At 46.8% G+C, this 57,671-nt stretch carries 46 protein-coding genes (1 of these 46 running past the window's edge); 32 read left to right on the top strand and 14 right to left on the bottom strand.

The window, feature by feature from the left end:
- Positions 1-74 precede the first annotated feature (74 nt).
- Positions 75-818 (top strand): tetratricopeptide repeat protein, encoded by a 744-nt coding sequence (locus tag QUA47_RS04030; protein ID WP_333429870.1) that lies wholly within the window; start codon positions 75-77, stop codon positions 816-818.
- Positions 819-1,109: 291 nt separating this feature from the next.
- Here the strand turns inward: QUA47_RS04030 and QUA47_RS04035 are convergent, their stop codons facing one another.
- Both QUA47_RS04035 and QUA47_RS04040 read right to left on the bottom strand, forming a co-directional pair.
- A complete protein-coding gene (locus QUA47_RS04035) occupies positions 1,110-2,150 on the bottom strand; it encodes a glucokinase (protein ID WP_333429809.1) in 1,041 nt (346 codons plus the stop codon).
- A gap of 208 nt (positions 2,151-2,358) precedes the next feature.
- Positions 2,359-4,419, bottom strand: a complete 2,061-nt coding sequence (locus tag QUA47_RS04040; protein ID WP_333429810.1) for an amylo-alpha-1,6-glucosidase — start codon at positions 4,417-4,419, stop codon at positions 2,359-2,361.
- Positions 4,420-4,735: 316 nt separating this feature from the next.
- Between QUA47_RS04040 and treZ the strand changes: the two genes are divergently transcribed.
- The 7 genes from treZ to QUA47_RS04075 all read left to right on the top strand — a co-directional run bounded on the left by treZ (position 4,736) and on the right by QUA47_RS04075 (position 19,586).
- Complete coding sequence (gene treZ / locus QUA47_RS04045) at positions 4,736-6,565, top strand: malto-oligosyltrehalose trehalohydrolase (protein WP_333429811.1); 1,830 nt, start codon at positions 4,736-4,738, stop codon at positions 6,563-6,565.
- Positions 6,566-6,792: 227 nt separating this feature from the next.
- Positions 6,793-9,588 carry a malto-oligosyltrehalose synthase gene (gene treY / locus QUA47_RS04050; protein ID WP_333429812.1) on the top strand — a complete coding sequence of 932 codons (2,796 nt, stop codon included), beginning with the start codon at positions 6,793-6,795 and terminating at the stop codon, positions 9,586-9,588.
- A gap of 544 nt (positions 9,589-10,132) precedes the next feature.
- The gene (gene dnaK / locus QUA47_RS04055) at positions 10,133-12,049 is read left to right on the top strand and encodes a molecular chaperone DnaK (RefSeq protein WP_333287465.1); all 1,917 of its coding nucleotides are present in this window, start codon (positions 10,133-10,135) and stop codon (positions 12,047-12,049) included.
- Between the two features lie 198 nt (positions 12,050-12,247).
- Complete coding sequence (locus QUA47_RS04060) at positions 12,248-12,760, top strand: DUF4112 domain-containing protein (RefSeq protein WP_190663856.1); 513 nt, start codon at positions 12,248-12,250, stop codon at positions 12,758-12,760.
- Between the two features lie 721 nt (positions 12,761-13,481).
- The gene (locus QUA47_RS04065) at positions 13,482-14,090 is read left to right on the top strand and encodes a PadR family transcriptional regulator (protein WP_333429813.1); all 609 of its coding nucleotides are present in this window, start codon (positions 13,482-13,484) and stop codon (positions 14,088-14,090) included.
- Positions 14,091-14,358: 268 nt separating this feature from the next.
- Positions 14,359-16,230 carry an efflux RND transporter periplasmic adaptor subunit gene (locus tag QUA47_RS04070; RefSeq protein WP_333429814.1) on the top strand — a complete coding sequence of 624 codons (1,872 nt, stop codon included), beginning with the start codon at positions 14,359-14,361 and terminating at the stop codon, positions 16,228-16,230.
- 149 nt (positions 16,231-16,379) lie between these two features.
- Positions 16,380-19,586, top strand: coding sequence for an efflux RND transporter permease subunit (locus QUA47_RS04075; protein ID WP_333429815.1), 3,207 nt, complete (start codon positions 16,380-16,382; stop codon positions 19,584-19,586).
- A 43-nt stretch (positions 19,587-19,629) separates the two neighbouring features.
- Here the strand turns inward: QUA47_RS04075 and QUA47_RS04080 are convergent, their stop codons facing one another.
- The gene (locus QUA47_RS04080) at positions 19,630-19,764 is read right to left on the bottom strand and encodes a hypothetical protein (protein WP_333429816.1); all 135 of its coding nucleotides are present in this window, start codon (positions 19,762-19,764) and stop codon (positions 19,630-19,632) included.
- 116 nt (positions 19,765-19,880) lie between these two features.
- On the opposite strand from QUA47_RS04080, the gene QUA47_RS04085 reads away from it, so the two are divergent.
- On the top strand, positions 19,881-20,909 hold the full coding sequence (locus QUA47_RS04085) for a hypothetical protein (protein ID WP_006633357.1): 1,029 nt from the start codon (positions 19,881-19,883) through the stop codon (positions 20,907-20,909).
- 60 nt (positions 20,910-20,969) lie between these two features.
- On the opposite strand, the gene QUA47_RS04090 is transcribed toward QUA47_RS04085, so the two are convergent.
- The 3 genes from QUA47_RS04090 to QUA47_RS04100 form a co-directional block, all read right to left on the bottom strand.
- A complete protein-coding gene (locus QUA47_RS04090; RefSeq protein WP_190658766.1) occupies positions 20,970-21,218 on the bottom strand; it encodes a transporter suffix domain-containing protein in 249 nt (82 codons plus the stop codon).
- A gap of 244 nt (positions 21,219-21,462) precedes the next feature.
- Positions 21,463-22,281, bottom strand: a complete 819-nt coding sequence (locus tag QUA47_RS04095; protein WP_333214856.1) for a carbohydrate ABC transporter permease — start codon at positions 22,279-22,281, stop codon at positions 21,463-21,465.
- A gap of 235 nt (positions 22,282-22,516) precedes the next feature.
- Entirely contained in the window at positions 22,517-22,708 is a 192-nt protein-coding gene (locus QUA47_RS04100) for a hypothetical protein (RefSeq protein ID WP_190738254.1), read from the bottom strand.
- A gap of 70 nt (positions 22,709-22,778) precedes the next feature.
- Between QUA47_RS04100 and QUA47_RS04105 the strand changes: the two genes are divergently transcribed.
- The 8 genes from QUA47_RS04105 to rdgB all read left to right on the top strand — a co-directional run bounded on the left by QUA47_RS04105 (position 22,779) and on the right by rdgB (position 30,861).
- Positions 22,779-23,471, top strand: coding sequence for an aldehyde oxygenase (deformylating) (locus QUA47_RS04105; RefSeq protein ID WP_190738253.1), 693 nt, complete (start codon positions 22,779-22,781; stop codon positions 23,469-23,471).
- Positions 23,472-23,620: 149 nt separating this feature from the next.
- Positions 23,621-24,646, top strand: a complete 1,026-nt coding sequence (locus tag QUA47_RS04110) for a long-chain acyl-[acyl-carrier-protein] reductase (RefSeq protein WP_006633353.1) — start codon at positions 23,621-23,623, stop codon at positions 24,644-24,646.
- Positions 24,647-24,900: 254 nt separating this feature from the next.
- On the top strand, positions 24,901-25,881 hold the full coding sequence (gene accA / locus QUA47_RS04115) for an acetyl-CoA carboxylase carboxyl transferase subunit alpha (protein ID WP_190738252.1): 981 nt from the start codon (positions 24,901-24,903) through the stop codon (positions 25,879-25,881).
- Between the two features lie 243 nt (positions 25,882-26,124).
- The gene (locus tag QUA47_RS04120; RefSeq protein WP_190738251.1) at positions 26,125-26,850 is read left to right on the top strand and encodes an SDR family oxidoreductase; all 726 of its coding nucleotides are present in this window, start codon (positions 26,125-26,127) and stop codon (positions 26,848-26,850) included.
- A 111-nt stretch (positions 26,851-26,961) separates the two neighbouring features.
- Positions 26,962-27,696 carry a GTP cyclohydrolase I FolE gene (gene folE / locus QUA47_RS04125; RefSeq protein WP_333289186.1) on the top strand — a complete coding sequence of 245 codons (735 nt, stop codon included), beginning with the start codon at positions 26,962-26,964 and terminating at the stop codon, positions 27,694-27,696.
- Between the two features lie 272 nt (positions 27,697-27,968).
- Complete coding sequence (locus tag QUA47_RS04130; protein WP_333429817.1) at positions 27,969-29,393, top strand: phosphoglucomutase/phosphomannomutase family protein; 1,425 nt, start codon at positions 27,969-27,971, stop codon at positions 29,391-29,393.
- Between the two features lie 244 nt (positions 29,394-29,637).
- Positions 29,638-30,258, top strand: a complete 621-nt coding sequence (locus tag QUA47_RS04135; protein ID WP_333429818.1) for a hypothetical protein — start codon at positions 29,638-29,640, stop codon at positions 30,256-30,258.
- A gap of 15 nt (positions 30,259-30,273) precedes the next feature.
- Complete coding sequence (gene rdgB, locus QUA47_RS04140; protein WP_190658756.1) at positions 30,274-30,861, top strand: RdgB/HAM1 family non-canonical purine NTP pyrophosphatase; 588 nt, start codon at positions 30,274-30,276, stop codon at positions 30,859-30,861.
- A 156-nt stretch (positions 30,862-31,017) separates the two neighbouring features.
- Here rdgB and QUA47_RS04145 read toward each other — a convergent pair whose 3' ends face one another.
- Positions 31,018-31,356, bottom strand: a complete 339-nt coding sequence (locus QUA47_RS04145) for a P-II family nitrogen regulator (protein ID WP_006633346.1) — start codon at positions 31,354-31,356, stop codon at positions 31,018-31,020.
- Between the two features lie 353 nt (positions 31,357-31,709).
- On the opposite strand from QUA47_RS04145, the gene QUA47_RS04150 reads away from it, so the two are divergent.
- The 4 genes from QUA47_RS04150 (at position 31,710) to QUA47_RS04165 (ending at position 38,654) form a co-directional block, all read left to right on the top strand.
- Positions 31,710-33,008, top strand: coding sequence for an MFS transporter (locus tag QUA47_RS04150; protein WP_190658754.1), 1,299 nt, complete (start codon positions 31,710-31,712; stop codon positions 33,006-33,008).
- A 386-nt stretch (positions 33,009-33,394) separates the two neighbouring features.
- A complete protein-coding gene (ilvB, locus tag QUA47_RS04155; protein ID WP_333429819.1) occupies positions 33,395-35,230 on the top strand; it encodes a biosynthetic-type acetolactate synthase large subunit in 1,836 nt (611 codons plus the stop codon).
- Between the two features lie 346 nt (positions 35,231-35,576).
- The gene (locus QUA47_RS04160) at positions 35,577-37,004 is read left to right on the top strand and encodes a serine/threonine-protein kinase (RefSeq protein ID WP_333429820.1); all 1,428 of its coding nucleotides are present in this window, start codon (positions 35,577-35,579) and stop codon (positions 37,002-37,004) included.
- Positions 37,005-37,331: 327 nt separating this feature from the next.
- On the top strand, positions 37,332-38,654 hold the full coding sequence (locus QUA47_RS04165; RefSeq protein WP_333429821.1) for an FGGY-family carbohydrate kinase: 1,323 nt from the start codon (positions 37,332-37,334) through the stop codon (positions 38,652-38,654).
- Between the two features lie 2 nt (positions 38,655-38,656).
- On the opposite strand, the gene QUA47_RS04170 is transcribed toward QUA47_RS04165, so the two are convergent.
- From QUA47_RS04170 to QUA47_RS04180, 3 genes are all read right to left on the bottom strand, one after another.
- A complete protein-coding gene (locus tag QUA47_RS04170) occupies positions 38,657-39,262 on the bottom strand; it encodes a hypothetical protein (protein WP_190738328.1) in 606 nt (201 codons plus the stop codon).
- 191 nt (positions 39,263-39,453) lie between these two features.
- Positions 39,454-41,820 carry a DNA helicase PcrA gene (gene pcrA, locus QUA47_RS04175; protein WP_333429822.1) on the bottom strand — a complete coding sequence of 789 codons (2,367 nt, stop codon included), beginning with the start codon at positions 41,818-41,820 and terminating at the stop codon, positions 39,454-39,456.
- A 206-nt stretch (positions 41,821-42,026) separates the two neighbouring features.
- Positions 42,027-42,410 (bottom strand): YkvA family protein, encoded by a 384-nt coding sequence (locus tag QUA47_RS04180; protein ID WP_333429823.1) that lies wholly within the window; start codon positions 42,408-42,410, stop codon positions 42,027-42,029.
- Positions 42,411-42,696: 286 nt separating this feature from the next.
- On the opposite strand from QUA47_RS04180, the gene QUA47_RS04185 reads away from it, so the two are divergent.
- The gene (locus tag QUA47_RS04185; RefSeq protein ID WP_333429824.1) at positions 42,697-43,437 is read left to right on the top strand and encodes an SIMPL domain-containing protein; all 741 of its coding nucleotides are present in this window, start codon (positions 42,697-42,699) and stop codon (positions 43,435-43,437) included.
- A gap of 526 nt (positions 43,438-43,963) precedes the next feature.
- Here the strand turns inward: QUA47_RS04185 and QUA47_RS04190 are convergent.
- The gene (locus tag QUA47_RS04190; protein ID WP_333429825.1) at positions 43,964-45,289 is read right to left on the bottom strand and encodes a DUF6861 domain-containing protein; all 1,326 of its coding nucleotides are present in this window, start codon (positions 45,287-45,289) and stop codon (positions 43,964-43,966) included.
- Between the two features lie 704 nt (positions 45,290-45,993).
- Here QUA47_RS04190 and QUA47_RS04195 point away from each other — a divergent pair.
- The 7 genes from QUA47_RS04195 to proB all read left to right on the top strand — a co-directional run bounded on the left by QUA47_RS04195 (position 45,994) and on the right by proB (position 53,493).
- Positions 45,994-47,175 (top strand): F420-0:Gamma-glutamyl ligase, encoded by a 1,182-nt coding sequence (locus QUA47_RS04195; RefSeq protein ID WP_333429826.1) that lies wholly within the window; start codon positions 45,994-45,996, stop codon positions 47,173-47,175.
- 191 nt (positions 47,176-47,366) lie between these two features.
- The gene (locus tag QUA47_RS04200; RefSeq protein WP_333429827.1) at positions 47,367-48,698 is read left to right on the top strand and encodes a GNAT family N-acetyltransferase; all 1,332 of its coding nucleotides are present in this window, start codon (positions 47,367-47,369) and stop codon (positions 48,696-48,698) included.
- Between the two features lie 289 nt (positions 48,699-48,987).
- Positions 48,988-49,428 carry a Holliday junction resolvase RuvX gene (gene ruvX / locus QUA47_RS04205; RefSeq protein WP_333429828.1) on the top strand — a complete coding sequence of 147 codons (441 nt, stop codon included), beginning with the start codon at positions 48,988-48,990 and terminating at the stop codon, positions 49,426-49,428.
- Between the two features lie 330 nt (positions 49,429-49,758).
- Entirely contained in the window at positions 49,759-50,337 is a 579-nt protein-coding gene (locus QUA47_RS04210; protein ID WP_006633333.1) for a DUF3727 domain-containing protein, read from the top strand.
- A gap of 247 nt (positions 50,338-50,584) precedes the next feature.
- Positions 50,585-51,709, top strand: a complete 1,125-nt coding sequence (mltG, locus tag QUA47_RS04215; protein WP_333403248.1) for an endolytic transglycosylase MltG — start codon at positions 50,585-50,587, stop codon at positions 51,707-51,709.
- A gap of 142 nt (positions 51,710-51,851) precedes the next feature.
- The gene (locus tag QUA47_RS04220) at positions 51,852-52,373 is read left to right on the top strand and encodes a YqeG family HAD IIIA-type phosphatase (protein ID WP_006633331.1); all 522 of its coding nucleotides are present in this window, start codon (positions 51,852-51,854) and stop codon (positions 52,371-52,373) included.
- 10 nt (positions 52,374-52,383) lie between these two features.
- The gene (gene proB, locus QUA47_RS04225) at positions 52,384-53,493 is read left to right on the top strand and encodes a glutamate 5-kinase (RefSeq protein WP_333429829.1); all 1,110 of its coding nucleotides are present in this window, start codon (positions 52,384-52,386) and stop codon (positions 53,491-53,493) included.
- A gap of 1 nt (position 53,494) precedes the next feature.
- Here the strand turns inward: proB and QUA47_RS04230 are convergent, their stop codons facing one another.
- Complete coding sequence (locus QUA47_RS04230; RefSeq protein ID WP_333429830.1) at positions 53,495-54,253, bottom strand: hypothetical protein; 759 nt, start codon at positions 54,251-54,253, stop codon at positions 53,495-53,497.
- A 637-nt stretch (positions 54,254-54,890) separates the two neighbouring features.
- Here QUA47_RS04230 and ndk point away from each other — a divergent pair.
- Entirely contained in the window at positions 54,891-55,340 is a 450-nt protein-coding gene (ndk, locus tag QUA47_RS04235) for a nucleoside-diphosphate kinase (RefSeq protein WP_333286302.1), read from the top strand.
- A 153-nt stretch (positions 55,341-55,493) separates the two neighbouring features.
- Here ndk and QUA47_RS04240 read toward each other — a convergent pair whose 3' ends face one another.
- Positions 55,494-56,240: a creatininase family protein gene (locus QUA47_RS04240; protein WP_333429831.1), complete on the bottom strand. Its 747-nt coding sequence runs from the start codon at positions 56,238-56,240 to the stop codon at positions 55,494-55,496.
- A 264-nt stretch (positions 56,241-56,504) separates the two neighbouring features.
- Between QUA47_RS04240 and QUA47_RS04245 the strand changes: the two genes are divergently transcribed.
- Both QUA47_RS04245 and QUA47_RS04250 read left to right on the top strand, forming a co-directional pair.
- Positions 56,505-56,663: a hypothetical protein gene (locus tag QUA47_RS04245; RefSeq protein WP_015174720.1), complete on the top strand. Its 159-nt coding sequence runs from the start codon at positions 56,505-56,507 to the stop codon at positions 56,661-56,663.
- Between the two features lie 111 nt (positions 56,664-56,774).
- Complete coding sequence (locus tag QUA47_RS04250; protein WP_190658712.1) at positions 56,775-57,515, top strand: response regulator transcription factor; 741 nt, start codon at positions 56,775-56,777, stop codon at positions 57,513-57,515.
- 111 nt (positions 57,516-57,626) lie between these two features.
- On the opposite strand, the gene QUA47_RS04255 is transcribed toward QUA47_RS04250, so the two are convergent.
- Positions 57,627-57,671 carry the 3' end of a hypothetical protein gene (locus QUA47_RS04255; RefSeq protein ID WP_333429832.1) on the bottom strand. 96 nt of this gene lie beyond the right edge of the window, so 45 of the gene's 141 nt are visible here — the last part of the coding sequence; the start codon falls outside the window, past its right edge; the stop codon is at positions 57,627-57,629.

Here is a 57,671-nt window from a genome sequence, read left to right on the forward strand (position 1 = left end):
CTTTTCTTGTTTTCTTGACCCTACATTAGATTCTTCTGAGTCCTTGTGTCAAGCCTAATTGAGATGCTCTTACCCTGCTTGCTTACAACGATAAAAAGGAATACGATCGCGCGATTGCCGATTTCAATCAAGCCCTTCTGCTCAATCCTAAAGATGCAGGAGCCTTCTACAATCGGGGGAGTGCTTACTACGATAAAAAGGAATACGAGCGCGCCATTGCCGATTTCAATCAAGCCCTTCTACTCAATCCTAAAGATGCAGGAGCCTTCACAAAGCGCGGCAATGCTTACTACTATAAAAAGGAATACGAGCGCGCCATTGCCGATTACAATCAAGCTCTTCTCCTTAATCCTAAATACGCATATGCCTTCTACAATCGCGGCCTTGCTTACTACTATAAAAAGGAATACGATCCCGCCATTGCCGATTACAATCAAGCCCTTCTACTCAATCCTAAAAATGCAGATGCCTTCAACAATCGGGGCATTGCTTACTACTATAAAAAGGAATACGATCGCGCCATTGCCGATTACAATCAAGCCCTTCTACTCAATCCTAAAGATGCAGAAGCCTTCTACAATCGCGCCATTGCTTACTACGATAAAAAGGAATACGATCGCGCCATGGCCGATTTCACTCAAGCCCTTCTACTCAATCCTAAAGATGCAGAATCCTTCAAATATCGCGGCATTGCTTATGAACTCAAAGGCGACAAAATAAAAGCAATTGAAAGCTATCGCCAAGCTTTAGCCGTGGCTCAAGATCCCCAGGTGAAGGAGTTTGCCCAGCGGAAGCTGAAAGAACTGGAAGGGAAGTAATTTAAAATTTTAGATGAGAACTAGAAAGGATATTTTATTTTACTTAGTCTACTTAACCCCAGCTATGATATAATTAGTCATCCGATTTTGTATATGAGTCTGAAGATGAGACGTTAGTTTTAGAGTCGGTTGAGTTTCAGATTAGTTTAAGGGATATTTACGATCGCAGAAAATTTGAGATTCTTGGATGAGGATAATCTAAGAAATCAGGATACCGCAATGCCGTTTCCCTACAATGAATCGGGGTAGGGACACAGCAATGCCGTGTCCTCTATCATTCCGGTGCCTTAGCTAAAGACCGGCCGCACAAACAGCCGCACCAATTAACCCTACATTGGGATTCAAAACAAGACGAACCGGCATCATTTCTAACAGCGAATCCATCCGGCCTTTGTGCGTAAAAGCTCGCATAAAACCCCCTTCTTGAATCAGCGGCAAAATTTTAGCAGCGATGCCGCCAGCTACGTACAAACCGCCGTAAGGTAACAGTGTCAGAGCCAGATTTCCGGCCACTGCACCGTAGGCTTCTACAAACATTTGCATTGTTTGTTCCGAAAGCCGATCGCACTTTTTGAGTGCCGCCTGTGCAATTGTCGCCCCCGGATCGACACTCTTCTCGCTTTTACCCATTTCTGACTCCCATTTTTTGATAACTTCCCCTATCTCTGGCGATTCAGGAGCAAACTTTTTGTCCCGCAAAAACTGGTAAATTGAAACAATCCCTTGTCCCGAAACCACACGCTCGATCGATATTCTGGAAATGTCGTGTTTTGCTAACAAATATTTCAGCAATTGAAACTCCAACTCCGAACGAGGAGCAAAGTCACCGTGCCCCCCTTCCGAAGAAAAAACCCTGATGCCATTTGCCTCGGGAATTCCAAAACAATTTCCCAAACCAGTACCCGCACCAATCACAGCAATTGGGTCGTATTGGCGGGGTTTTCCAACTTGCAAAGTGTGCAAATCTCGATCGTCCAAAGCCCACACGCCGTAGCCAACCGCGACAAAATCATTAATTAAACTAACGTGTGATATTCCTAATTCCTGTTCCAGACGCTTCGCATCCAGCATCCAAGGCAAATTAGTCAGTTTTGCAGTGTTGTTAACCACCGGGCCTGCGATAGCAAAACAAGCTTTTTCAGGCAATGGCGCAAAATCCAATTTCGTAGCAGCTTCCGTCAAAAACTGCTGCACCATCGGCACTAAATCGGGAAACTCCCCGCTCGGATAGCGAAACTCGTAAAGAGCGTTCATTTCACCGTTAACAGTCCTTTCCACTAACCGCAAAATTGTCTTTGTTCCGCCAATATCGCCCGCTAATAATAATGCCATAAATCTCCTATTAAATTAGTAGTTGTCTTGATTGAGTTGCCGAATAACCCACCTAGTTTATAGCAATGATAGACAGATTGGTGAACTCTTTTTTTAAACGAACCGCAGAGGTGCTCTTGACGCAGAGAAAGAGAACACACAGAGAAAGAGAGATTCTCTTGAGGGCTTGAATTTGCGATATTACCAAATGATTGATAACACTACTAATTTAAACACCCACAGTATTAATTGCCAACCAAGCCCGCAGCACCTCAGCCACAGTCCAAGCTTGAGCCGTGCAGCCCCGAGGCGAGTGAGGGGCGTCGCCCTCAAAAATTTCGCCCAGACTGCCAACTCCGCCGCCCCTTATATGATGTGCCATCGGTTCCAGGAATTCGCTCGCTTGTGCTGGGTCTTTGTATACGTGCAAGTGCGCCAACACAAACGGGCCAATCAGCCAGCCCCAAACTGTGCCCTGGTGGTAGGCGCTGTCGCGCTGCAATTGGTCGCCTCCGTATGCGCCGCGATATTGCGGGTGCTGCGGCGAGAGGCTGCGGAGGCCGACAGAAGTCAGAAGCTGTTGAGCGCAGGCGTCCACCACGCCGCGCTGCTGGATGGGCGTCAGTAACGGTGTATAGCGGGTTTCCTGGCGCATCCCCGCTGACAAGGAGTTGGCGGAGTGAGGAGGAATCGAGTCTAGGGGCAAGGATACGGCAAATATTTGGTTGGGCCGCAGCGAACTATCGTGTCCGTCGGGGCCGTCGAGAACGTCGTAACAGTAACCGGTTGAGGCGTTCCAGAAGCGAGGAAATCCGGCTGCTGTTCGATCGCCCAATTGCTGGTATTCATTGTGAGGCTTGCCCAGTTTTCGAGCAAAACTTGCCATAGCTTGTATAGCATTGTACCAAAGGGCGCTGAGTTCGATCGGCTTACCAATCCGGGGTGTCACCACCCAATCGCCGATTTTCGCATCCATCCAAGTCAGTTGCACGCCGGTTTCGCCCGCGTAGACTAAACCGTCATCGGGATCGACGCGGATGTTATACCGAGTACCCTGCAAGTGCCAGTCAACAATCTCACATAACACCGGCCAGAGTTCGGTCAAAAGTTCGTCGTCGCCCGTGGCATCGATATAAGCGCGAATTGCCTCAAAGTACCACAGCGTGGCGTCTGCGGTGTTGTATTCCGGTTCGCCGCCCGCATCCGGGAAGCGGTTCGGCAGCATTCCCCGATCGACATACCGCGCAAATGTCCGCAAAATCGATCGCGCAATTTCCGATCGCCCGGTACAGATTGTGAGACCGGGCAAGCTAATCATCGTATCCCGTCCCCAGTCACTGAACCAGGGATATCCGGCGACGATCGTTTTGCCCTCGGGTTCCTCCGGTAGCGGGCGGCTGACGATAAATTGGTCGGCGGCTAGCACTAAGTGATCGATCCAGTCGGGAGATTCGCTCACTTTTGACCAGTTGTGCAGTAGTTGTTGGTCAGAAGTGCGACGCACTTCTAAAGCTTTACCGCCGTTGAGTTCGGGATTTTTCTCGGTGCTGGCTATCAATGTCAGAGAACTTCCCGGTGCGATCGTCATGTGAAAAGTCGCCGCGTGCAAGTGATCCTCGCAGCAGTCCAATCCGCGCCGCTTTTCGGCTGTTAGGTCAAATCCGTAATGCCACTTGTATAAAGGCGTAGAAACTCGAAAGTTGGCCTCTGGTTCGGCATCCGTCAGCAGGTACAGGGGTGCAGACTTGGGAAATGCAGTCACGCAAACCCCGCTTTCCAAGGTTTGTAGGCTCATCTGCCAGTCGCCGACGCTCGTCGTGTGGTGGTAGTCGCGGTAGTTGACTAGGGCTTTGACAGCGAGGGCGATCGGTTGTGAGGCACGGTGCAAGCGGTATTGAATATATGTTGTGTTAGCACCTTGCTGCATCCAAATCCGCTTTTCCAGGATAGCGTCGGCGAGAGCAAACCTCCAAACAGGCGTCGTGCCTTCGAGGTGAAAGCTTTCGATGTAGTTGTAGCCGTGGGGTTCCATCGTCGCGTCGGCCCAGCGGTTTGTATAAAGCGGATATGCGCGATCGTGATACACAGCCGTCTCGTCCAGCTTGGCGAGCATCAAAGTGCGTCCCAGCGGGGGTTTGAGGGCAGCTACCAGCAAGCCGTGATAGCGGCGGGTGAGGAGATTTGCGATCGTCCCGCTAGCGTAACCGCCGATCCCGTTTGTGACCAACCACTCCCGAGACTCCGCCGAGTCGAGATTGCAGCAGATTTCCCGTCCAAAAGCCATAACCATAAAGTCCACACTCGCGCTGATTTTTGACCTACCTTTAGGTAGATTTTCGACATGATATCAACCAGAAATATTAACGCTTCCAGGCCGTTAATTTGGCGATCGCCCCCGTGCCGATTCCTGCTCTAATTTAGACACAACCAACCGCTAATTTTGCCCGGTAGACAATTTTAGCCTTTGAGGCCTCTGTCTAAAGTTAGTTGTTTGTGATATTAAGTAATATTACCGTCTAAACAGGCGCGGAACGTTAAGGGCAAGCATTTGATAGCGCGTCGGGCGATCGAACTACCAACCTATTTTATAAGGAGAACAACTCAAAGTGAAGATAGGAGCCAATTACCTCGGCAACAACCAATGTAAATTTACCGTTTGGGCGCCCACAATCAAACAAATAGCAGTCCAAATTGTTTCCCCAACAAAACGCCTGATACCCATGCAACAATCCGCAGAAGGTTATTGGGAAACGACAGCTACAGACATCGAACCAGGAACCCTTTACACCTACCAAATCGAAGGAAAAACCGATCGACCAGACCCAGCCTCAAAATATCAACCCCAAGGCGTACACGCTCCGTCGCAAGTAATAGATGAAAATATTTTTACTTGGACTGACACAAATTGGCAAGGCGTGCCGCTAGCCGAAATGATTATTTACGAACTGCACGTCGGCACATTCACCCAAGCCGGAACATTTGAAGCAATAATTCCCCAGCTAAAACAACTTAAAGAATTGGGAATCAACGCCATCGAAATAATGCCAGTAGCCCAATTCCCCGGCGATCGAAACTGGGGATATGACGGCGTATATCCCTACGCCGTTCAAAACTCCTACGGCGGCCCCGAAGGCTTCAAAACACTCGTCAACGCCTGCCACGAACACGGCATTTCAGTAATTCTTGATGTAGTTTTCAACCACCTCGGCCCCGAAGGAAACTACCTCCGTGACTTCGGCCCTTACTTTACATCAAAATACGGCTCGGTGTGGGGAGATCCCCTCAACTTCGACGATGCCTACAGCGACGGCGTGCGTAACTACTTTATTGAAAACGCCCTTTACTGGTTTCGAGACTATCACATCGACGCCCTGAGATTAGATGCAATTCAAGCAATATTTGAAGTAAGTGCAAGACCGTTTTTACAAGAACTATCCGATGCCACAGCCGATATTTCCCAAGAACTAGGACGGCAACTTTACTTAATAGCCGAAAGTGACTTAAATGATGTCCGCACTATACGTCCTAAAGAACTGGGGGGCTTCGGATTAGACGCCCAATGGTGCGATGATTTCCACCACGCACTGCACGCCTTGCTCACTGGAGAAGACGACCGATACTACCAAGATTTCGGCAAGTGCGAACACTTAGAAAAAGCCTTCAAAGAAAGCTTTGTTTACTCCGGCCAGTACGCCCCCCACAGAAAGCGGAAACACGGCAATTCTGTTAAGGATGAACCGGGTCATAAATTTCTGGTGTTTGCCCAAACCCACGACCAAATCGGCAACCGCATTTTGGGAGACCGACTCTCCAAATTAGTTGACTTGGAAGGATTGAAACTTGCAGCCGGTACAGTCTTAATTTCTCCCTACATTCCCTTCTTTTTTATGGGAGAAGAATATGGAGAAGAAGCACCGTTTTTTTACTTCATTTCCCACTCGGACGAAAACTTAATTGAAGCTGTCCGCAAAGACAAAGAACAAGAATTTAAAATCTTTGAAGGCCGAGGCGAGTTTAATGACCCCCAGAGTCCTGAGACTTTCAATAAGTGTAAGTTAAACTGGGAAAAACAAACCGAAGGCAAACACAAAATCCTTTGGGAATGGCACCAACATTTGATTCAACTGCGGCGGACAATACCAGCCCTTAAAAAACTCGACAAAAACAGTCTAGAAGTGTCCAGCATTGAAGCAGAAAAAATCTTATTTCTACGCCGCTGGACAGATGACAGCCAGATATTCTGCATTCTAAACTTCAACAGGCAAGAGGTAGCTTTTACGGCTGCACTTCCCCAAGGCAACTGGAACAAAATTTTAGACTCTGCTGATGAAAAATGGATGGGTTCAGGTTCTAGCTTGCCTGACAAGATAAATTCAGAGCAAGAGTTGACTGTTAAACCCCAGAGTTTCGCACTCTACGAAATAATACAGAAATAGTAGGTTGGGCGGAGCGAAGCGTAGGGTTCGCTGCCGCTCAACCCAACAACTGATTTTAGATTGGCGATTTGAGATTTTAGATGGGAGCAAAAATCTCAAATCTCACTTAAATCTCAAATTGATGGGTTTGGGCGGAGTGAAACGGAGGGTTCGTTTTCCACTCAACCTACTATTTCTAATTTTAAACAACAAACCCAACCAACTAATTAATTAGGAGTAAAATTAAGATGAGAATTCCCACAACCACTTACCGGCTTCAATTTCATGCAGGTTTTAACTTTGAAGCCGCCAAACAAATCCTTAGCTATCTGGAAGATTTAGGAATTACCGACGTTTACGCTTCACCGATATTTAAAGCCAGAAAAGGCAGCTCTCACGGATACGATGTCGTTGACTCAAATCTGCTCAATCCCGAATTGGGAACATCAGAAAATTTTGAAGCCCTCACATACGAAATCAAGAAACGGAACATGGGATGGCTGCAAGATATTGTCCCAAACCACATGGCTTACGACACTCAAAACTTGCTGCTGTTAGACGTGTTGGAACACGGGCCGGATTCCGACTATTTCGATTACTTCGATATTGAATGGAATCACGCTTACGAACATCTCAGAGGTCGAGTTCTGGCTCCGCTGCTGGGCAATTTTTATGGAGAGTGTCTGGAAAATGGCGAGATTCAACTCAAATACAGCGAAAATGGGCTGAGCATCAATTATTATAGCTTACAATTGCCAGTAAGAATTGAATCTTATGCTAAATTTATCAGCCATAATTTGGGGCATTTAGCCAGGGAATTAGGCAGACGCCATCCAGATTTTATCAAGTTTTTGGGGATTCTTTATTTGATTAAAAATACACCTTCAGAAACTAAAGGTAAAACCCGATACGATCAGATAGCTTTTGTCAAAGGACTGCTCTGGGAACTCTACAATCAAAATCCCCTTGTACAGGAATTCATCGATGAAAATATCAAAGTTTTTAACGGAGAAAAGGGAAATGCCGAAAGCTTTAATTTGCTAGACGATTTGCTTTCCGAGCAGTTTTACCGTCTGGCTTTCTGGAAAGTGGGTGCCGAAGAAATTAACTACCGAAGGTTTTTTACAGTCAACGAACTTATTTCGGTAAAAGTTGAAGAGGTTAAAGTTTTTCACAAAAACCATGCTCTGATCTTTGACATGGTTGATGAGGAAAAGTTTACCGGATTGAGAATCGACCACATCGACGGACTGTACGACCCCACAGAATATTTGAAACGGCTCCGGGAGAAAACCGGAGACACTTACATTACTGTTGAAAAGATTCTGGAACACGAAGAAGATTTGCCGTCATATTGGCCGATTGAGGGAACTAGCGGCTACGACTTTTTGAATTACGTAAACGGCGTTTTTTGTCGGTGCGATCGCGAACAGCAATTTAGCGAAATATATCATAGATTTACTCGCTTGACCGTTCCCTACGAACAGTTGTTTTTAGATAAAAAAGGGCTGATTGTTGAGAAAAACTTGGCGGGAGATGTAGACAATCTAGCTCAACTTTTGAAGAATATCTCCGGTCAATCGAGACAGGGAAATGACTTTACTCGTCCCGGTTTGGAAAAAGCCTTGGCGGCTGTTTTGACGATCTTTCCAGTCTACCGGACTTACATCAATCAAGATGGTTTGAGAGAGTCCGATCGCACTTACGTAAAATATGCGATCGCTCACGCGAAAGAACAAGTACCGCGACTTCTCAAGGAACTTAAATTTATCGAAACGGTGCTGTTGCTGGAAGAAGAAGAAACCCTAACAACCGAACAAAAAGAGCAGCGCCGGCACTTTGTAATGAAACTCCAGCAGTTGACAGGGCCTTTGATGGCCAAAGGCGTTGAAGACACGCTTTTATACGTCTACTATCGGCTTTTATCGCTCAACGAAGTGGGAGGAAACCCCAGTCAGTTCGGCGTGTCGCTGGTAGATTTTCACGAGTTCAACAAAAAGCAGCAAGTCGCTTGGCCGCACAAAATGAATGCTACAGCTACCCACGATACCAAACGCGGCGAAGATGTGCGAGCTCGAATTAACGTTTTGTCCGAAATTCCCGATGAATGGGAACAGCAAGTCAAGTCTTGGAGAGAGCTAAACTCTTCTAAGAAAGTCAACTTTGTGAATCGAATGGTTCCCAGTACTAACGACGAATACTTCTTGTACCAAACTATGATCGGCACTTTTCCCTTTGAGGGAATTGAAAACACTGATTATGTCGATCGCCTGAAAGATTATGCCATTAAAGCCGTCCGCGAAGCCAAAGTTTATACGGCTTGGCTGAGACCGGATAACGACTACGAAGCTGGTTTTATGACCTTTATCGATAGTGTTCTCGAACCTTCGGAACAAAATCAGTTTCTCAGCAAATTTATACCTTTCTGCAAAAAAGTAGCTAATTACGGAATTTTCAATTCTTTATCTCAAACGCTGCTGAAACTCGCTGCTCCGGGCGTTCCAGACATTTATCAAGGGACGGAATTCTGGGATTTAAGCCACGTCGATCCGGATAACCGCCGTCCCGTTGATTTTGACCGCAGAATCGAGGTTTTGCGGGAAATTAAAGAGCAAGCTCAGACGGATATTTTGCAACTGGTTGAAGATTTGATTGCGACGCGAGAAGACGCGAGAATTAAGTTATTTTTGACGACAAGAGTGCTAGAAGCCCGAAAAAAATACTTGCAAGTTTTTCAATCAGGCGATTATCTGCCCCTGCAAGCAGTTGGCACGTTTAAAGATAACGTTGTTGCCTTTGCCAGAAGCTTTGAAGATACTACAGTTATTGTCATTGCTCCCCGGTTTTTCACGGGAATTGTCAAACCGGAAGAATTGCCGATCGGCAAACAAGTCTGGAAAGATACTAATTTGAAATTATCCGAGCAAATGCCGTCGGTTTGGAAAGATGCAATTACAAATCAGGCGGTAGAAAGTAACGGTACGTTGGCAATTGGTGAAGCTCTGAGTTACTTTCCGGCAGCTCTGCTGATCGGTGAAAAATAGCAATTAAAAGCTGGAAAATTCTTGAATTTTCCGAGATTCCCAGCAGGGGGACTTGAGGCTCTCCCTCAATAATATATTCCTTCCCAGGCACAGCCTGGAAGTAAACTGATAGGGACACGGCATTGCCGTGTCCCTTTTCAGAATTGATATTAAACCTGATTTGAAGCCAAAAAACCGATCGCCCCTACCAACCAAACAAAATTTATACAACAAAGACGGCAAATACAACACAACGTATACGGTTTGCCACAATACCCGAATGGATCGCACACCGTACATTGGGAAGAGTAAAGAAAAGCAAAGCAGTCAACAACTGTAGCGGTGCAAGCCTCACGGATGCAACCGTCCCCCAACAGGTTCGGTAAATACCCCTTCATCGCAAGGTCTACCGCCCGCAGTATAGAGATCAGCACCCTATCGAAGACTGTATTAAAGCAGGACTCACTACCCGTAAACCGCGAGGTAAAATCGCAGTCCTGAATAACCAGACTATCGCACAGATAAAACACCAAAATTTTGTAGAGATTGGAGCCGGAACACCCCTATGGGAAAAGTAGTTGGAATTGACTTAGGTACGACAAACTCCTGCGTCGCAGTTATGGAAGGCGGCAAACCCACCGTCATAGCCAACGCCGAAGGGGGTCGCACCACACCTTCTGTAGTAGCATATGCTAAAAATGGCGATCAACTTGTCGGACAAATCGCCAAGCGTCAAGCCGTGATGAACGCCGAAAACACCTTTTACTCAGTAAAACGGTTTATCGGGCGTCGGGTTGATGAAGTAGCCCATGAAACGACTGAAGTTTCCTACAAAGTCCTCAAAGTTGGCAACAGCCTTAAACTAGACTGTCCCGCCCGCGGCAAGCAATTTGCACCAGAAGAAATTTCTGCACAAGTTCTCCGCAAACTCGTAGAAGACGCCAGCAAATACCTCGGCGAAACAGTTACCCAAGCGGTAATTACTGTTCCCGCTTACTTCAACGACTCCCAGCGCCAAGCTACGAAAGACGCGGGAAAAATTGCCGGTATAGAAGTGCTGCGGATTATTAACGAACCTACAGCAGCAGCTTTAGCTTACGGGTTAGATAAAAAGAGCAACGAAACCATCCTCGTATTTGACTTAGGTGGCGGTACTTTCGACGTATCTATTCTCGAAGTAGGCGACGGCGTATTTGAAGTGCTAGCAACTTCTGGAGACACTCACCTAGGCGGTGACGACTTCGACAAAAAAATCGTCGATTACATTGCTAGCGAATTCCAAAGAGCCGAAGGCATTGACCTCCGCAAAGACAAACAAGCACTGCAACGCCTGACGGAAGCAGCAGAAAAAGCCAAGATTGAGCTTTCGAGCGTTACCCAAGCAGAAATCAACCTGCCGTTTATTACCGCGACTCAAGACGGGCCAAAACACTTGGACACGACTTTGACGCGGGGCAAGTTTGAAGAACTGTGCTCGGATTTGATCGATCGCTCTCGCATCCCGGTAGAAAACGCGATCCGCGACGCCAAATTAGACAAATCGGCAATTAATGAAGTCGTCTTAGTTGGTGGTTCGACGCGGATTCCTGCGGTGCAAGAACTGGTCAAAAAACTCCTCGGCAAAGACCCCAACCAAACGGTAAACCCGGACGAAGTGGTCGCAGTGGGTGCAGCAATTCAAGCCGGCGTACTCTCCGGCGAAGTCAAAGACATCCTGTTGCTCGACGTTACCCCGCTGTCTCTGGGCGTCGAAACCTTGGGTGGCGTGATGACCAAAATCATTCCCCGCAACACCACTATTCCTACCAAGAAGTCGGAAACTTTCTCGACTGCTGTAGACGGCCAAACAAACGTGGAAATTCACGTTTTGCAAGGCGAACGGGAAATGGCGAATGATAACAAGGATTTGGGAACCTTCCGCTTAGATGGAGTTCCACCAGCCCCCCGTGGCGTACCTCAAATTGAAGTTACTTTCGATATCGATGCTAACGGTATTTTGAATGTAGCTGCTAAGGATAAAGGTACTGGTAAGGAGCAATCGATTAGCATTACTGGTGCTTCTACTTTGCCCAGCAATGAAGTCGAGCGCATGGTCAAGGAAGCCGAATCGAATGCTTCTGCTGACAAGGAACGTCGCGAAAGGATCGATCGCAAAAACCAAGCTGATTCTCAAGCCTATCAAATCGAGAAGCAGTTGGCAGAATTGGGTGATAAAGTTCCCGCTGCTGACAAAACTAAGATTGAAGGGTTGCTCAAAGACTTGCGCGAGGCGATCGGCAGTGAAGATGACGATCGGATCAAAACCTTGACAACAGAGTTGCAGCAAGCATTCTACGCTGTCAGCAGCAACCTGTACCAGCAAGCAGGCGGCCCAACTGATGGCCCTGGCGGCCCTGGCGGCCCTGGTGGCTATGGAGACGGCGGCCCCACTGGCGGCGGCGACGACGTGATTGACGCCGACTTCACAGAAGGCAACAAATAAAAGGCTAAACTAAAAGCCCCTAGCTAGAAGCAAGAAACCCGGTTTTGAACAGAAACCGGGTTTCTGTTCATTCAAAAACAAACAAAAGCCGATCGGCTAACATTACTAAAAATCTTGCTTGAGGCATATAGACAAAACTAGAATATGCTTTAATAAATCTCATCAACTAGCAGTAATAGCGCAACCGAGAGTAATTAAATGTCACGTTCTCCTATACAAAATTCCTCCGCAAATACTCCCAGCCAATCTCATGTTGCATCCTTGCGCCGAATCCGCCGGATCAGCCATTTACTAGACAATGCAATTCCTATTCCTGGCACAAAATACCGCATTGGACTCGATCCAATATTAGGACTGATACCGGGCGGCGGCGATTTAATCAGTTCAATTTTTGCCGGCTATGTCGTCTTGAAGTCTGCTCAAATGGGAGTGCCGCGAGAGACTTTAGTACAAATGGCTGCTAACATCGTGTTTGATACATTTGCCGGTACTGTACCCGTTGCCGGAGACTTGTTGGATGTTACTTGGAAAGCTAATGTCAAAAATATAGAATTGCTGGACGCTCATTTAGGTTCCCCTGAACCTGGGAAAAAAGCCGATTGGCTATTTGTGGCGGGGCTGCTTTTGGGGTTGATGTTAATTGTCGGAGGCGTGATTTTCTTGAGCGTGATGCTTTTTGGGTGGCTATTTCAAGTAATTACAGGGCGTTAATCTTTGGTGTGATTCTGAAGATAAAGCACTCTCTTTGTGTCATATTAATAGCATATAATCGGGGAAACTATTCCTTAAAAACCCTCTTTGAGGATGATTAATAGCAGGGAAAAAATCGGAGTTTAACTACCCGTAGGCTGCGTTGCTTTTTTTTATCCCTAAACAAAGAGCCATAATTTTACATATCCGTACATTACAAACAGGGCGAGTGGAAACAAGCCCAAGACTTTTTTGTTGCAATACTTGAGAAAAATAATATCAGTATCCGCTACCAAAAAACAGGGGGTGCGAGCAATCTTCAATACATACTAAAATGTGTCAGCGTTTTAAAGTTCAATCAACCCATATTAAGAAAAGTTCTGCACCTCTTACCAAGAAGAGATATGTGGCAGAAATCGGCTCTGTTGAGCAAAGTTTATTAAAGCACTTATGAGACATCAAAGACCAGACAGAATCTCACTTTTGAAACAACTGAGATGCTGTCTGGTCTTTGACCGAAATCGAGGTGAATCCCCACTCTTGTTACATCTCAAATGGGTTTTATAATAAAAAGTAAAGCGATCGCCCTTTGTTGAACTCAAAAAATATATCTTAATAAGCTTGACAAATATCACTTAATATGCTTGCTACTCTAAATTTTATTTGAAACTCGGTCTTGACCCGATAGCCCTTGAGTCCGATATAGTGATATAATCCAGACTATAATATCAAATTGATATAAATGCTTGAATTATCAGCCCTTGGGCTGCTACAGTTGCAACCCCTCCACGGCTATCGGTTAAAGCAACAACTGGAGCTGTTTATGAGCAGTTGCATCAGCGTCAACTACGGAGCGATTTACCCGCTGCTGAAGCGCTTGGAAGAGCGAGGGGAGATTTCGGTAATAGCCGAAGAAGCCGGAGAGGCGGGCTGTCCGCGCAAAATCTACGGAATTACCGCCAAAGGGCGCGAACTCTGGCGGCAAAAAATGCTCGAACACCCTCAAGAAAGCTGGGTTAACAGTGGTTCCCGGTTCCGAATTAAGTTTTTCTTTTTTGGTAACTTAGAACCCGAAGAACGGCTGAAGCTATTGGAACACCGCTTGCGAGCCTGTTACACCCGGCAAGACTACATCGAAAGCCTCAAAAGCGAATATCCACTAACCGACGACTATCAATTCGCCTCTGGCGATCGCTGCAAGTCAGTGCTGGCGTCAGAGATAGAGTGGTTAACCGAGCAACTAGCCAAGGAAAGAAGCGCGATCGCCGGAGTGCGTGACTCCCTCACCTTCGCTGAATCCGCCGACTCCAAGGAAAAACGCTTCCAACTCACCCATTCAGGTGAGTCATAAGAAGGATGTGTAATCATTCCTGCCATCGTAACTTTTGAGAAATAACAAGACGCTTTCCTAAAAAGAATCACTCCCTGGCTTTGCTAACTGCGATCGGAGTAAAGCCCTGCACATACCCCAACCTCATTAAAAAGGTACTTTCCCGATTCCATCCTGTTTAAAATCCCTTGTCCTTATTCCCCCATGTTTGAGGGGGCGCCGGAGAATCAAATATTCCGCCCAAGTCTCAGTAAGTCAGAAGTTAAAAAAAATCTAAGTGGTGCTGCCAATGAGTTATTCTAAATCCCCAGAATCCGTCGTTGAAGCTGAAGAGCAAAAATCTGCCAGACCGGAACTGCACCCAACCGATGCAGACAGCGATCGAGCGCAGGATTTGGCCCCCCTTGCCGATCGCCCCCAACCTGTTGCCACACCGGAACTTCACCCAACCGATGCAGACAGCGAGCAACCGCAGGATTCTGCCACCGTTGCCGATCGCCCCGAACCTGTTGCTAAACGACGATCGCGCTGGCCCCTAATTGCCGCGCTCGCGATCGCCACAGGCGCAGCAGGTTTCGGCTGGTACTCGTGGCAATCGGGTCATAATCGCGCACAGCAACCGGCAGCAGCAGCCCAACCCCCAGGCATACCAGTCAAGCTCGCAGCCGTACAAACCAGCTCAGTCCAAGATTCCTCGGAATTTGTCAGCAGCTTAGAAGCCAAGCGTTCGGTACAAATCAAACCCGAAGTAGAAGGGCTAGTCACGGAGATTTTTGTCAAATCCGGGGACTTCATAAACAAAGGGCAAGCCATCGCCCGCATGAAAAGCGACAGCGCCCAAGCTGACTTGAGGCAATCCCAAGCCAACCTGATCCGCGCTCAATCCCATTTAGCCGAATTGCAAGCAGGAGCCAGGCCCGAAGAAATCGCCCAAGCTCAAGCCCAAGTAGCCCAAGCCCAAGCCAACCTCGCCCAACTGCGATCGGGCTCTCGGCCAGAAGAAATTGGTCAAGCCCAAGCCCGCGTTAGCCAAGCTGAAGCCGACCTCGCCGACGCCCAAACAGGTAGCCTCTTAGAAGACATCGCCCAAGCCAGAGCGCAAATAGAGGCAAGCACAGCCGAAGCAAAATTAGCCAGCCAGCAGCTTGCCAGATATCAGGCATTGGCAAAAGAAGGCGCAGAATCCGCCAACACCCTCGAACAATACACCCAAAAAGAAGGCACCGCCAAAGCCAATCTCCGAGAAGCTCAAAGGCGGTTCGAGCAGCGGCAAAAGAACAGACAAGCCGAGATCGAGCGCCGGACAGCAGCCTTGCAACAGCAGCGGCAAGCTTTGCGACAATTGCAAAACGGTTCGCGCCCAGAGGAAATAGCCAAAGCCGAAGCAGAAGTCGCACAAGCCAAGAGCAGATTGGCGCAGTTAGCCAACGGTACTCGCCAAGAACAGATCGATCAAGCCCAAGCGCAAGTTGCCGAGGCCGCCGCTCAAGTGCGCGGCTTTGAAGTACAACTGCAAGAAACTGCTGTCATCGCGCCCTTCGCGGGAGTCATCGGCGACATACCAGTGAAAGTAGGTGATTACTTGCAAAAAGGTAACGCCATTGCCACCTTGACAGAGAACCAATTGCTAGACTTGCGGTTATCAATTCCTTTGGAAAGGCAGCCTCAATTACGCTTAGGGCTGCCAGTACAAATGCTCGACGCTCAAGGTAAGGCGATCGCCCAAGGTCAAATCAGCTTTATCTCTCCCAACGTCAGCGCCAATTCCCAAACAATTTTAGCTAAAGCCACCTTTCCCAACCCCACCGGCGAACTGCTTAATCTCCAGTTTGTAAAAGCTAAAGTCATCTGGAAACAGAACCCCGGAATTTTAGTTCCAGTAACAGCAGTCACTCGCTTAGGTGGAGAAACTTTTGTCTTCACAGCTCAAAAGCCAGAACAGCCACAACCTGGAGCGCCACCTTTAATAGCACGGCAAAAGTCCGTAAAATTAGGAGCCATTGAGGGGAATAATTATCAAGTTATCGAAGGTTTGCAAGCAGGCGAAAAAATTGTTACCGCAGGCATCCTTAACCTCACAGACGGTGTTCCGATTATGGCTCAACAGCCAGAGGTACCAGAAGGGAAAAAGACCAAATTACCAGTGGGTAGCAAAAATTAATAACTGAATCAGGATGAACAAGATTTTCAAGATTTACAGGATTAAATTGAGGGTGACTAAAATTAATCCTGTTCATCCTTAAATCCTTAAATTCCGAACACCATTAGCAATTACTCATTAGCCATCCGCAACTACCCATTACCCAAATAATGTTTGCAGATTTCTTTATTAAACGACCTGTCTTTGCTAGCGTCTGCGCCTTTATTATTGTTTTGATAGGCGCAATCAGCATTCCCACATTGCCGATCGAACGCTTCCCCGACATCAGCCCCACCCAAATCAACGTCACAGCCAACTATAGCGGTGCGAATGCTGAAGTTGTCGAAAATGCGGTAACAAACATCCTAGAAAGGCAAATCAACGGCATTGAAGGACTGAAATATCTAACTTCCAGTAGCACCAACAGTGGAACTAGCACCATTACAGCCACCTTTGATACTTCCCGCAACAAAGATATCGCCGCCGTCGATGTGCAAAATCGAGTTGCAGTTGCTCAACCACAATTGCCAGATGTCGTACAACGCACAGGAGTTACAGTTACAAAACAATCTAACAGCCTGCTGCTGGCTATAGGATTATTCACCGAAAATAAAGAATACGATACCATATTTTTAAGTAACTACGCCGACCTCTATTTAGCAGATACTTTAAAGAGAGTAAAAGGCGTGGGCGACGTGCGGATTTTTGGGGAAAGACGCTATGCTATGCGCCTGTGGATCGACCCCAATAAATTAGCTGCTCGTAATCTAACAATGCAAGATGTAACAAGAGCAATTAATGAACAAAACTTGCAAGTTGGTGTAGGACGAATTGGTCAAGAACCAGCTCCCGAGGGGCAAATGTATCAGATTGATTTGAGTGCAGAAAGTCGTCTCAAAAGCCCTACAGAATTTGAAGACATAGTTATTAAAAGCGAAGCAAATGGAACTTTAATTAAGTTGAAAGATGTCGGTAGAGCAGAATTAGGAGCAGAAAATTATAACTCTTTCCTGCGATTCCGAGGTAATGACGCGGTGGGTTTAGGGATTTACCAATTGCCAGGGAGTAATGCTCTAAATGTTGCCCAGGCCGTCAGAGCCGAAATGGCAAAATTAGCTAAAAACTTCCCTCCCGGGGTGATACATAGAACCGCACTAGATACGACTCAATTTGTCCAAGAGTCAATGGCAGAAGTAGTCAAAACTCTGTTTGAAGCAGTCTTGCTAGTGGTGATAGTTATTTTTGTTTTCCTGCAAGATTGGCGCACTACGATTATTCCCACCCTCACAATTCCCATTTCCTTGATAGGGACATTTGCCTTTATCAAAGCTTTCGGGTTTACGATTAACAGTTTGTCTCTATTTGGTCTTACCTTAGCAACAGGTTTAGTGGTTGATGACGCTATCATCGTAGTCGAAAATATTGACCGTCTAGTCCGCCAAGGTATGAATGCCCGCCAAGCAGCTTCCGAGTCAATGCGGGAACTTTTTAGTGCTGTAATTGCTACTTCCTTAGTATTGATGGCCGTGTTCGTACCCGTGGCATTTTTCCCAGGGACAACGGGAGCACTCTATAAACAATTTGCCCTGACAATTGCTTTTTCAGTCCTGCTTTCTACCTTTATGGCGGTTACTCTTACTCCCTCACTTGCCGCTATATTACTGCGCCCAGGTAAGAAGTTTGGCGGCCCGTTGGGTTGGGTGTTTAACCGGATTAATATTTTTCTTGATTGGACGCAAAAGAAATATAGAGATTCCTTAATATTCTTAACACGATTTAAAACCATTGTTACCCTGTTGTTTATCGCTTCTCTGGGATTCACCGCTTGGCTTTATTTAGCAGTACCGACAGCATTTATCCCAGAGGAAGACCAGGGTTACTTTCTGACAATTATTCAAGGGCCTCAAGGTGTTTCACTGCAATACACCCAGCAGGTGATGGACAAAGTTGAACAAGAAATCCTCAAAGTTCCTGAAGTTGTGGGGACTTTTTCTGTAGGTGGCTTTGGTTTTAGTGGTAACAGTTCCAACCAGGGGATTATATTTACTACACTTAAAGGCTGGGAAGAACGTCACGGAGAAGATCAAACTGTACAAGCGATTATTGGTAAGTTGCGGGGTAAGTTTTTCTCGATTCCCGAAGCGAGAATTTTCCCCGTGAATCCGCCTGCAATTCAAGGTTTAGGTCAATTTGGGGGTTTCCAATTTCAATTGCAAGACCGCAAAGGTAACAGCGGTTTAGATGGCTTAGTCCAGACTATGGGCGGGATTTTGAAGCAGGCAAATCAGACACCGGGATTGCAGGCGGTATTTAGTACGTTTGCTGCGAATACGCCTCAGTTAATTGTGGAAGTTGACCGCAATCGAGCTAAGGCTCTAGATATTCCCATTAATGATGTTTTCAGTACGCTACAAACGGCTCTGGGGGCTCAGTATGTGAATGATTTTAATCTCCAGCAGCGCAATTATCGGGTCTATGTTCAGGCGGATAAACAGTTTCGTGATAACCCTGAAGATATTGGGAAATTGTATGTGCGTTCTGGAAAGAATGAAATGATTTCTTTGAGCAATTTGGTGAAGATCACTCCGGTGGTGGGGGCGCAAAGTGTTAACCACTACAATTTATATAGGTCAATTGAAATTACTGGCACTCCGGCTCCGGGAGCGAGTTCTGGACAGGCGCTAAAATCGATGGAAAAGGTGTCGGCTGAAGTTTTGCCGTCGGGTTTTGGCTATGAATGGTCGGGGAGTTCTTTAGAAGAAATTGAGTCGGGCGGTCAAGCACCGATTATTTTCGGTTTGGGGCTGATTTTTGTGTTTTTGGTGTTGGCGGCTCAGTACGAAAATTATGTCGATCCTTTCATTATTTTGCTATCGGTGCCTCTGGCGATTTTAGGTGCTCTTTTAGCTCAGTCGTGGCGGGGTTTGGCGAATGATGTTTATTGCCAGATTGGTTTGGTGATGTTGATTGGGTTGGCTAGTAAAAATGCGATTTTAATCGTGGAGTTTGCTAACCAGTTACGAGAGCAGGGATATTCAATTACTAAGGCGGCAGTTGAGGCTTCTCAAGAGCGTTTACGACCGATTTTGATGACTTCTTTATCATTTGTTTTGGGGATTGCTCCTCTGGTTAACCCAGAAGGTGCGGGTGCAGCGAGCCGCCGATCGCTAGGGAATGCGATCGCGGGGGGGATGGTTGTTTCTACTGTCTTGAGTTTGTTTATGGTGCCGGTTCTGTATGTGGTGGTTGTCTCGGCTCGCGATCGCTTTAGGAAGCGCGATCGACTAGACAATCTACCCAATGATGGCACAATAATTTTGAATGGGAAAACGACTGCAGGCGAGGAGGTTGAACGCGATAAAGTATCGCCGTTTTAGTTGGTAATTAGTTCCTTTAACTATCCCGTTAGTGGCTCTTTCTTCACAATACCCGACTATCTGTGCCACCGACTTTTTGATTGTTGCGACGCTGTGCGGCCACTCTCGGAGAATATTTTTTGTGCAGGTAGCGATCGCCCGATCGCCCTCCATCGTGCAATAATGATATGACTTGCACAAAAACTCTATTAGTAGGTAAATTTTGCCCACCTTACCGCTACATATAGCGTCTCAACTGTCAACCCGTGCAAGTTCCCAATTAAACCGGCTGTTGCACTACACAAATTTTTCCTAATGGCTGAAGTCCCCCTAAATCCCGCAGAACTTGCAGAAGCCCTCAACGGCTTTACCGATATCAATTTCCAATTGCCAGACCCCGAAGACGAACAAATACCAGAGTTTGATTTTGAAAATCAGGTTGACAATGCCTGGAAAGTGTGCGATCGCTTCGACTTGCAAACCGACATCTGGCGGGGACGCATTCTCCGAACAGTCCGAGACAGAGAAAAAAAAGGCGGCGAAGGACGCGGTACAGGCTTTTTGAACTGGCTCAAAGAAAGAGAAATTGGCAAAAGTCAAGCCTATTCTTTGATAGAATTAGCTAATAGTGCCGATACTCTGATCCAGCAAGGAGATTTAGACCCAGATTCCATTAGAAACTTCAGCAAAAGAGCCTTTGTAGAAACCGCCAAAGCATCTCCCGAAGTCCAGCAAATGGTAACAGATGCAGCAGCAAATGGCGATCGCATCACCCGCCGCGAAGTCAAACAACTATCCGACGAATGGATGGCAATGAACTCAGATTTATTGCCAGAAGAAGTCAAAGAAAAAGCATCTACTGGTTCTCTACCTTCCCGCTACCTCGCTCCTTTAGTCAAAGAAATGGAGAAACTCTCCCCATCTCACCAAAGCGAAATTCAAAAAGAAGTAGCAGAAAATCCCGACGTAGATACTGTCAAACAGCTAACATCCGACGCCAAGAACTTATCAAAATATCTCGACGCCGCTGCCCAAGTGCAAGCTCTCAATCAGTCTCATTTAGACATGGAAATGGCCTTAGAAGAATCTTTGCGAGTAGGCTGTTTGGGAACCACCGCCGACGTTGTAAAACAAGCCGCACAGCTCGAACAAACCGTAGTCAAACTATACACGATTTGGAAGCGTTTAGGCAGTTTGGCAGATAGATTGTACGTCGATACAGGAGCAAGCACACCCAATTTGCGGTTGCTTTTGGGATGCTTAGACACTCTTTCGGGAGAAAAGATAGAAGTGGATTTCGGAGACGGAGAACGCTCTATTCGCTTGCAAATTTTTAGCGAATAGCTCAACCTTGACCGCAGATAAGCGCCAACATCCAGGCTCATTATCTGCGTCGAACCCTGTTCATCTGCGGTTAAAATTTCTGAGTTTTTTCCAAAGATAGCGGGGATGCAAATAACGCCGATATTTGGTAACTACTTCTTTCCCCAACAGCACTACGCTAATCCAAAAACAAACTTCCGCCCCAACAGCCAGAACGACAGATAAAGTAGTTTTTTGGGTAATGTCCAGCGGCAGGAATGGCACAACCAAAAAGATTGCCAGCCACGGCAAAAAAGATATGACAAATAAAAACAAACCGAGCTTTTGCATAGATACACATAATAATACAGCTTTGATATTCCCTTTATCTCTTAGTCCACTTGGAGTGAACTTCGTTTGTATAGTAGCGAGTTCAATCGCCGAGTGACTACAAATTCACATCTTGTACCAATGTCAGCAACAGGCAAGATGCCTGTTCCACAAATACTAAATGTTCTTGTGGAACAGGCATCTTGCCTGTTCTTGAGAATGGTTCCACAAATGACTACAAACTTAATTGCCAAGCATCTCCACCTCAATTCTTAATCCCCGTCGCCGCAATCCCTCTAATAAACTGCCGTTGACCGGCCAAAAACAGCAACACCACCGGCACAGTTCCAATTACCACCGCCGCCATCAACAACTGCCAACTGCTAGTAAACTGTTCCTGAAATTCCGCCAGAACCAACTGCACAGTCCGCAACTCCGGTCGCGTCGTAAACACCAGCGGCTTAAACAAATCGTTCCACTCCCCGATAAAAGTAAACAAAAACAGCGTCACCAAAGCAGGGCGGGCCAAAGGTAACATCACCTGCCACAAAACCTGCCAGCGGTTAGCCCCATCCAGCATTGCAGCCTCCTCCAACTCCACCGGAACAGTCATAAAATACTGGCGCAGCAGAAAAATCCCAAAACCGTTAGCCGCCGTAGGCAAAATCAGCGCCCCGTAGGTATTCAGCAGATGGCCCCACTTCAAAACCATGAAAATGGGAATCACCAAAAGCTGAAACGGAATTACCAGCGTCGCCAAAACCCCCAAAACAATCGCCTGTCGCCCCCGAAACTTCAGCCTGGCCAAAGCATAACCGGCCAAAGCAGAAGTCACAACCTGAAAACCCGTCACTGCCAGCGCCACTAGAGTAGAATTAAGGAATGCCAACAAAAAATTGCCCCGTCGCCAAGCCTCCTGATAGTTCGCCAAAGTCAAGCCTGTGGCCTTGACACCAACACCAGATGGTGACAGCGAAACCAAAAATACAGCAGCCAGCGGCAGCAGCACCAGCGCAGCCCCCGCCAGCAACAAAATAAAACTCAGCAGTTCCAGCGATTGAGACCTGTCAAAGGATTTACCCATAAATTTGTGAATTAACCTAAAATAATAAGCCTGTGAGGTTCTACAACCCGATCGCCTCCCAGAGGATTCCCATACAACAACATAATATGTCGTAGAGGGAAAGAAGGAGTACCAAGCGAGAAAGTTGTGGTTAGGATATAATGTTACAGATAGAGTTGGTACTGTAAAACCCTTAAAGGTGGAGACATAGACCGTATTTCTATCATCTATTTCCGGGCACAAGATCGACTAACGACTAATTCAAGTAATTAGTAAATAGATAGCATTCTAGCGATAGTCTTTCTGGAGTGTTCGACGGCAAAAGTCCGGCAAACACGCTGAGGACGCCAGTTTTTCCCGGAACGTCAAAGAAAAGTTCTTTGTCGAAAGAATCCTCAGCTATAATCTCTGATTTAGATGGGGTGCGTTCAAAAAAGGTAAAGTGCACTGTCACTGACCCCCAATTTTAAAGGGGTTTCCAAACATCCCACAAGCTTATATGAGGAGAATACATATCTATGCCCCAGCTTGAGGCCAGCCCAACAATTGACTTTCAAACCGAAACTTACAAAGATGCTTACAGCCGCATCAACGCCATTGTGATTGAAGGCGAACAAGAAGCTCACGACAATTACCTGACACTGGCCGAACTGTTGGCGGACAAAAAAGCAGAGTTAGTTGGCTTGTCCAAGATGGAGAACCGCCACATGAAAGGCTTCCAAGCTTGTGGCCGGAATCTTAAAGTCACGCCCGACATGGCATTTGCCAAAGAGTTCTTTTCGGAACTGCACAAAAACTTCCAGACGGCAGCGGCCCAAGGTCAGATTGTAACTTGCTTGTTGATTCAATCGCTAATTATCGAGTGTTTTGCGATCGCAGCTTACAACATCTACATCCCCGTCGCCGATGACTTTGCTCGCAAAATCACCGAAGGCGTCGTCAAAGAAGAATACAGCCACCTCAACTTTGGGGAAGTCTGGCTGCAAGCTCACTTTGAGGAATCCAAAGCGGAACTAGAAGCCGCCAACCGCCAAAACCTGCCCATCATCTGGAAACTGCTAAACGCTGTCGCAGACGATGCCCGCGTCTTGGGAATGGAAAAAGACGCTTTAATCGAAGACTTTATGATTGCCTACGGCGAAGCTCTAGGCAACATAGGCTTTAACAACCGCGATATCATGCGGATGTCAGCACAAGGCCTCGCAGCCTAGTTAATTCGGAAATAAGGAATGGGAAAAAAATTAAAAATTAAAAATTAAAAATGGGATAACTCATTTTAAAATATAAATTTTTAATCTTCCCATCTTCCATCTTCCTTCTTTCATCTTCCACCTTCCATCTTCCTTCATTTGACAACTTAATGTTTGGTCTAATCGGTCACTTAACCAGCTTAGAACACGCCCAATCAGTAGCTAACGAGCTGGGCTATCCAGAATATGCCGATCAAGGTCTCGATTTTTGGTGCAGCGCACCGCCCCAAATAGTTGATCATATCACGGTAACAAGCATCACTGGACAAAAAATAGAAGGCCACTATGTGGAGTCCTGTTTTCTGCCAGAAATGCTCGCCACTCGCCGGATTAAAGCAGCCACTCGCAAAATCCTTAATGCGATGGCACACGCTCAAAAACACGGGATTAACATCACTGCTTTAGGCGGCTTTTCTTCGATCATTTTTGAGACTTTCAACTTGCAGCAAATTAAGCAAATTCGCAATCTCAAGTTGGAGTTCGAGCGCTTCACCACTGGTAACACTCACACGGCTTATATCCTCTGCCGCCAAGTAGAAGAAGCAGCCCCAAAATTGGGGATTGAACTTTCAAAAGCCACTGTAGCCGTTTGCGGTGCTACTGGCGATATTGGCAGTGCTGTCTGTCGCTGGCTGAATGTTAAAACAAATGTAGCAGAATTGTTGCTCATTGCCCGCGACAAAGAACGATTGCAAGATTTGCAATCGGAATTGGGGCGCGGCAAAATCATGGATTTGGAAGAAGCCCTGCCCCAAGCGGATATTGTAGTGTGGGTAGCCAGTATGCCAAAGGGAGTAGAAATTGACCCTAAGACATTGAAGCAACCCTGTTTATTGATTGACGGTGGCTATCCGAAAAATTTGGCAACTCAGGTTCAGCATCCCGGAATTTACGTACTAAATGGCGGGATTGTGGAGCATTCCCTCGATATTGAGTGGAAAATTATGAAGATTGTCAATATGGATGTACCGGGCCGACAGTTGTTTGCGTGTTTTGCCGAATCAATGCTGCTGGAATTTGAAAAATTGTATACCAATTTTTCTTGGGGACGGAATCAAATTACTGTGGAAAAGATGGAGCAAATCGGTCTGATTTCTGTCAAACACGGTTTCCGACCTTTATTAATGTCAGTTTGATGTTAAGAGTCAACAGTTAAATTGGAAATTTTAACTGTTGACTCTTTCGTTGGCATCGGAATAATATTTTTCCGAGTGCAGCGCGAGCTTCCGGGTCGCGCTCTATGATAATTATGATGTGACCAAATTTGATATCATACAAAATTTAAAACCCAAAGTTGGCAATTTTTCCGTCTTTTTTACTATCCCCAGACAGGGTAGGATCGGAAAATAGTCGATCGACAAAACCTCAAAACCTTATAGAAATTATCAGCGTGGCAAACCCCGACCGCAAACCACTACTCCTAGATTTTGAAAAGCCGCTGGCGGAACTAGAAACCCGAATTCACCAGATCCGCGAACTCGCCGAAGAAAACAGCGTCGATGTTACCGACGAAATTCGCAAACTCGAAGCTCGCTCGACACAACTGCGACAAGAGATTTTCAGCAGCTTGTCCCCCATGCAGCGGCTGCAACTCGCCCGTCACCCGCGCCGCCCCAGCACCCTCGATTACATTCAGGCAATTAGCGACGAGTGGATCGAGCTTCACGGCGATCGGCGCGGCGGAGACGACCCGGCCCTCGTCGGCGGAATTGCCCGCATAGACGGGCGTCCCACAGTCATCATCGGCCATCAAAAAGGCCGTGACACTAAAGACAATATCGCCCGCAACTTTGGCATGGCTGCTCCCGGCGGCTACCGCAAAGCCCTGCGGTTGATGGAACACGCCGATCGCTTCGGAATGCCAATTTTCACGTTTATCGACACTCCCGGAGCTTGGGCGGGCTTAGAAGCAGAACAGCTCGGACAGGGAGAGGCGATCGCCTGCAACCTCCGAGAAATGTTTCGTCTCGACGTTCCCATTATTTGCACAGTCATCGGCGAAGGCGGTTCCGGCGGCGCCTTGGGTATCGGCGTCGGCGAGCGGCTGTTGATGCTGGAACATTCCGTCTACACCGTCGCCACTCCCGAAGCTTGTGCGGCCATTCTCTGGAAAGACTCTGGCAAAGCTAGTTTGGCTGCAGAAGCCCTCAAAATCACTTCCTGGGACTTGAAAAACCTCGGCATTCTCGATCAAATAGTACCCGAGCCGATCGGTGGCGCTCACTCGAATCCCCTCAAAGCCGCTTCCATGCTCAAACAAGCTTTGTTGGAAAACTTAGCAGAACTCACACAGCTTACGGCTCAGCAGCGACGCGAACTTCGGTATCAAAAGTTTCGCCATATCGGTGTGTTCACTGAAATTTCTGCTTGAGCCGATCGATTCAGAGTTATCAGTTATGTAGTGAACAATCTCTTAACTTCCAACTCCTAACTGATAACTCACTATTCTGCGGATCTGTCAGCAGTGTTATAATTTCTCAGGTGACACGGCTTAACAGTTCTTAATGTTCATCTCATAATTAACTGTTATCGCCCGCAGCAGACAGTTGTCTAATTTGCCTCAGAAGGCTGCAACGCTGTAGGGAGTTGCCGAGCGAAAGTATTAGGACACTGAATGAACCATCCAACAACAAAGCAGGCTCTGATAACGGGAGCCAGCAGCGGTATTGGCAAAGCAACGGCTCTAGCGTTCGCCGCCGAGGGCATAAATCTGGCCTTAGTTAGCCGAGAGTCGGAAAACTTAGAAGCCGTTGCCGCAGCAGCCCGAGAAGTCGGAGTGAAAGCAGAAGCTTATCCCTTAGACTTAGCCAAAATTGAGCAAGTGCAAAGCAGCATCAGCGCGATCGCATCTCAATTGGGTTCCGTAGATATCCTGGTCAACAGCGCTGGCATGGGCTACACCGGCTCTTTAACGGAAACGCCGCTAGCCGAGTGGCAGAGCGTTCTAGACCTCAATCTGACTAGCGTTTGGCAGTGCATTTTAGGAGTTTTGCCCTCCATGCGCGATCGCGGATCGGGAATCATCATCAACGTTTCCTCGATCGCCGGCAGCCAAACCTTCCCCAACTGGGGAGCCTACTGCGTCAGTAAATTCGGTCTCATGGCTTTGTCTAAAACCTTAGCCGCCGAAGAACGGGCTCACGGAATTCGCGTAACAGCAATCTGTCCGGGTTCTGTCAATACTCCCATGTGGGACACAGACACCGTGCACGCCGACTTCGATCGCACCGCCATGTTAACCCCAGAAATCGTCGCCCAATCTATTCTGCACGCAGTTCAGTTGCCAGCAAGTGCAGTAATTGAAGAAATCACGCTCATGTCCAACGCAGGAGTTTTGTGAACTTGAGATTTTAGACTGCTGGATTTTTCTCGAATTCAACAATCTTTGAATCTCTAGCTATATCCCCCAATCGAAAATCGAAATATCGATTCACCCTCACACCAAATTGTTATGACAATTGCATCTTCCACCGATTCCAATGGCTCGAACTCACTCTCGACTGACAGCATGAAACTGTTACAAACCGCAGATAATAACCCCCCGCGCATCCCCACTCGACCCGATCGCAATTCATCGCACGGTCAAGAATCCAACGTACCCGTACCCTCAGAAGTAGGCCAGGAAGAAATGATGGCCGCCGTTCGGACAATGCTGCTGGGAGTAGGGGAAGACCCCGAACGCGAAGGATTGCTCAAAACCCCGAAGCGGGTAGCAGAAGCAATGCGGTTTCTCACCAGTGGCTACAGTCAATCCCTCGAAGAACTCCTCAACGGCGCTATCTTTGACGAAGGTCACAACGAAATGGTACTGGTGCGAGACATCAGCGTATTCAGTATGTGCGAACACCATATGCTGCCGTTTATGGGCCGAGTTCACATCGCTTACATTCCCAACCAAAAAGTAGTGGGACTGAGCAAATTAGCCAGAATTGCCGAGATGTACAGCCGCCGGTTGCAGGTGCAAGAACGTTTGACGCGCCAAATTGCCGAAGCAGTTGAGACAATATTGGAACCGCAGGGAGTAGCTGTAGTAATGGAAGCCAGCCATATGTGCATGACGATGCGGGGCGTGCAAAAACCCGGTGCTTGGACGGTTACGAGTGCAATGTTGGGCGTCTTTCAAGATGAACAGAAAACTCGCGAAGAATTCCTGAATTTGATCCGCCACCAACCGGCATTCTTTTAGTCAGTTGACAGTTGACAGTTGACAGTTGGCAGTTGGCAGTTAACAGTAATTAGTAGGTTGGGTTGAGGGACGAAACCCAACATAATCTATCAAGCAAGGCTAATGACAGCTAACAGTCAGCAGCTAACAGTCAGCAGTCAACAGTCAATAGCCAGAGTAAAGGCTGTGGGAGCAATTCCATAATCTAAAATCTAAAATCTAAAATCTAAAATCAGATGACGATCGACTAATAAACCCATAAAATAGACGGGTGACTCATGACTTGTGACTAAATGAATCCTATTAAATTCGGTACAGATGGCTGGCGCGGCATCATTGCTGACGATTTTACATTCGATCGCGTAGCGTTAGTCGCTCCCTTAGCGGCACAAGTTCTCGCACAAACCGGCAGCAGCGATGGCAGCAGCGGTACCGTAATTGTCGGTTACGACCGCCGGTTTCTGGCTGAAGAATTTGCCAAAACAGCGGCTGTTGCCGTCCAAAACGCAGGATTTGACGTGCTGTTGAGCGAATCCTACGCCCCCACTCCAGCTTTCAGTTTAGCTGCCAAACAATTAAATGCTTTGGGTGCGATCGTCCTGACAGCCAGCCACAATCCCGGTGCATATTTAGGGTTAAAAGTCAAGGGCGGATTTGGCGGTTCAGTGTCGCCCGAAGTTACTCAAAAGATAGAAGAAAAACTCGACAATCCGGCGGCACTTTCAGCCACTCCCGGGAAATTGGAGAATTTTAATCCTTGGCCGGCTTACTGCAAAACATTGCGGGAAATGGTAGATATTGAGGCGATTAAAGAAGCGATCGCCAGCGGCAAAATTACAGTATTTGTAGATGTAATGCACGGTGCCGCAGCCGGAGGATTAGCTCAAATTTTAGAAGAAACAGTGCACGAAGTCAACAGCGATCGAGATCCGCTGTTCGGTGGCGGTGCACCGGAACCTTTGCCGCGCTACCTGTCGCAGTTATTTCGGGTGATGCGTACTCACCAGCGAAAAAGTTCTGGTTTGTCGATCGGATTTGTATTTGACGGAGATAGCGATCGAATTGCAGCCGTTGACTCTAGTGGCAACTTTCTCAGTTCACAAATCCTAGTTCCCATATTAATCGAACATTTAGCAAAACGGCGCGGGTTGGCCGGGGAAGTCATCAAAACAGTCAGCGGTTCAGACATAATTCCCAAAATTGCCAAGCTGTACGACTTGCCTTTATTTGAAACGCCGATCGGTTACAAGTATATAGCCGATCGAATGTTAACCACCCAAGTCTTAGTCGGCGGCGAAGAATCGGGAGGAATTGGCTACGGTACACACATCCCCGAACGAGATGCTTTATTGTCAGCGCTGTACTTATTAGAAGCAGTTGTCAAATCCGGGGAAGACTTAAGCGAAATTTACACCCGGCTGCAACAAGAAACAAGCTTTTCTTCAGCTTATGACAGAATAGACTTGCACTTAGCAAACATGGACGAACGTTCCCGCTTGCTGGGACTGTTGGAAAATCAACCCTTAACAGAAATCGCCGGCAAAGCAGTTGTAGATTGCAATAAAGTTGACGGATATAAATTCCGTTTAGCAGACGGAAGTTGGCTGTTAATTCGCTTTAGCGGAACCGAACCTGTGTTGCGGCTGTATTCAGAAGCGGCGACATTGAAAGAAGTTATGCAAAACTTAAACTGGGCGAAAGCTTGGGCGCATAATTAATCGGAGTTTTCAACCGCAGATAAACGCAGATGAACGCGGATTACTTGAGATCAAATCTCTCTTTCTCCGTGTCCTCTGCGCCCTCTGCGGTTAAAAAAAGTATTGCCGTAGCAATCCTCCCATCAATTGTGAACTCTTTCTCTTCTCTTCTTCGCGTCCTTCGCGTCTTCGCGGTTCGTAAAAAAAATCTTACTCACCAATGAAATACTATTGCTAGATCAGGTTAATTTTAGGATAAAAGCAAATGGCATACAGCGATTTCAGCCTTGCGAGAGTCAAAAAAGATTTTGGATTAACCTTAGATGAAACTCGCAATTTATTTGCCGAGACAAAACCAGTTTCACCATCCGAAATTTTAACAACAATCCTAATTGATTATGTACCGCTAGCCACTTTTATTTCCACCGAAAAAGCTCGCTCAGAATTTTTGATTGCCCCCATATTAGCAGAAGTCCGGCGATTGTTAAACAAACAAGTTTCTCTTTTTTCTGGTAAGGATTTTACTGTCGATCCAGAAAGAGGTTTGCAAGGATTTTGCGATTATATTATTAGCGGATCTTCAGAACAATTGTTCATCAGTGCTCCGGTTATAACAATTTTTGAGGCCAAAAAGGAAGATATTATTGGCGGTTTGGGTCAATGCGTGGCCGCAATGGTAGCGGCTCAATGTTTCAATCAAAACCAAGACACTGAGGTCGATCGCATTTACGGCGCGGTGACGACGGGTACTAACTGGAAATTCTTGATTTTGGAGGAAACTACTGTTTATATCGATACGATTGAATACTATATTCAAGATGTTGATAAGATTTTGGGAATTTTGTTGCAACCATTTTCCCAATCTTTTGTTAATATGGAGCCGTAAGTTTTAAGAGAAATAATGACCGATCGCAAATTGCTAGTTGTAGCTACGGGCAATCCGGGTAAACTCAAGGAAATGCAAGTTTACCTGCAGGATTTGGGATGGGAATTGGAACTAAAACCGGAAGAGTTGGAAATCGAGGAAACAGGCGAAACTTTTATTGCTAATGCTTGCTTGAAGGCATCTGAAGTGGCAAAAGCAACGGGCAAATGGTCGATCGCCGATGATTCTGGTTTAATGGTAGACGCACTCGACGGCCAACCTGGGATTTACTCCGCACGCTACGGCAAAACCGATGCTGACAGGATATCTCGACTTCTCAAAGAATTGGGAAGCGAACACAACCGGGAAGCACAATTTGTTTGCGCGATCGCGATCGCCCGTCCCGACGGTACAATTGCCTTGCAAGTAGAAGGAATTTGCCGGGGCGAAATCCTGGAGACTCCTCGCGGTACGGGAGGTTTCGGATACGATCCCATTTTCTACGTACCCGCACAGCAACAGACTTTTGCCGAAATGACACCGGATATCAAGCGATCGCACTCTCACCGCGGCCGAGCATTCCAGGCTTTATTACCAAAAATGGCTAATATTGTCAACCCGTAATGCGGAAAAAAGCCAAAACATGGGGTAACTGTGGCATTGGATATTGACACTTAGGTATCAAAACTAAACAGGAAAGAGGTTTTTCGTTGGCAATGACCAGTTACCGATGACCAATTACCAATGCCCTGTTTGGCCAATGCCCAATGCCCCAGTATCTTAGATTGCCTCCAAGTTCTTTTCCCCAGTCCGAATCCGAATAATTTGTTCTACAGGAGAGATGAAAATCTTGCCGTCGCCAATCTCGCCCGTGCGGGAAGCCGCGATAATTTTATCAACCACCATGTCAACCTGATCGTTTTCCACAACAATCTCGACTTTGAGCTTTTGCAAAAACTCAACGGTGTACTCGGAACCGCGATAGCGTTCTGTCATGCCCTTCTGACGGCCAAAACCTCTAACTTCAGAAACAGTCATCCCCACAATACCAGCATTGACGAGTGCGATTTTCACTTCGTCTAGTTTAAAGGGGCGAATAATAGCTTCAACCTTTTTCAAGTTTCTCACTCCTAACAGTTAGTACCTTCGTTATATTACTTAATCGGCGTGACATCTTTTAATATCACTGCCAGCAGCAAGTATTTTGTCAAGTATATTACCCTATCTTGTACTCGCGATGAAATGCACGCCAACCTTTAACAATCTTCTCGGATTTTCCGGGCGAGCGGGTTCTCGGTTCCGGCTGATCGCGGTAGAGTTAAGAAGACTGCAGCAGCCGTCCCCCGCCGATCTGCTAAAACAGAAAAAGAACGCAGGAGACAGGAGTTTTCCGAGTTTCCGCTTTGCTATGTCAGATTTGCACGTATTGCTGAAAACTATAATTGCCAGAGGCGGTCAGTTAAACTATTCCTATGCACCCAGCCAGCCCTCCTCCTGACCGCAGCGGGCTTGATGCCCTACTGAGAAATCGCCCCTTCCTCGCCTTGTGGACGGGCCAGTTATTAGCCCAAGTGGCGGATAAAATCTTTTACGTATTGCTGATTATTCTACTAAAAACAGGCGACTACCTACCCTGGCCTGTTTCTTGGCAGCATTCGGGAAATTCTATGCTGTCAGCGGTGATGATCGCCTACACAGTGCCGGCGATCGTCTTTGGTTCCGCAGCCGGTATCGTCGTAGACCGCTTTTCCAAAAAGCAAATGCTGATCGCCTGCAATGTGATTCGAGCCGGGTTGATTGTAGCTTTGCCGTTTTTGCCCAAAGCTTTTGTGGTTTTGTTGACGATGACGTTTTTGATCTCTACCGTAACGCAATTTTTTGCTCCTGCAGAAGCGGCAGCCGTCCCCCTAGTCGTGGGGCGAGAGGGACTGATGTCAGCAAATGCTCTGTTCGCCTCGTCCACAATGGGCGGGATCATTATCGGGATGACGATCGGCGAACCGCTGTTTAGTTGGGTCAAACACAGCTTCGGATCAGCTTCTCAAGAGTTTTTGCTGGGCGGGTTGTACCTGATATCAGCAGGTTTGATCTATGCCATGCAGATCAAAGAAGGTCATGTCGGCAGCAGTGCCAAAAACGTCCATCCTTGGCAAGACCTCAAGGAAGGTTTGCGGTATGTGAAACACAATCACCTTGTCAGCAACGCGATGGTGCAGTTGACGATTTTGTATTCCGTGTTTGCGGCGCTTCAGGTGCTGGCGATCGCACTTTCAGGCAAAATAGGTCTCAAAGAAACTCAATTTGGCTTTTTGCTAGCTGCAGCAGGAGTCGGAATGGTCTTCGGCGCAGGCTTTTTGGGACACTGGGGCAGTCGGTTCCACCACAAACCTCTGCCGTTAATCGGTTTCTTGATGATGGGTTTTGTATTAGCAATGTTTGCCTTTACCCGACAGTTGTGGGTGGGATTCGGATTGAGTGCTCTGTTCGGTTTTGGTGCTTCGTTAATTAACGGGCCGATGCAGGCTCTGATTCAAGAAAAAACTCCAGAATCAATGCGGGGCAAGGTCTTTGGATTGGAAAACAATGCGATTAATATTGCTCTGAGCGTGCCTTTAGCGATTACCGGCCCGCTGACAGATGCTGTCAGCAAAGCCGTCCGATCGGATGACCTCGGCTTGCGGATCGTGTTACTGAGTTTGGGCTTTTTGGTCTCAGTGATGGGCATGGTAGCTTGGCGACATACCCGCAAAGTCTTGCAGGATGTTCTCTGAACTTTGGCAAGAAGGAAGAATGCAGACGGAAGGAAGAGGGAAGAAGAAGGAAAAGGGCTTTCTTTTCGCGATCGATCTCTAACATAGCAACCGCTCTGATGATTAGGACCTTCTTAATTGCTGAAACGATTGTTTTTCTTGTCGAATGCCGAATCACGAATGCTCTAAAAGGGTGATATCACGGTAAACCGGCATAGAAGCCGCGATTTGCTCTGTTTCTTTTCTTCCTCTGCTGTTCCACAATGTCTCGATCGGGCGAACCCTCTCCGATCGCGAAATCTTTCGTAAAATCTCACCACTTAAATTTTCATAGTTTCATTAATTAAGATTAAAGTAGTATAAAAGCTTTCATTAAAAATCATAATTAGTTTAAGGAAGGAAATTCTGTGCAACTAAAAACTAAAGTGACCGTTAGGCGTGCAACTGGTGGATTTGCTCTGATTGACAGCTTGATCCGCCACGGGGTGAAGCATATTTTTGGTTATCCCGGCGGCGCAATTCTGCCACTTTACGACGAACTCTACCGCGCTGAAGAAACTGGCGCTATCAAACATATTCTGGTGCGGCACGAGCAAGGTGCTGCTCACGCGGCCGACGGGTACGCCCGCGCTACCGGACAAGTTGGGGTTTGTTTTGCTACTTCGGGCCCTGGCGCAACTAATTTGGTGACGGGGATTGCGACGGCCCACATGGATTCGATCCCGATGGTAATTATTACCGGTCAGGTGCCTCGTCCGGCGATCGGCACTGATGCGTTTCAGGAAACAGATATTTACGGGATTACCCTGCCAATTGTCAAGCATTCCTATGTAGTGCGCGAGCCGGGAGATATGGCGCGAATTGTGGCTGAAGCTTTCCACATCGCGAGTACAGGGCGGCCGGGGCCGGTGTTGGTTGATGTACCCAAGGATGTGGGTTTAGAAGAATTTGACTATCTGCCCGTGGAACCGGGATCTGTGAGAATTCCCGGCTATCGGCCGACGGTGAAGGGCAATCCCCGCCAGATTAATCAAGCGATTCATTTGCTGAAGGAAGCAAAGCGTCCTTTGCTTTATGTGGGCGGCGGGGCGATCGCCGCGGGGGCCCACGAGGAAATTAAGGAACTCGCCGAACTTTTCCAATTGCCGGTCACGACAACGCTGATGGGCAAAGGTTCCTTTGACGAAAACCATCCTTTGTCCGTGAAAATGCTGGGGATGCACGGCACGGCTTACGCTAATTTTGCCGTTACCGAGTGCGATTTGCTGATTGCTGTAGGGGCGAGGTTTGACGATCGCGTGACAGGCAAATTAGACGAGTTTGCCGCGCGGGCGAAGGTGATTCACATCGATATCGACCCGGCGGAAGTAGGCAAAAATCGAGGCCCTGATGTGCCGATTGTCGGAGATGTCCGCCATGTTTTGATCGATTTGCTGCGCCGCTGTCGGGAAACTGGAGTTTCGGGGAAGACCGGACAGACTGCGGAATGGCTGCACAGGATCGATCAGTGGAAACAGGACTATCCGTTAGTTGTGCCTCATTACCCAGACATTTTGTCTCCGCAAGAGGTGATTTCCCAGTTGGCTACTCAAGCGCCGGATGCTTACTACACAACAGATGTCGGTCAACATCAAATGTGGTCGGCTCAATTCTTGAACAACGGGCCGCGCCGCTGGATTTCTAGTGCTGGTTTGGGCACGATGGGTTTCGGGCTGCCGGCGGCGATGGGCGCGAAAATGGCCCTACCGCATGAGCAAGTGATTTGTATTGCTGGCGATGCTAGCGTGCAAATGAATATTCAAGAGCTGGGAACTCTAGCACAATACGGCATTAATGTCAAGATTGTTATTGTAAATAACGGCTGGCAGGGAATGGTGCGGCAGTGGCAGCAGGCGTTCTACGGGGAGCGTTATTCGTCGTCGAATATGACTGTAGGGATGCCGGATTTTGTGATGCTGGCTGAAGCTTACGGGGTGAGAGGGATGCTGGTTTCACGGCCGGAGGAACTCAAAGATGCGATCGGACAAATGCTCGCTCACGACGGCCCGGTGCTGATGAATGTGAAGGTGACGAGGGATGAAAACTGCTACCCGATGGTAGTTCCGGGTAAGAGCAACGCTCAAATGGTTGGTTTGCCCGATCGTAGCAAGTTGCAATCAGCGGAGTTGATTTATTGTCCGAGTTGCGGCGCTAAGAATGTTTCCACCAATAACTTTTGTCCTGAGTGCGGGACAAAAGTTTAACGAGTTTTGAGTGGGGACTTAGGCTGTGCCTATTAGTCTCAACTTAAGGTCAAACGTGGTCATAGACTGCTGTTTATCGTCGAGGCCAGATCCCCCCTAGCCAACCCCTACTCCCCTTAAGAAGGGGGGAACCGGAGCGATCTCAAAGTCAACCCCTACTCCCCTTCTTAAGGGGGATTTAGGGGGATATAGCCTCGGATAAAAGCGAGAGATACAAAGGTTTCAGACTTAAGTTGACACATATCGGCAATGCCGTCTCTTTACCCGGATCTGCTGTTTCACATTTAACACCATGTCCGCTGGCATCGCATCGAGAGCTTTAATCTGTAATCTGTAAGCATATTTTATGAGCCAGTGTCTAAACCCTGATTGCCTATTCCAAAACCCGTCGGGCTCTACAAAATTTTGTCAAAAATGTGGGAATAAACTGCTATTGGGCGATCGCTACGGAGCCCAAAAAATTATTGGACAAGGGGGATTTGGGCGCACTTTTCTAGCTGTTGACGAGTATAAACCATCTAAACCTCCCTGTGTTATTAAACAATTTTACCCCCAAGTTCAAGGCACTTCTAGTATCCAGAAAGCTGCTGAGTTATTTGAGCTTGAAGCAGTCCGCCTAGAACAGTTGGGTAAACATTCTCAAATTCCCGACTTGTTAGCATATTTTAGTCAAGATGAACGGCAGTATTTAGTGCAAGAATTCATCGACGGTGAAAATTTAGCCCAAACACTAGAATCTAAGGGATATTTTAGCGAAACGCAGATTCGCGACTTGCTTAATAATTTATTGCCAGTATTCGAGTTCATTCATTCCCGCCAAGTAATTCACCGGGATATCAAGCCAGAAAATATTATTCTTAGGCAAGATAGGCAACTGGTTTTAGTTGACTTTGGAGCCGCGAAATATGCGACACAAACGGCTCTAGGGCTAACGGGAACGAGAATCGGGACGGCTGGATATATGGCACCAGAACAAGCCAACGGTAAACCGATTCATGCTAGTGATATTTATAGTCTGGGTGTGACTTGTCTGTGTCTGTTAACTCAGGTTGAGCCGATTGATTTATTCGATGATAGCGAGTTTGAGTGGGTGTGGCGAGAACACTTAAAAACATCTGTCAGCTCGGAACTGGGTCAAATTTTAGATAAAATGATACAACCTGCTATTAAAAAACGTTATCAATCTGCTACTGAAGTTTTGCAGGCTCTTGGTACTCAATCACCTCAATTATCAGCTCAAACACCTCCACCGGCATCGCCACCAGACTCGCTTAAATCAGCGCGGGGTGTTGACTATACTCGTCTCCGGGATTTATTGGCCACAGGGGAGTGGAAAGAGGCGGATCAGGAAACATTCAAAGTGATGTTAAAAGCTGCGAGACGGGAGAAGGAAGGTTGGTTCGATACGAACTCGATCGAGAATTTTCCTGGCGAGGATTTGCGGACGATCGACCAGTTGTGGGTAAAATATAGTCAGGGTCGTTTCGGGTTTAGTGTCCAGAGAAAAATCTGGTTAGAAATAGGCGGTAAAGTTGATTATGACACTGAATGCAAGCTAGGCGATCGTGTCGGTTGGCGAAAGAGGAGAAAGGGGAGGAAAGAGTGGTTGACCTACAATGATTTAACCTTTAATTTGCAAGCACCACGGGGGCACCTCCCGTCGTGTGCGCGTGTGTTTGCGTGGGGGGGAGAAGGATTGGGTTGGGTTGTTGGGGTGTTGGGGTGGTTAGGGTTGGTTGTATGGTTCTCTCTTCTTTCGCATCGAGAGCTGTAAGCTGTAATTTATAGCGATTTCAGCCTTTTTTAAAGTCTTTTTTATCGAACCTTATTTTTACGAAATTTAGGGTGAGTTAGCGAAGTGTAGCCCACCAATTATGTTAAAACATATACAGGGTAGATATGCCCTATTAAAATCTGTAGAAGACATAAAACTTTTCAGAACTAGCGATCGCACCTTAGAAAATTATCCCCTATTTAAAGAATAGGATAAAGAGCAGATAAATGCTGATATTCTCGCTGAAGAAGTGGAGTTAGAAACAACCATAAGATGTAAATAAACTTTGTGGTTTACTCAAAATAGGAAAATTCGCGGGAGTAACAAATGAATCTTTATTTGGGAATAGATTTCGGCACGACTGGCGCGCGATCGACTGTCATAGACTCCCAGGGTACAATACATTGTGAGACAGAATATACTTTTGCCAACAACGGGCAACAACAGACTGAATTGCCCTCGGTGTGGCAAAATGCGCTGTGGGATTCGATCGAGCAAATTCCCCCAGCAATCCGCAATCAGGTAAGGGCGATCGCCCTTGACGGCACATCTTCCACGGTCATGCTGTGCAATACCGAGGGTATACCAGTATGCGAGCCGATTTTATACAATGATGCGCGGGGTGCAGCCGTGACAGAGAGGTTGCGGGCGATCGCGCCGGATAACCACACAGTATTGAGCGCTACATCCAGTTTGGCAAAACTCCTGTGGTGGCAGGAGGGCGGGCTAGAAGCCCACGCCACAACACAATTCAGTCTTTGTGGAACAGGCATCTTGCCTGTTGAGAAGCTTTATTTCCTCCATCAAGCTGACTGGCTGGCATTTCTGCTGCACGGAAAATTGGGAATTAGCGACTATCACAATGCTTTGAAACTCGGTTTCGATGTGGATACTTTGTGCTATCCGAATTGGCTGATAGAGGGAATTGCGGGCGCTGCAACTCCTGAATTGCCGGAAGTTGTCGCACCGGGCACGCCTGTGGGGGAAGTGAGAGTTCAAGTGGGCGATCGCTTCGGTTTTCCCCGCGATTGTATGATTTGTGCTGGCACAACCGATAGCATTGCAGCATTTTTAGCAAGCGGTGTCAATTTACCAGGGGAAGCAGTAACTTCTCTCGGTTCTACACTAGCAGTCAAACTGTTAAGTCATACCCGCGTAGATGATTCTAGATACGGGATTTACAGTCATAAATTAGGCGATTTGTGGTTAGTTGGAGGTGCTTCTAATACCGGAGGTGCCGTGCTGCGACACTTTTTTACTGATGTGGAGTTGAATAATTATAGCACACAAATTGATCCAGAACAAGAGAGTTTGCTGGATTATTACCCATTGTTGAAAAAGGGCGATCGCTTTCCGATTAATGACCCGAATTTGGCGCCCCGACTCGAACCGCGTCCAACTGATTCAGTGGAATTTCTGCACGGTTTGCTAGAAAGCATAGCGCGGATTGAAGCGCGGGGATATCAATTATTGCAAGAATTGGGTGCAACTCCTTTGACCAAAGTTTATACTGCTGGCGGCGGGGCCAAAAATGCGGTTTGGAGTGCGATTAGAAAGCGTTATTTAAAAGTCCCTGTTGAAACGCCGATTCATACTGCGGCTGCTTACGGGGTGGCGCTGTTGGCGATGCGGGGGGCGATGGGGATATAATGCTAATTTTCGCGCACCATCCACACTAAAAATCCCAATATTTTATCTACTGGAGGTAGCGGATAATCGGTAAGATCGATCGTCACTATTTGCCCTTCCAGCTTGAGAAACCGCCAAGCTGTGCCGCTGGAAACGCTGCCGTAAATGACGGAAATCGATCGCCCTTTGGCTTCATTAAATCTCTGGGCCGCCACCATTTCAGCAATACATTGACCCAAACCTACTTTCAAATCTCCTTTTTTAGCTTCCACCATCACAATTACCGGGGCCTCCACGTCTAATTGTTCCGGGGAACGGCTGATGATAAAATCGCAAACTCCTGTAAGTCCAACAGCTACATCAACATTAAATTCCTCACCCGAAAACACGCTGATTTGTTGGTTCAGAATCCTGCGAACTTCCAGCAATACAGGGTTGATAATAGCTTCAGAACGAGCTTTTTCGGTGCTTGTGGCGATCGCCCAAGGCAAATTTGTTTCCAGCATGGTCTGCAATGCTGTTGCGGGTGCGATCGGTTCGATTTCCGGCAGAAATCTGATTCCTTCCACTACTGTAAGATTGAAGGCTTCTTTAACCTTGCCGATGGTCGTAAATTGACTGTAAGACATAAGAGTTTAGGTTTTTATTTCTACTTTTTAGTTACATAAAACGAAGGTTGAAACCGCGTCTACACAAACGAGGTTCCCGACATGGACTAAAGATAAAAACGTAATTTTTACCGCCTTTTAACCGCCCCTTCTTCAAGCCGCTATTCTAGGTTTTGCCTGTATAGACGCGGTTTAAACCGCCGGATTTTCTCTTACACTCGCTGCAACTTAGCTGTTCTCGGATCGATAATTTTTCTGCCCAAACCCGAAAACTTAATTGCCAAATTAATTTTGTCGCCCGCCCCTAAAACGTGCGTAATTTCTCCAACTCCAAAAGCATGATGAAAAACCCGATCGCCCGTTTGCCAATCCGTCGATTGTCCATTGGTTCCCGCTTGAGAACTCCCGGAATTAGCGGCTGAATTATTAGTTTTTGCCTTAGATGCAGCCGTTTTCCCCGCTGGAGTTTTCTTCGCACTTCCAGCCAGCAAATGTGTGGGCAATTCCCCTAAGAATAGCGAAGGGGTGCAGTGTTCCCGGAAACCTCCCCAGAGGCGGCGTTCGCGAGTGTGGGTGAGAAATAGCAATTCCTGGGCGCGAGTGATGCCGACGTAGCACAAACGGCGTTCTTCTTCGATCGCTTTGGGATCGTCCAAGCTGCGGAAATTGGGAAATAAACCCTGTTCCATTCCGACTAAAAATACCACGGGAAATTCTAACCCTTTTGCTGAGTGCAGCGTCATCAGCGACACGCGGGAATCTTCTTCCTGCAAATCATCTAAATCGGATGCTAAAGATGCTTTTGCTAAAAATGATGTCAGCGTCGGTTCTTCGTTTTGTTCTTCAAATTGTAGCACTGCATTGTACAATTCTATGACGTTTTCTATACGGTTTGTGGCTTCGTCGGTTCCTTGATTTTTCAAATCTTCAATGTAGCCTGAATCTTGGATAATTCCTTGGACAATTTGCGAAGCCGGCAGGGTTTCAAGTTGCGATTGCCAACGGCCAATCATTTCGGCAAACTTAATAATAGCTTTTGCCGATCGCCCTGCTAGAGTATTGACAGAAGATTCATCGCTGAGGATTTCCCACAGGGGAATGCCTAACTGAGTTGCAGCGTCTTCGATTTTGGAAAATGTGGTATCCCCAATGCCGCGACGGGGAGTATTGATGATGCGTTTGAGGCTGACGCTATCGTCGGGATTGGCAAGCGCCCGCAGGTATGCTAGGATATCTTTGATTTCTTTGCGATCGTAAAACTTCAGCCCGCCGACAATATTGTAAGGAATGTCTAAACGCATTAACGCTTCTTCAAAGGATCGAGATTGAGCGTTTGTGCGGTAGAGTATTGCAAAGTTACTTCCGTTTTCGTATTCGGAGTTTTGGCGCTTTAAGGAATGAATTTGACCTGCTACAAATTCCGCTTCATCTAATTCGTTGTCGGCGCGCCAGACAACAATCGGAGCTCCCGGTTCGCGAGTCGGGCGCAGAATTTTCTCGATCCGTTCGGTATTGTGTTCGATCAAGTGGTTCGCAACTTGCAGGATGTTTTCGCGCGATCGATAATTTTCCTCTAATTTTACCATTGTCTGAGTTTTATCGTCGGACAAACCATCTCCGAAATCCTCTTGAAATTCCAGCAATATGGTATAATCTGCCATCCGAAAGCTGTAAATTGATTGATCGACATCGCCCACGACAAAAATCGAGCGGTTTTGCCATTTATCAAAGCTTTTCGGGTCGGCGTTATTTGTCACCAACATCCGAATCAAATCGTATTGAGTGCGGTTGGTATCTTGGTATTCGTCAACTAAAATATGGCAAAACTTTTTATGCCAGTAACTTAATACTTGCTCGTTTTGGCTCAAAAGTTTAACAGGAACGAGGATTAAGTCGTCAAAATCTAGGGCATTGTTGGCTGCTAAAGCATCTTGGTAGCGACTGTAAACATCCCCAATCACGCGACCTCGATAATCTGGTTCTGCTGCTTGGTATTCTTGAGGCGACCAACCTTTATTTTTAGCATTGCTGATGGCATAGCGGACTTTTCGCGGGTCAAATTTCTTGTCGTCCAGATTGAGTATTTTTGTAACAATTTGTTTGACGACATTTTGAGCATCTGACTCGTCAAAAATTGAAAAATTTTTCTTCCACTGGCGACCTTTTTCGTCTTGGTATTTTTCAATATCGTAGCGGAGAATCCGGCCGCACAAAGAGTGAAAAGTCCCCATCCAAATGTGTTTGGTAATTGTGCGGTAAATGTGCGATCGCAATTTCGTTTGCACATCCGGGGTCAACTCTACCAAAGGTTTCCCATATTCGGCTTCAGCTTGCTGAGTTGCCAGCAATTTCTCAATTCTTTCTTTCATCTCCCTGGCGGCTTTATTTGTAAATGTCACCGCCAGAATATTTTCCGGATCGACTCGATGGGTGCGAACTAAGTTAGCAACTCGGTAAGTTAGAGCTCGGGTTTTGCCGGAACCAGCGCCCGCTACTACTAACAGCGGCCCGTTATAATGGGCGACTGCTTGGCGCTGAGATGGGTTGAGGTGGCTGAGGAAATCAGTGGTTTGAGTCATAGCTAGAAAGTTAGTTTTATTGTTTAAGGTAAATAATACTGGGATGGGATACGGCGAGTTTTTTTAACGTAAGGTGCGCTTGGCGCACCCTATATTATAACTAGAATGGTAATTTTTTAAACTTTAAATATTTTTCGGTCAAACGACTTGTTTAAGGTAAGGTGCTTGGCGCGCACCCTACACAATAACTAGATAGGTGATTTTTTTTAACGTTTAAATATTCGTGTCAGCCAAATTGCTGCTAATATTCCCAAGCCCATCCAGATGGCAATAATTACAGCAGCAGCAGCCCGATTTATCGGTTTTCTCTGCTCTATTTTGGCGGCTGCTTTTTCCCGACACTCGGCTAAAACCTGTGGCGGAATCATCTTCAGTACCAGCCAAATTCCCAAAGGTACAATTATCAAATCGTCCAAGTAGCCAAGAACAGGTATGAAGTCAGGAATTAAGTCGATCGGGCTAAAAGCATAGGCAACCGTAAGGCCTGCTAAAATTCTGGCGTACCAAGGTACTCTCTGGTCTGTACTTGCTAAATAAACAGCGTAAGTTTCTTTTTTGAGTCTGCGGACAACTTGTTTTAAGGATTGCATCTTTTAACAATTTTATCATTTTTAAATTTTATTTAAAATGAAATAGTAGTTGCGTCGGAGTGTCATAAACTGGGTGGGTTTCTCTATTTATCGTTGCCAAACCTCTTATTTTACCCAGAACACCCATTTTTTAGGGGAGCGTCCTGCGGGCATCATAATAACTCATAATTTCTTCAGAAGTACGGACTATTTTTTTAGTTGCTAAAAATGTAACAACCCGGATATTTAGCAATTTCAGTGGGAAGGTAAAGTATAGCATCTGTTGTATGTGAGGAGAATCAAATTTATGAATTCAACTTTACGATCGCGCGATCGCATTAACTTCCGCAGTCTGGTAACAGCGTTGTGTTTAACCTTAACTCTCGTGAGTTTTGTGAGATTAGATCCGGCGGCGGCTCAAGAACAGCGGATCAGAACGTTGACTGTTACTGGGCGGGGTGTGGAAGCGATTCCCACAACTCAAACACAAGTGCGACTGGGGGTTGAGGTGCAGGGGAAAACGGCGGCCGAGGTGCAGCAGGAAGCGGCGAGGCGATCGTCGGCTGTGCTAGAGTTGCTGCGATCGCGCCAAGTCGAAAAACTCGAAACTGCCGGCATCTCCCTCAATCCCATTTATAACTTCGACAACAACCAACAGCGCTTGACGGGCTATACGGCAACGAATACCGTCACTTTTCGGATTAATACTGCATCTGCCGGCACTTTGCTTGACGATGCGGTGAATGCCGGAGCCACACGCATAGACGGCGTGAGTTTTGTCGCTGCCGAAAGTGCGATCGAACAAGCTCAAAAACAAGCAATCAAAAAAGCAACTCAAGACGCTCAAGCGCAAGCAGATGCAGCCTTTAGCGCGCTCAACCTGAAGCGGGGAGAGATTCTGGGCATTCAAGTCAACGGTGCTAGCGCGCCGCCTCCTATGTATCGGCAGTTTGCTGGTGCTCGCATGGCTGCTGCTGACGCTACAACGCCTGTGGTGGGAGGGGAACAGCAGGTAGAAGCTTCTGTGACTTTGCAATTTGGATATTAAATAGTTAAGGGTTGAACTGGCCACATCAGCTTGACCCTAACTATTTCTTGATTTATCAAGCAGCTTTTTCTACAAAAAACTTTAACCACTTAACCACTTCTGCCAGTAGTCGAGCAATTGTTCGCCTCCAACACAAATATTTCCGTATCTTCGGCCCCAAGAGCCACAACAATCAAAGCCTTAACAATTTTAGCGCCAAACAAAGTTTCCCTCTAAGTAAGTCGGTGGAAAAATTCATAATTAGCTAAGGAAATATTAAGTGGCGCGCTCTGAGTTAAAGTGTAACTGCTCACCGCCACAAAGTTGCGGTGAGCAGTTACGACACATGGCTACAACCTATTATGAACTATGAACGGAATCTCTCCTTCTTCAGGGGGAGAGTTCCTCAATAAATAGACTCTCCGTTAAACCCTAGGCGATCACATTCCTCCTAAACAGAAAAGAGTGGACTCTTCTCTAAGATCCACTCTCTGTTAAACTCTCTTAGGGCTAGCTTTAACAAGCTGGAGTTAAGCCCTTACTTTACCTAGTCCTTAACGATTCTCTTGTCATGAATGACCACTTGATCCTTGAGTTCAGGACTGCCGGAGATGTGAATATCGCTATCCTTATTTTCCTCTGCGGCGGATTCGGCTAGATATTGGGCAGATGACTTAACATCGTGCGCTGCACGTTTAGCAGATTCGGCTGCATTTTGGGCAGATGATTTAAAATCATGCGCTGCACCTTGAGGAGATGGGGTTGCATTTTGGGCAGGGGACCTAAAATTAGGCACTGGAGGTTTAGCAGATTCGGCTGCATTTTGGGCAGATGATTTAAAATCATGCGCTGTACCTTGAGGAGATGGGGTTGCATTTTGGGCAGATGACTTAACATCCTGCTTAAACTCCTGCGCTGCACCTTTAGCCGATTGAGCTGCATTTTGGGCAGATGACTTAACATCCTGCTTAACATCCTGCGCTGCACCTTTAGCAGATTCGGCAGCATTTTGGGCAGATGACTTAACATCCTGCGCTGCACCTTTAGCAGATTCGGCTGCGCTTTGAGCAGATGACTTGATTGATTCGGCTGCACTCTTGCCAGATGACTGAAGCGATTCGGCTGCACTTTTTATAGATGGCTCCACTGCCTTCGCTGTATCTTTTACAGTCGATCTAAGATCCTGAGTGGCACCCTCAATTTCCTGAGCTACAGCTTTGACAGAAGGCTTAACTTCATCAGCAGTACTCTTAATAGAGTCCGCTGCACTTTGTATAGAAGGCTTGACACCTTCGACTGTCTGCTTGACTGAATCTTTTACTTCTCTAATCGTAGGTGTGACTTCCTCGGATGCGCTCTTGACTGCATCTACTACAGAAGGCTTGACTTCCTTAACTGTCTGATCGACAGATTCGGCTATACTTTTAATCGAAGGCTTAGTTTCTTCAACAGTCTCCTTGACTGCTTCTGCTGTAGCTTTGATAGATGGTTTAACTTCCTCAGCAGTTTCCTTTACTACTGTCCCTAGCTCTTCTACAGTGTGTTTAATACCGTCTGCTACAGTGTGTGCTGCATCCCCTAAATTATCTACAGCACGGTTAACAGTATCAGCAGTACCTTTACCAATCATAGCGCCAGCAACTGAGCCTGCTACAGCACCAATAATGCCTCCAGAGCGAGCACCTAGGATACCACCGACTGCTGCTCCAGCTATCCTCGCGCCAATGCCTGAGCCTGATGATTGATCTTCCTGTGATTCTGCATTTTCGTTAGTCTGAGCCTGAAGCTGCTGGTTCTCGCTATTGTCAACATTCTTTTCCTGGAAGTCAGGATTGGCTTCAGGCTGGTTAAAAGGCTGCTTATTATCAGTCATAGATATCCTTGGGTATTACTGCTACATTTACTAGGCTAACTATATACTTCTCAGAAAATGTACTGCCTAAGAACTAGATTTTGACTGTTACTTAAGAAGTAGATTCTCAAAGGTACTGACCACTAGGGCGCTAGCGGCTCGCTGTTCATTCGACATTGAAGAAGCTGGAGGCGCGCGATCGGACATCTGGAACCGTCTTAGCTTAGGGAGCCAAAAATAACTCATGTATACAGAGTTATTTACAGATTAAATGATTATTAATAAATATTCTAAAAAAATGTGGAGTGCCAGCTTATAAATTAACGTTTTAAAAAAATAAATTATTATATGCCATTAAAAAAATAACTATTAAATAATTGAATTAAGTGATTTGTTTTGTAGGCGTTGCTGATTTACGGTAGGAAAGGCTAAATATGCAAGTCAGAGAAACCACTATCCACAAAGATTCGGGATTTTCAACTACTGATTTTTTTCATACCCTGATTAAGCCACGCCAGATTTTGGAGTGATCTAACTCACGAGGAGAGCTCTTTGAACAGCAACTTGGCCGCTTTAGCCACAGACGGGCGATCGCACTTACGTGTAATTGGGCATAAGTTCGATCGCCCCCAACAACCCCCAAAACTTCAATTACTACCGGATCGTCGATCAAAGTGACAGAGATCGACTAAAGTAAACAGAAATTATTATTGGCGGTAATTAGAGTGATCGAGACTTTAGCAACAGGAGTCGCAGCAGCAGGTTCGCTGCTAGCATTGGGCGGGTTAGGCCTAGAGTTGAACTATCGCCGGACTGGAAGTCCAAATAAATTAGAACTAACAGCCGGAGAATGGCACTTAGCCATCTCCGAACCCAACCGCTATCTTTTAGTCGGGGAAATGGAGTTCCGCAACCTGACACAGCGGTTTGAGGTTATGTTGCCGGAAGTGCGGGCACAGGTGAAACTTCTGTCTGACGGAAGTTTAGATGGCGTTACTTCCCAGACCAAGGTGATTCCTTGCCACAAAGAGGCAGCAGCCAGAGCAGACGATTACTGGTTCGGCTATATTGTTAAAGCCCAAAAAAACACGAAAATTAAAGTCTCTGTAGACATTCAAGGGCAAGATTTAACCAAATTGCAATCAGCTTGGGTGCAAGTACACTTCGTCACCTACGGCCCAGGCGGGCGCATCCCCAAAGTCCGTAACGTAGTAGTCCCGCTGCAATTCCCCAACTCGGACACCGTACCCATCGCCCGAAATGTCGGAGTGGCAGAAGTCTTGCCGATTCGCACTCACATACTGGCAGAACTGGACAATCCCGTCGAAATTGTCAAGCGGTACGTGCTGCCGCGCGCCCAGAAAGGCGATATTGTCGCCCTGGCAGAAACTCCCCTAGCTTTGATGCAGGGACGCTACCGCCATCCCAGCGAAGTCAAACCCGGATGGGCGGCAAAGCGAGTGTGCTTGTTTTTCTTGCCCACGTCTAGTTTGGCCACGGCTTGCGGGATGCAGACGTTGGTTGATGTAGTAGGCCCTTGGCGCGTAGTAGCAGCATTTGCGATCGGCGCTGTAGCCAAAATATTTGGCAAACCAGGAGTCTTTTACCAACTCGCAGGGGAACAAGCCAGGCTGATCGATGACGTTACCGGGACTTTGCCTCCCTTCGACCAATTTATTGTCCTCGGCCCAGACAATCCCCAGCAAGTTGTTGAAGAAATTCAACGAGAAACCGGACTTGCGGCGGCGATCGTAGACGCTAATGACTTGAAAGCAGTTAAGATATTAGCAGCGACCTCCGATTTATCGGTAACATTCTTAGAGCAAGCTTTGCGAAGCAACCCCGCCGGGAATGGTGACGAGCGAACACCGGTCGTTGTAATTCGACCTCTGCCACAAAAATCTTGAGTTGAAAACAGAAAATTAAAAATTCCAAAAGATGATTTGAAGTTTTTAATTTTCGATCGATCAAGAAAGGGAGAAGAATCAAAAGTTATAAGTTTTGAAATCAAAATTTACGTATTCACAACTCAAAACTTCTCTAACTCTTCCCCTTTCTGAAATTTTATTTTTAAATTTCCATTCTCCACTTTTATGCTATGACTTCATTTCCCTCCCAAAACCAAAACCAGGTTGTGATTCGCCCGTTTCAGTATCGCGACATCGAGGTGATGGAACAACTGTGCGCGGAAACAGCCGACGAGCCAGAAAATCGCAAGGGCGCAAGCTGCGACGAGGTACTGGGTAGAAAGTTGCAGCAGATTCGCCGCTGGTACGGAGTGCTAAAGATTTTTAGCTTGTTTCCCAACCCTTGTCAGTCCCTGTTCCGGGCCCACGTTGCCGAAGAAGAGGGGAGCGTGAAGGGCATAATTCAGATTTCTCCTTTCAACCGCACCCGCAGCACTTGGCGGATCGATCGCATAGGAGTAGACCCAGAAGCCCGCAGCAAAGGAATTGGTTCGATGCTGCTGCGGTACTGCTTTGAGGCAGTCTGGGAGGCGCGGACGTGGCTGTTGGAAGTGAATGTCGGCGACACAACTTCCTTGGCTTTGTATCGGCAAAACGGGTTTCAGCCTTTGGCGCAGATGACTTACTGGACGATCGCCCCAGAACGCCTGCAAGAAATGGCCAACTCGACCCCTGATTTGCCCAACCTGCTGCCGGTCAGTAACGCAGACGCTCAGTTGCTCTACCAACTGGATACCGCGTCTATGCCGCCGCTGGTGCGCCAAGTATTCGATCGCCACATTCAAGATTTCAAAACCAGTTTTTTCGGCGCTTTAGTCGAAGGTCTCAGACAGTGGCTGGGCAAAACCGAGGTAGTCAGCGGCTACGTGTTTGAACCGCAGCGCAAAGCCGCGATCGGCTATTTTCAGGTGCAGCTATCCCGCAACGGCCAGCAACCGCACGTCGCCCAGTTGACTGTACACCCGGCCTACACTTGGCTTTACCCAGAACTGCTGTCCCAGATGGCGCGCCTTGTTCAAGATTTCCCGGTTCAAAGCCTGCAACTGGCTTCCGCTGACTATCAGCCGGAACGGGAAGCTTATTTAGAGCAATTTGGAGCAGTGCGCGTGGAACACAGTTTGCTGATGTCTCGATCGGTGTGGCACAAATTGCGCGAGTCCAAGTTGGTCTCTCTCGAAGGACTCCAGCTATCAGAAATGCTGCAAAGCTTCCAGCCAACTCGCAAACCCGTACCCGGCAGGATGTCCTGGCTCGGCCCGATGGCTGGGGAAGCAGCAGCAGGGCCCGCATCCTCCGAGATAAAACCTCTGTTGGCTGACTCAGGAAACAGCCAAACGAATCAAGTTAACCCCTTGGGCGGCCAAAATTCCGAATCAGCAGCAACTGATGGCAGCAGCATTTTGCCTTTAAATCTGCCAGAGTTGCCTCTTGACGGTCGCTGGCCCGGAGAACTCAATTCTTAATAAGTGAAAGCAGAAGGTAAAAGGTATAAGGCAGAAAAAAATAAAATTAATCATCCAATAAATTACTTTTTTCTGTCATAATCCCCAAATGTCCCTTCTGCTTTTGATTAATATCAACTTAAGATTACCTATCTTCTTCTTGCTTTCTTCTCTTCTTCGTTCGCGACAAGAGCGCTAACGAACCGCTTCGCTAACGCACCTCGAAGCGGTTCGTTAAAGAAGATTATTTCCGCAAAAAAACAGTAAATCTAAAATCTAAAATCTAAAATCTAAAATTGATTGATTGATAATGTCCAACGATAAATTATGGATTTCAGCTCTGGGATTAGATATCGGCCTCAAACGAGTCGGCATCGCCGGGTGTGACGGCACTGGTTTAATAGCGACGGGCATTACCACACTGGTACGATCGTCATTCGAGCGAGACGTAGCTTATCTCCGAGAACTCGTGCGAGAGCGGAGAGTTCAAATTTTGGTTGCAGGCTTGCCCTACTCCCTGAGCGGAGAATTAGGCACTCAAGCCCGACAAGTGCAGAAATATGCTACTCGCATCGCCACAGCCTTAGAGCTCCCCCTAGAATACGTGGACGAGCGCCTGACTTCGGTTGAGGCAGAGGAATTGATGAAAACACAAGGGATTTCGGTGTCGCAAAATAAGGGTGCGATCGATCGCAAAGCAGCGGCCCTGATTTTGCAGCAGTGGCTAGACGAGCGGAGGCAAAAGATCTGAGCAATTCCTAATCCTTGATAGCTGGTAACAAAGGCGTGATATCCTGGTTGTGCAAGTTTGCTACGCACACCTGTAACCCTTGACAAACTGGAGAAAATTCTGCTGTACCCTTGGTACTGAAGAAGCACAAAATCGTGATTTGTCCTCAGTGTCGCTTGCTGACTCGACTGAGATTTAAACGCTGCACTCCTCGCCTGTGGAAAAGGCCGCGAGTCTCGCGGTTTAAGCTGGTGGACTGGTGATCGCCCACTTAGCCAGAATATCGCCACGAAAATTCCCCATTGTCAAGCAAACGTTACTGAATTATTGACGGAAAATAAGATACACGCGATGTCCTCATCCCCATACCGCAAAAAAGAGAATGGCAATTCCAACGAAGAGTCCGTCACCCTGACGGATGAAGTTGGGCGATCGCTGGCTTGCAACATAGAATATTCTATGAATCTAGAAGGTCAAGAATACGCTTTGCTGCTTCCGATTGACTCGCCCGTAGAAATTTTTACTTGGCAGGGAGACGATAACGACGAAGCAGCAATTCCTGTAGAAGACGAAGCCGAAATTGACAAAATTTTTGATACAGCTAAAGTTGTGCTGCAAGAGCAGAACTTGACGCTCCGACGCACGGCGGTGACGCTGACTGTGGTGGGCGAATTGCCGGAATTTCCCGAAGAGGATATGACATCCGATGTCGATCCAGATGAGGAGTCGGAGTTCGAGGAGCTGATGTGGCTGACCAGTTTCTACCACGAAGAACAGGAATATGCCATTTATACGCCTCTCGACCCGTTCTTTATCTTGGCTAGAATGGATGACGACGGCAAGCCAGAATTGCTTTCGGAAGAAGAGTTCCAAAGGCTGGAACCGATGTTACCTATGCTGGAAGACCAGTTCTTTGACGATCTTGATTAGAGATTAATTGCAGACACAAGGTGTGATGGCAAAAAGCAGAATTTTTTACTATTTTATAAAAAAGTAAACTGCTCGCCCGATCGAACTTTTTCGAGATGGCCGCTTCTGCCTTCGCGATCGGGCGTTTGAATTGGGCCGCGTGAATAGGGTCTTTTAAAGGGCTTGTATTCCTAACTTTTCGGTCATCAATCGCAGGTCATCAGTCATTAGTCGCTAGTTAACCGCCGCTTATCCAGGACAACGGACTATGAGTAAAGAACAAATGACAAAAGGCAGCGCGCGCGAGAGCCGAAAAGGTAATCCGCAAGTCTCTAAATGGTTGTTTTATCTGGCGTTGCTGCCGGCAATCTGGGGGGTTTGCGCTTGGCAGGGCTGGGCTTGGTGGAGCTGGGCTTCCGCCCCGCCTAAAATAGCTGAAACGTCAACTTCTCCGCCAGAGGATGCTGCTGTTTTGATCCAAATCCCGGAGGGTACTCCCAGTCAAAAAATCGGGCGGGATTTAGAGGCTGCGGGGTTGATTCGATCGAGCTCGGCATGGAATATGTGGACCCGCTGGCTGACTCTGCAAAACCGCGAGGGAGGTTTTCAAGCAGGAACTTACAAACTGTCGCCGACTCAGCCTCTGAGTGCAGTTGCTGACAAAATTTGGAAGGGCGAAGTCGTACAGCAGAGTTTCACGATTCCAGAAGGGTGGTCGCTGCAACAAATGAGCGCTTATTTTGAAGCGCAAGGTTTTTTCCCGGCTAAGGATTTTATGGCGGTGGCGAGTCAAGTTCCCTACGCTCAGTACCCTTGGCTGCCGAGCGGCCTGCCTCACTTGGAAGGGTTTTTGTACCCGGATACTTATCAGCTAGACGGCGATGCAATTAGCCCGCAAGCTGTCATTAAGCAAATGCTCGGTCGCTTCGAGGAGTTGGCTTTGCCGATATATCAAAAAAATCAGAAGAATACTAAGCTGGATTTGAAAGAGTGGGTGACGCTGGCGAGTATTGTGGAAAAAGAGGCTGTGGTTGCAGGCGAGCGCAATCGTATTTCTGGGGTATTCAACAACCGTCTGAATAAGGGTATGCCTTTGGGTTCTGACCCGACGGTTGAATACGCCCTCGGCATTAGGCAAACGAAGGAAAAGCCTTTGACTTTCAAGCAGGTGGAAACTCCTTCTCCTTACAATACTTATATCAATGTAGGGCTGCCGCCAACTCCGATCGCATCTCCGGGAATAGCAAGTCTGGAAGCGACTCTCACTCCGGAAAAGACAGAATACCTGTACTTTATGGCTCGATACGACGGCACTCACATTTTTAGCCGCACGCAGGCGGAACACGATGCTGCGATTGCTAAAGTTGACCAGCAGTTGCGATCGACTCAATAGATAGGCAATGACTAATACAAAAGTAAAAAGTCAAAAGTCACAAAGCAAAAGCAATAATTATTCACTTTTGATTTTTTACTTTTTTAATCTTTAACTTCCAATTTCTTATTTCTCAATCTAAAACCTAAAATCTAAAATCATTATGACTTGGGGTAAAATACTACAGCCTGACTTAGTTCTCGGCGATTCAGTCATGAAGTTAACGGCTGATATTCTGCAGAAATATAATATTAAAGGATTAGTTTTGGATGTGGACGAAACTCTCGTTCCCATTACAGCAATGAATGCTTCTCCTGAACTCACCCTGTGGGTGGAAGAAATAAAACCCGTGGTATCGCTGTGGTTGGCGAGCAATAATTTAAGTCAGACTCGGATCGGTCGGATTGCTGAGTCTTTGAATCTACCCTACATCACGGGTGCGGCTAAGCCGTCGCGCCGCAAGTTGCGAAAGGCTATTAATGCAATGAATTTGCCGGTGGAACAGGTGGCGATGGTGGGCGATCGACTTTTTACTGATGTTTTGGCAGGCAATCGTTTGGGTATGTTTACTATTTTAGTGGAACCAATGGTTGATGCTGGGTATGCGCTTCGCAAGTATCCGGTGCGCTCTTTTGAAGTTTGGGTTTCTCAAGCTTTGGGGGCTTCTCTTGATAGCAGAAATTAGAAAGATTTAAATGACTCAAACTATTGTTGTTAAAATAGGAACTTCGACGCTGACTCGATCGACTACGGGAAAGTTAGCTCTTTCAACTATTGGTGCATTGGTCGAAATTTTAGCTGATTTGCAGCAGCAAGGCCATCGAGTAGTTTTGGTTTCTTCGGGTGCGGTTGGAGTTGGCTGCGCGCGCTTGGGTTTGACGGAACGCCCGCGAAACATGGCTATGAAACAGGCTGTGGCGGCTGTGGGCCAAGGGCGGCTGATGCGGGTGTACGATGATTTGTTTACTACTCTGCAACAGCCGATCGCTCAAGTATTGCTCACCAGGGGCGATTTAGTGCAGCGTAACGGTTATGTTAACGCTTGCAATACTTTTCAGCAACTGCTCAGGTTGGGCGTGATTCCGATCGTCAATGAAAACGATACAGTAGCGGTAGATGAACTCAAATTTGGCGATAACGATACGCTTTCGGCGCTAGTAGCGAGTTTGGTAGAAGCAGATTGGTTGTTTGTACTCACAGATGTCGATCGGCTGTATTCCGCCGATCCGCGCAGCAATCCCGACGCGCAGCCGATCGCCCTAGTCCAAAGTATGGCACAGCTCACAGAATTTCAGGTGCAAACAGGAGATTCCCGCAGCGGTTGGGGAACCGGCGGTATGGTGACAAAAATTGAAGCGGCGAGAATAGCAACTGCATCGGGAGTGCGTACAGTCATCACTGACGGCTGCTTTCCTGGTAATATCGAGAAAATACTCAACGGAGAGTCGATCGGCACTCAATTTGAGCCTCAACCGCGCCCTGTAAACGCTCGCAAACACTGGATAGCTAACGTGCTAATTCCGGCAGGGAAACTATATTTAGACGCGGGTGCTGTCAAGGCAATTTCCCAGGGCGGAAAATCGCTTTTAGCTGCGGGTATTGCTCAAGTAGAAGGAGAATTTCAAGCTGATGATTCCGTGCAGTTGTGCGACGCAACGGGCAAGCAAATTGCTAGAGGACTTGTGAATTATAGCAGTTTAGAATTGAGACAAATCCAGGGCTGCAAGTCCGAGAAAATTGCTGAGATTTTAGGCTATGCAGGCGTAGAAACGGCGGTACACCGAGATAATTTAGTGATTGTTTAAACTAACAGATATCGAGACAGTCGATCGCGCAATGAGCAAAGGCAGAAATTGAGGATATTTGCAGCACAGTCTTGCAAGAATTTGTTTGGCTGTGTCGGAACAGCTCATTCATCGCTTCTGTAAACAGTTCAAATACATTTTGTGCTAATTCTAAAGCTGCTTGGCATTCCGCATTAGTAAGTTTGATCTCTGCTACAAGTTGCAACATCTCTGGCGCGTTTAAAATGTGATAATTTTCTAAACCCCCATAATCTCCTCCCAAATCAACAGATTCTTTTTGGGTAATTGGCTGTAATTCTTTTACCACTGCTAGCGCCGCTTCAAAAAAAACTTGGGCCGTTCCTTCGAGGGCTTCCACTAACACCAGTTTCTGAATGGGAGACGCTTTCCAAGCGTAGCGTTCGAGCACTGAACAAAGCGATCGAGTTTTTTTAGTTTCTTCACCCCAAAGCAGTCGGAAATCGCCGTAACTCATTAATTGGTTTAAGCCCAGTTCCTCTAGGTATTCTAGATAGTCGTGCCAGTAATAATTTTTTTTATAAGTATATTTATTAACGAGTTCCTGAACTTTGCTATTACTAGAAGATTCTCGCAGTACATATTTATTTAAATCGATCAATCCCACAGCCAAAGGAGCGAGTACAGGTGCAAAAATTAGTCGTTGATTCGCGTGAATATGTTTATTGGCTAGAAAGTCAAACAAGGGCAGTTTTGCAAACTCTTGCTTTTTGGGTTCAATGAATGCTACAATGGCTTTCATACTTTTTTCGCCTGAATAGTTGCTGTCAAGATAATCTTCATACATCCGTTAATTATCTATATTTTCGAGCCTAAATAATTGTGTTTATTATCATACATATTTGTATTTTAGATCATAGGTAAGAGTGTTTGCAGTCACAGGAAACTGTGACTTGTATCATAGTGTGCCAGAAGTTCGAGCATCTTGTTCGCTAGAGATAAAATGTTCTACATTTAGATTGGATATTTCGGGCGTTGCTCAAAGCCACCCCACAAGAGTTTGATTATTTATTTACAGGCAATTTAAAGGCTGAGTAGCTTATATAGGCAACTGAGCATTCTGCTCGAACTGCTAAAAAATGCTTTTAACAGAATCGGGATGCTCTCTGCAAATTAGTCCTAGACGCATAAGAGTCTCGAAACCTGGTTTATTCGGAGATTCATCGCTGCTCACAAAAATTTTTCTGAGAAACCCGGTTTCTTTAACCGTTGCTTTTATTGCTTCTTCCCTCTTTTCTCTTCCCTCTTCTTATGCCTTCTTCCTTCTTCCTGCGGCCATAAGTCTCCAAATGACAATTTCCAATTCTCAGAATTGCCTTTAGGTGCGTTCTGAGTTACTCTATCTTTTGGATCAGTTAACACAATTATAGGAGTTAATCTTGGAACGGACTTTTTTAGCGATTAAGCCCGACGGCGTACAGCGCGGACTCGTCGGCGAAATTATCGGTCGTTTTGAAGCCAAAGGCTTTAAGCTAGTTGGCATGAAGCTAATCACGGCGAGTCGCGAACTTGCCGAACAGCATTATGGCGTACATAAAGAAAGACCATTTTTTGCGGGACTGGTAGACTTCATCACTTCCGGGCCGATGGTGGCGATGGTGTGGGAAGGCGACGGCGTTGTGGCCTCGGCGAGGAAAATGATTGGCGCAACAAATCCTCTGAATTCAGAACCGGGGACAATTCGCGGCGATTTGGCTGTGAATGTGGGTCGCAATATTATTCATGGTTCTGATGCTGTGGAAACTGCCAATGCGGAAATTAGCCTTTGGTTCAAGGAAGAAGAATTGAGTGCTTGGACACCTTGTTTAACTCCTTGGATTGTGGAGTAATTTTGATATTCTCCCGATGGTTAATCGGGAGATATAGCTTTTCTCAGATACATGAAATATCATGTCGCTGACTCACTCATAACGGTAAAATATAGAAGAGTTTGACATTTTTACTCGTTGCCAAGCTATTTCTGTTAATGAGAATAAAAAACGTTAATCGGAATTTAAAAACTCCAAATAATTATTAGTCAATTCTTTGACTGCTAATTCGTAAAACTGCTGACCGTGTTCGGGGGTTGCTAAGCCCGGATTTGAACCCATTCTCCCGTCGGGAAATCGGCGGCGGAAGTCAGCAGCACCGTAAATTTTGTGTCCGGAACCGAATTCTTCCGAAAGCGGAGCTTGCTTGATTGCTTCTGGATAAAGATAGTGGGTTAAGGCGACTTCGCTGGGGGTGGCGTGGGAACCTTCTTGGTTTCCGTATAATTCTTTTGCTAGTTGGTAAACTGAACCGCACATGAACCAATTGCCGATTTGACACTGGATTCGATCGGCATTTGGTAAATTTAAGTCTGACAAATGCGCGTATGTCTCGGAAAATGCTGCTTTCATTGTCGCAATGTTGCCACCATGACCGTTAATGAAGAAATATTTCTCAAATCCCGCTTTTGCCAAAGATGTGATATAGTCCCTGATTACCAATATCAGGGTCTGCGGTCGGAAGCTGATTGTGCCGGGAAAGCTGGTGTGGTGCAAAGCCATCCCGACATTAATTGTCGGGCCGATTAAGGCATTGGCAGCTTCGCCGACACCGCGGGCGATCGCCTCGGCAGCAATGGCGTCAGTCCCGATCAAGCCGGTGGGCCCGTGCTGTTCGGTGGAGCCGATCGGGATAATTATGCCTCGGGAGCTTTGGAGATAAGCTTCTACCTCGGGCCAGGTACTCAAATGCAGCAACATGATAGGCAGTCTACAGAATTTTTACTTGCTATCGTCGATCGTAGCCGGCACGGGAAGAAAAAGGAATTTCGGCAAACTTATTATTGTATTCTTAAAAAAAGCTCTACATTCCCATCCGACCTTTACCGTTATATTACTTAACGTTAATAATTTAACCATTTGATGGCCAAAACTTTACCTTTTAATAACCTTTTAAGAGTAGTATAACTAGCATATCCCTTTAGATTGGGTGTTACGTGGTCAATTAACAGCGGGCAATGTTTTATGAAATTAACACCGACCCCGAAAAATGACCAAACTTCTGTGGCCTGGACGCAGGCAGACAGCGCAGTTCCGGCAACTGCTCTACGGCTGTATTCCTTACACGAGCAAGTAGCAAAGGTCGAGCGCGTGTCTGTGGGATGGACTGGCGAAAGATTCTAAGCGATCGAACTTTCTGGCGATCGTACAAGCGATCGCAGCGCGAGAGTACCTCAGCTACTGAAGAAGGTACCTCGCGGTAGCCACATACAAACATCACTCCCACTTATATTTATGTCTTCTGCTGAATTAAGCGAAAGTCCTTCAAGGTTGGCTGTTGGACAAGCCGGCCGTATCTTGTTATTGGAAGGTGAAGATCTGTTGCGGGAAATGCTAGCTTTAGCCCTTAAAGAACAGGGCTACGAGGTGGTGGTTACTAGCGACGGGCGCAACGCCCTGCCTTCTGTACAGGCTTCTTCGTCATACCACGGTGAATTGGCCTTTAACCTGTTAATTATGGATTCAATTAACGGTTTGGATCTGTGTCGAATGTTACGGCATCAAGGAAATCCCGTCCCTATTTTGATTATCGGTGCTAGAGGAAGTGCCAACAATTGCGCTTTTTACCTCGAAGCCGGATCGGATGATTATCTGACCAAGCCTTTTGGAATGCGGGAGTTTATCGCTCGCTGTCGGGCGCTGATGCGGCGCCAGCGCCTCGGTCGGTTACCGGAACCGAGGACGCTGCAATATAAGAGCATAACTCTGTATCCTGAAGAGTGCCGGGTGTTGGTTCGTGGTCTGGAAGTGAAATTTTCTCCTAAACAGTTTCGCTTACTAGAACTATTTATGAGTTATCCCCGGCGAGTTTGGTCTCGCGATCAGTTGCTAGAAAAAATTTGGGGCCAAGATTTTATCGGAGACAGCAAAACAGTTGACGTTCACATCCGCTGGCTACGCGAAAAGTTGGAAATAGATCCGGGCCAACCGGAATATATCATTACAGTACGTGGGTTCGGCTATCGATTTGGTTAATTTTTTAATCAGTTCTAGGGTTGCAAGTTGCAGCCGAATGGGACGTAAGGACACAACATTTTTGTGTCCTTATTTGTCTGTGTAGGATGCACAATGCAAGAGCTTGAAGGCTCAACCTGTAGACCTATTGTAGCGACCGTTGCCGTTATCTTTTAC

The sequence above is a fragment of the Microcoleus sp. MON2_D5 genome (assembly GCF_036701905.1).
Lineage (GTDB): Bacteria > Cyanobacteriota > Cyanobacteriia > Cyanobacteriales > Microcoleaceae > Microcoleus.

Excerpts from the sequence above, each read along its gene's own strand:
- rdgB (WP_190658756.1), top strand. The coding sequence starts at position 30,274 with ATGACCGATCGCAAATTGCTAGTTGTAGCTACGGGCAATCCGGGTAAA.
- QUA47_RS04240 (WP_333429831.1), bottom strand. The coding sequence starts at position 56,240 with ATGTTGCTGCATTTGAGTACCTGGCCCGAGGTAGAAGCTTATCTCCAA.
- QUA47_RS04210 (WP_006633333.1), top strand. The coding sequence starts at position 49,759 with ATGTCCTCATCCCCATACCGCAAAAAAGAGAATGGCAATTCCAACGAA.
- QUA47_RS04105 (WP_190738253.1), top strand. The coding sequence starts at position 22,779 with ATGCCCCAGCTTGAGGCCAGCCCAACAATTGACTTTCAAACCGAAACT.
- treY (WP_333429812.1), top strand. The coding sequence starts at position 6,793 with ATGAGAATTCCCACAACCACTTACCGGCTTCAATTTCATGCAGGTTTT.
- QUA47_RS04095 (WP_333214856.1), bottom strand. The coding sequence starts at position 22,281 with ATGGGTAAATCCTTTGACAGGTCTCAATCGCTGGAACTGCTGAGTTTT.
- QUA47_RS04060 (WP_190663856.1), top strand. The coding sequence starts at position 12,248 with ATGTCACGTTCTCCTATACAAAATTCCTCCGCAAATACTCCCAGCCAA.
- QUA47_RS04040 (WP_333429810.1), bottom strand. The coding sequence starts at position 4,419 with ATGGTTATGGCTTTTGGACGGGAAATCTGCTGCAATCTCGACTCGGCG.
- QUA47_RS04160 (WP_333429820.1), top strand. The coding sequence starts at position 35,577 with ATGAGCCAGTGTCTAAACCCTGATTGCCTATTCCAAAACCCGTCGGGC.
- proB (WP_333429829.1), top strand. The coding sequence starts at position 52,384 with ATGACTCAAACTATTGTTGTTAAAATAGGAACTTCGACGCTGACTCGA.
- QUA47_RS04185 (WP_333429824.1), top strand. The coding sequence starts at position 42,697 with ATGAATTCAACTTTACGATCGCGCGATCGCATTAACTTCCGCAGTCTG.
- QUA47_RS04220 (WP_006633331.1), top strand. The coding sequence starts at position 51,852 with ATGACTTGGGGTAAAATACTACAGCCTGACTTAGTTCTCGGCGATTCA.
- QUA47_RS04200 (WP_333429827.1), top strand. The coding sequence starts at position 47,367 with ATGACTTCATTTCCCTCCCAAAACCAAAACCAGGTTGTGATTCGCCCG.
- QUA47_RS04085 (WP_006633357.1), top strand. The coding sequence starts at position 19,881 with ATGGCTGAAGTCCCCCTAAATCCCGCAGAACTTGCAGAAGCCCTCAAC.
- QUA47_RS04065 (WP_333429813.1), top strand. The coding sequence starts at position 13,482 with ATGCTTGAATTATCAGCCCTTGGGCTGCTACAGTTGCAACCCCTCCAC.
- QUA47_RS04150 (WP_190658754.1), top strand. The coding sequence starts at position 31,710 with ATGCACCCAGCCAGCCCTCCTCCTGACCGCAGCGGGCTTGATGCCCTA.
- QUA47_RS04230 (WP_333429830.1), bottom strand. The coding sequence starts at position 54,253 with ATGAAAGCCATTGTAGCATTCATTGAACCCAAAAAGCAAGAGTTTGCA.
- QUA47_RS04130 (WP_333429817.1), top strand. The coding sequence starts at position 27,969 with ATGAATCCTATTAAATTCGGTACAGATGGCTGGCGCGGCATCATTGCT.
- pcrA (WP_333429822.1), bottom strand. The coding sequence starts at position 41,820 with ATGACTCAAACCACTGATTTCCTCAGCCACCTCAACCCATCTCAGCGC.
- QUA47_RS04135 (WP_333429818.1), top strand. The coding sequence starts at position 29,638 with ATGGCATACAGCGATTTCAGCCTTGCGAGAGTCAAAAAAGATTTTGGA.
- QUA47_RS04070 (WP_333429814.1), top strand. The coding sequence starts at position 14,359 with ATGAGTTATTCTAAATCCCCAGAATCCGTCGTTGAAGCTGAAGAGCAA.
- dnaK (WP_333287465.1), top strand. The coding sequence starts at position 10,133 with ATGGGAAAAGTAGTTGGAATTGACTTAGGTACGACAAACTCCTGCGTC.
- QUA47_RS04190 (WP_333429825.1), bottom strand. The coding sequence starts at position 45,289 with ATGACTGATAATAAGCAGCCTTTTAACCAGCCTGAAGCCAATCCTGAC.
- QUA47_RS04090 (WP_190658766.1), bottom strand. The coding sequence starts at position 21,218 with ATGCAAAAGCTCGGTTTGTTTTTATTTGTCATATCTTTTTTGCCGTGG.
- QUA47_RS04110 (WP_006633353.1), top strand. The coding sequence starts at position 23,621 with ATGTTTGGTCTAATCGGTCACTTAACCAGCTTAGAACACGCCCAATCA.
- mltG (WP_333403248.1), top strand. The coding sequence starts at position 50,585 with ATGAGTAAAGAACAAATGACAAAAGGCAGCGCGCGCGAGAGCCGAAAA.
- QUA47_RS04170 (WP_190738328.1), bottom strand. The coding sequence starts at position 39,262 with ATGTCTTACAGTCAATTTACGACCATCGGCAAGGTTAAAGAAGCCTTC.
- QUA47_RS04180 (WP_333429823.1), bottom strand. The coding sequence starts at position 42,410 with ATGCAATCCTTAAAACAAGTTGTCCGCAGACTCAAAAAAGAAACTTAC.
- folE (WP_333289186.1), top strand. The coding sequence starts at position 26,962 with ATGACAATTGCATCTTCCACCGATTCCAATGGCTCGAACTCACTCTCG.
- QUA47_RS04245 (WP_015174720.1), top strand. The coding sequence starts at position 56,505 with ATGAAATTAACACCGACCCCGAAAAATGACCAAACTTCTGTGGCCTGG.
- QUA47_RS04165 (WP_333429821.1), top strand. The coding sequence starts at position 37,332 with ATGAATCTTTATTTGGGAATAGATTTCGGCACGACTGGCGCGCGATCG.
- QUA47_RS04250 (WP_190658712.1), top strand. The coding sequence starts at position 56,775 with ATGTCTTCTGCTGAATTAAGCGAAAGTCCTTCAAGGTTGGCTGTTGGA.
- ruvX (WP_333429828.1), top strand. The coding sequence starts at position 48,988 with ATGTCCAACGATAAATTATGGATTTCAGCTCTGGGATTAGATATCGGC.
- QUA47_RS04035 (WP_333429809.1), bottom strand. The coding sequence starts at position 2,150 with ATGGCATTATTATTAGCGGGCGATATTGGCGGAACAAAGACAATTTTG.
- QUA47_RS04075 (WP_333429815.1), top strand. The coding sequence starts at position 16,380 with ATGTTTGCAGATTTCTTTATTAAACGACCTGTCTTTGCTAGCGTCTGC.
- QUA47_RS04120 (WP_190738251.1), top strand. The coding sequence starts at position 26,125 with ATGAACCATCCAACAACAAAGCAGGCTCTGATAACGGGAGCCAGCAGC.